The sequence below is a fragment of the Amycolatopsis sp. lyj-108 genome, assembly GCF_046549005.1.
Classification (GTDB): Bacteria; Actinomycetota; Actinomycetes; order Mycobacteriales; family Pseudonocardiaceae; genus Amycolatopsis.
Genome location: NZ_JAJPWQ010000011.1, coordinates 285,741 through 341,334, shown reverse-complemented (window position 1 = coordinate 341,334; position 55,594 = coordinate 285,741). Strand labels below are relative to the sequence as shown.

53 protein-coding genes, 2 tRNA genes and 1 other RNA gene (2 of these 56 only partly in view) are annotated in these 55,594 nt (G+C 68.1%); 33 read left to right on the top strand and 23 right to left on the bottom strand.

All coding sequences use genetic code 11. From position 1 onward, the window contains the following. Positions 1-981, bottom strand: the 5' portion of a protein-coding gene (locus tag ACLJO0_RS33950; protein WP_410583108.1) for an ABC1 kinase family protein. The gene continues 360 nt to the left of window position 1, outside the view; only the first 981 of its 1,341 coding nucleotides appear in the window; the start codon lies at positions 979-981; the stop codon falls past the left edge of the window. Positions 982-1,058: 77 nt separating this feature from the next. Then, entirely contained in the window at positions 1,059-2,093 is a 1,035-nt protein-coding gene (locus tag ACLJO0_RS33945) for a hypothetical protein (RefSeq protein WP_410583107.1), read from the bottom strand. A 163-nt stretch (positions 2,094-2,256) separates the two neighbouring features. On the opposite strand from ACLJO0_RS33945, the gene ACLJO0_RS33940 reads away from it, so the two are divergent. Then, positions 2,257-2,820: a M48 family metallopeptidase gene (locus tag ACLJO0_RS33940; RefSeq protein ID WP_125789290.1), complete on the top strand. Its 564-nt coding sequence runs from the start codon at positions 2,257-2,259 to the stop codon at positions 2,818-2,820. 6 nt (positions 2,821-2,826) lie between these two features. On the opposite strand, the gene ACLJO0_RS33935 is transcribed toward ACLJO0_RS33940, so the two are convergent. Next, positions 2,827-4,176, bottom strand: coding sequence for a zinc-dependent metalloprotease (locus ACLJO0_RS33935; RefSeq protein WP_410583105.1), 1,350 nt, complete (start codon positions 4,174-4,176; stop codon positions 2,827-2,829). A gap of 203 nt (positions 4,177-4,379) precedes the next feature. Here ACLJO0_RS33935 and ACLJO0_RS33930 point away from each other — a divergent pair, with 203 nt between their 5' ends. After that, complete coding sequence (locus ACLJO0_RS33930; protein ID WP_199749237.1) at positions 4,380-5,384, top strand: PDZ domain-containing protein; 1,005 nt, start codon at positions 4,380-4,382, stop codon at positions 5,382-5,384. Positions 5,385-5,471: 87 nt separating this feature from the next. Here ACLJO0_RS33930 and ACLJO0_RS33925 read toward each other — a convergent pair whose 3' ends face one another. Next, complete coding sequence (locus tag ACLJO0_RS33925) at positions 5,472-6,020, bottom strand: PPA1309 family protein (protein ID WP_125797477.1); 549 nt, start codon at positions 6,018-6,020, stop codon at positions 5,472-5,474. 156 nt (positions 6,021-6,176) lie between these two features. On the opposite strand from ACLJO0_RS33925, the gene ACLJO0_RS33920 reads away from it, so the two are divergent. After that, entirely contained in the window at positions 6,177-9,170 is a 2,994-nt protein-coding gene (locus tag ACLJO0_RS33920; protein WP_410583103.1) for a UPF0182 family protein, read from the top strand. Between the two features lie 67 nt (positions 9,171-9,237). After that, positions 9,238-9,311 (top strand) — tRNA-Met (locus ACLJO0_RS33915). Between the two features lie 186 nt (positions 9,312-9,497). On the opposite strand, the gene ACLJO0_RS33910 is transcribed toward ACLJO0_RS33915, so the two are convergent. Continuing rightward, the gene (locus ACLJO0_RS33910) at positions 9,498-10,946 is read right to left on the bottom strand and encodes an FAD-dependent monooxygenase (RefSeq protein ID WP_410583102.1); all 1,449 of its coding nucleotides are present in this window, start codon (positions 10,944-10,946) and stop codon (positions 9,498-9,500) included. 92 nt (positions 10,947-11,038) lie between these two features. Between ACLJO0_RS33910 and ACLJO0_RS33905 the strand changes: the two genes are divergently transcribed. From ACLJO0_RS33905 to ACLJO0_RS33870, 8 genes are all read left to right on the top strand, one after another. Next, positions 11,039-11,632 (top strand): TetR family transcriptional regulator, encoded by a 594-nt coding sequence (locus ACLJO0_RS33905; protein ID WP_410583101.1) that lies wholly within the window; start codon positions 11,039-11,041, stop codon positions 11,630-11,632. Between the two features lie 84 nt (positions 11,633-11,716). Continuing rightward, positions 11,717-11,790, top strand: a tRNA-Met gene (locus ACLJO0_RS33900). Between the two features lie 277 nt (positions 11,791-12,067). Beyond that, complete coding sequence (locus tag ACLJO0_RS33895; protein ID WP_125789207.1) at positions 12,068-12,568, top strand: PadR family transcriptional regulator; 501 nt, start codon at positions 12,068-12,070, stop codon at positions 12,566-12,568. 66 nt (positions 12,569-12,634) lie between these two features. After that, positions 12,635-13,738: a peptide chain release factor 2 gene (prfB, locus tag ACLJO0_RS33890; protein WP_125797472.1), complete on the top strand. Its 1,104-nt coding sequence runs from the start codon at positions 12,635-12,637 to the stop codon at positions 13,736-13,738. Between the two features lie 135 nt (positions 13,739-13,873). Then, a complete protein-coding gene (ftsE, locus tag ACLJO0_RS33885; protein WP_005168409.1) occupies positions 13,874-14,563 on the top strand; it encodes a cell division ATP-binding protein FtsE in 690 nt (229 codons plus the stop codon). Positions 14,564-14,614: 51 nt separating this feature from the next. Beyond that, positions 14,615-15,508 (top strand): permease-like cell division protein FtsX, encoded by an 894-nt coding sequence (gene ftsX / locus ACLJO0_RS33880; RefSeq protein WP_125797471.1) that lies wholly within the window; start codon positions 14,615-14,617, stop codon positions 15,506-15,508. 52 nt (positions 15,509-15,560) lie between these two features. Further along, positions 15,561-16,043: an SsrA-binding protein SmpB gene (smpB, locus tag ACLJO0_RS33875; protein WP_061981176.1), complete on the top strand. Its 483-nt coding sequence runs from the start codon at positions 15,561-15,563 to the stop codon at positions 16,041-16,043. Beyond that, on the top strand, positions 16,040-16,936 hold the full coding sequence (locus ACLJO0_RS33870; RefSeq protein WP_410583099.1) for an amidohydrolase family protein: 897 nt from the start codon (positions 16,040-16,042) through the stop codon (positions 16,934-16,936). Before smpB ends, ACLJO0_RS33870 begins: the two co-directional genes overlap by 4 nt. Here ACLJO0_RS33870 and ACLJO0_RS33865 read toward each other — a convergent pair. The 5 genes from ACLJO0_RS33865 to ACLJO0_RS33845 form a co-directional block, all read right to left on the bottom strand. Next, complete coding sequence (locus ACLJO0_RS33865; RefSeq protein WP_410583097.1) at positions 16,926-18,251, bottom strand: acyltransferase family protein; 1,326 nt, start codon at positions 18,249-18,251, stop codon at positions 16,926-16,928. The genes ACLJO0_RS33870 and ACLJO0_RS33865 overlap by 11 nt on opposite strands. 93 nt (positions 18,252-18,344) lie before the next feature. Continuing rightward, on the bottom strand, positions 18,345-18,596 hold the full coding sequence (locus ACLJO0_RS33860) for a hypothetical protein (protein WP_410583095.1): 252 nt from the start codon (positions 18,594-18,596) through the stop codon (positions 18,345-18,347). Between the two features lie 144 nt (positions 18,597-18,740). Further along, the gene (locus tag ACLJO0_RS33855; protein ID WP_125797467.1) at positions 18,741-19,382 is read right to left on the bottom strand and encodes a response regulator transcription factor; all 642 of its coding nucleotides are present in this window, start codon (positions 19,380-19,382) and stop codon (positions 18,741-18,743) included. A gap of 52 nt (positions 19,383-19,434) precedes the next feature. Next, entirely contained in the window at positions 19,435-20,574 is a 1,140-nt protein-coding gene (locus ACLJO0_RS33850) for a sensor histidine kinase (protein WP_410583093.1), read from the bottom strand. After that, positions 20,571-21,248 carry a sensor domain-containing protein gene (locus ACLJO0_RS33845; protein ID WP_125797465.1) on the bottom strand — a complete coding sequence of 226 codons (678 nt, stop codon included), beginning with the start codon at positions 21,246-21,248 and terminating at the stop codon, positions 20,571-20,573. Before ACLJO0_RS33845 ends, ACLJO0_RS33850 begins: the two co-directional genes overlap by 4 nt. A gap of 155 nt (positions 21,249-21,403) precedes the next feature. On the opposite strand from ACLJO0_RS33845, the gene ssrA reads away from it, so the two are divergent. From ssrA to ACLJO0_RS33825, 4 genes are all read left to right on the top strand, one after another. Further along, positions 21,404-21,776: a transfer-messenger RNA gene (gene ssrA / locus ACLJO0_RS33840) on the top strand. Between the two features lie 141 nt (positions 21,777-21,917). Next, positions 21,918-22,559 (top strand): TetR/AcrR family transcriptional regulator, encoded by a 642-nt coding sequence (locus ACLJO0_RS33835; RefSeq protein WP_410583091.1) that lies wholly within the window; start codon positions 21,918-21,920, stop codon positions 22,557-22,559. Next, positions 22,556-23,119, top strand: coding sequence for an SRPBCC family protein (locus ACLJO0_RS33830; RefSeq protein WP_410583089.1), 564 nt, complete (start codon positions 22,556-22,558; stop codon positions 23,117-23,119). Before ACLJO0_RS33835 ends, ACLJO0_RS33830 begins: the two co-directional genes overlap by 4 nt. Before the next feature lie 983 nt (positions 23,120-24,102). Next, complete coding sequence (locus tag ACLJO0_RS33825; protein WP_065913043.1) at positions 24,103-24,318, top strand: hypothetical protein; 216 nt, start codon at positions 24,103-24,105, stop codon at positions 24,316-24,318. Here the strand turns inward: ACLJO0_RS33825 and ACLJO0_RS33820 are convergent. After that, positions 24,306-25,091, bottom strand: a complete 786-nt coding sequence (locus ACLJO0_RS33820; RefSeq protein ID WP_410583087.1) for an IclR family transcriptional regulator — start codon at positions 25,089-25,091, stop codon at positions 24,306-24,308. The two genes, ACLJO0_RS33825 and ACLJO0_RS33820, sit on opposite strands and share 13 nt — an antisense overlap. A 336-nt stretch (positions 25,092-25,427) precedes the next feature. On the opposite strand from ACLJO0_RS33820, the gene hutH reads away from it, so the two are divergent. Genes hutH through hutI form a run of 5 tightly spaced genes read left to right on the top strand, consistent with a single transcriptional unit; the run spans position 25,428 to position 32,247 of the window. Continuing rightward, the gene (hutH, locus tag ACLJO0_RS33815; RefSeq protein ID WP_410583086.1) at positions 25,428-26,954 is read left to right on the top strand and encodes a histidine ammonia-lyase; all 1,527 of its coding nucleotides are present in this window, start codon (positions 25,428-25,430) and stop codon (positions 26,952-26,954) included. 4 nt (positions 26,955-26,958) lie between these two features. Continuing rightward, complete coding sequence (hutU, locus tag ACLJO0_RS33810; protein ID WP_410583085.1) at positions 26,959-28,611, top strand: urocanate hydratase; 1,653 nt, start codon at positions 26,959-26,961, stop codon at positions 28,609-28,611. After that, on the top strand, positions 28,608-29,804 hold the full coding sequence (locus ACLJO0_RS33805; protein WP_410583084.1) for an allantoate amidohydrolase: 1,197 nt from the start codon (positions 28,608-28,610) through the stop codon (positions 29,802-29,804). Before hutU ends, ACLJO0_RS33805 begins: the two co-directional genes overlap by 4 nt. Continuing rightward, positions 29,801-31,096, top strand: coding sequence for a formimidoylglutamate deiminase (locus tag ACLJO0_RS33800; protein ID WP_410583083.1), 1,296 nt, complete (start codon positions 29,801-29,803; stop codon positions 31,094-31,096). Before ACLJO0_RS33805 ends, ACLJO0_RS33800 begins: the two co-directional genes overlap by 4 nt. After that, complete coding sequence (hutI, locus tag ACLJO0_RS33795) at positions 31,084-32,247, top strand: imidazolonepropionase (RefSeq protein WP_410583081.1); 1,164 nt, start codon at positions 31,084-31,086, stop codon at positions 32,245-32,247. The genes ACLJO0_RS33800 and hutI overlap by 13 nt, the downstream gene beginning before the upstream one ends. 30 nt (positions 32,248-32,277) lie before the next feature. Here the strand turns inward: hutI and ACLJO0_RS33790 are convergent, their stop codons facing one another. Together ACLJO0_RS33790 and ACLJO0_RS33785 are read right to left on the bottom strand one after the other, a co-directional pair. Next, entirely contained in the window at positions 32,278-33,036 is a 759-nt protein-coding gene (locus ACLJO0_RS33790; protein WP_410583079.1) for a hypothetical protein, read from the bottom strand. Then, entirely contained in the window at positions 33,033-33,242 is a 210-nt protein-coding gene (locus ACLJO0_RS33785; protein ID WP_410583078.1) for a hypothetical protein, read from the bottom strand. Before ACLJO0_RS33785 ends, ACLJO0_RS33790 begins: the two co-directional genes overlap by 4 nt. A gap of 97 nt (positions 33,243-33,339) precedes the next feature. Between ACLJO0_RS33785 and ACLJO0_RS33780 the strand changes: the two genes are divergently transcribed. Further along, positions 33,340-34,962: a histidine kinase gene (locus ACLJO0_RS33780; RefSeq protein WP_410583132.1), complete on the top strand. Its 1,623-nt coding sequence runs from the start codon at positions 33,340-33,342 to the stop codon at positions 34,960-34,962. Then, positions 34,937-35,611, top strand: a complete 675-nt coding sequence (locus ACLJO0_RS33775) for a response regulator transcription factor (RefSeq protein WP_125789224.1) — start codon at positions 34,937-34,939, stop codon at positions 35,609-35,611. Before ACLJO0_RS33780 ends, ACLJO0_RS33775 begins: the two co-directional genes overlap by 26 nt. Here the strand turns inward: ACLJO0_RS33775 and ACLJO0_RS33770 are convergent. Next, the gene (locus ACLJO0_RS33770; RefSeq protein WP_410583076.1) at positions 35,556-36,677 is read right to left on the bottom strand and encodes an FAD-dependent monooxygenase; all 1,122 of its coding nucleotides are present in this window, start codon (positions 36,675-36,677) and stop codon (positions 35,556-35,558) included. The genes ACLJO0_RS33775 and ACLJO0_RS33770 overlap by 56 nt on opposite strands. Positions 36,678-36,720: 43 nt before the next feature. Between ACLJO0_RS33770 and ACLJO0_RS33765 the strand changes: the two genes are divergently transcribed. Beyond that, positions 36,721-37,266, top strand: coding sequence for a TetR/AcrR family transcriptional regulator (locus ACLJO0_RS33765; RefSeq protein ID WP_410583074.1), 546 nt, complete (start codon positions 36,721-36,723; stop codon positions 37,264-37,266). Positions 37,267-37,677: 411 nt separating this feature from the next. On the opposite strand, the gene ACLJO0_RS33760 is transcribed toward ACLJO0_RS33765, so the two are convergent. The 3 genes from ACLJO0_RS33760 to ACLJO0_RS33750 are packed head-to-tail and all read right to left on the bottom strand — an operon-like array spanning position 37,678 to position 40,369. After that, positions 37,678-38,424 carry an ABC transporter permease gene (locus ACLJO0_RS33760; protein WP_410583073.1) on the bottom strand — a complete coding sequence of 249 codons (747 nt, stop codon included), beginning with the start codon at positions 38,422-38,424 and terminating at the stop codon, positions 37,678-37,680. Further along, positions 38,421-39,455 (bottom strand): alpha/beta hydrolase family protein, encoded by a 1,035-nt coding sequence (locus ACLJO0_RS33755; protein ID WP_410583071.1) that lies wholly within the window; start codon positions 39,453-39,455, stop codon positions 38,421-38,423. Before ACLJO0_RS33755 ends, ACLJO0_RS33760 begins: the two co-directional genes overlap by 4 nt. Then, positions 39,452-40,369, bottom strand: a complete 918-nt coding sequence (locus tag ACLJO0_RS33750) for an ATP-binding cassette domain-containing protein (protein WP_410583069.1) — start codon at positions 40,367-40,369, stop codon at positions 39,452-39,454. The genes ACLJO0_RS33755 and ACLJO0_RS33750 overlap by 4 nt, the downstream gene beginning before the upstream one ends. Positions 40,370-40,504: 135 nt before the next feature. Between ACLJO0_RS33750 and ACLJO0_RS33745 the strand changes: the two genes are divergently transcribed. After that, the gene (locus ACLJO0_RS33745; protein ID WP_410583067.1) at positions 40,505-41,293 is read left to right on the top strand and encodes an ion transporter; all 789 of its coding nucleotides are present in this window, start codon (positions 40,505-40,507) and stop codon (positions 41,291-41,293) included. A 4-nt stretch (positions 41,294-41,297) separates the two neighbouring features. Here the strand turns inward: ACLJO0_RS33745 and hrpB are convergent, their stop codons facing one another. Both hrpB and ACLJO0_RS33735 read right to left on the bottom strand, forming a co-directional pair. After that, positions 41,298-43,688: an ATP-dependent helicase HrpB gene (gene hrpB, locus ACLJO0_RS33740; RefSeq protein WP_410583066.1), complete on the bottom strand. Its 2,391-nt coding sequence runs from the start codon at positions 43,686-43,688 to the stop codon at positions 41,298-41,300. Then, positions 43,685-44,512, bottom strand: a complete 828-nt coding sequence (locus ACLJO0_RS33735) for a glutamate ABC transporter substrate-binding protein (RefSeq protein WP_410583064.1) — start codon at positions 44,510-44,512, stop codon at positions 43,685-43,687. The genes hrpB and ACLJO0_RS33735 overlap by 4 nt, the downstream gene beginning before the upstream one ends. Before the next feature lie 91 nt (positions 44,513-44,603). Here ACLJO0_RS33735 and ACLJO0_RS33730 point away from each other — a divergent pair, with 91 nt between their 5' ends. Next, positions 44,604-45,092 carry a MauE/DoxX family redox-associated membrane protein gene (locus ACLJO0_RS33730; RefSeq protein ID WP_396559263.1) on the top strand — a complete coding sequence of 163 codons (489 nt, stop codon included), beginning with the start codon at positions 44,604-44,606 and terminating at the stop codon, positions 45,090-45,092. 2 nt (positions 45,093-45,094) lie between these two features. Then, positions 45,095-45,889: a DsbA family protein gene (locus ACLJO0_RS33725; protein WP_410583063.1), complete on the top strand. Its 795-nt coding sequence runs from the start codon at positions 45,095-45,097 to the stop codon at positions 45,887-45,889. Positions 45,890-46,055: 166 nt separating this feature from the next. Here ACLJO0_RS33725 and ACLJO0_RS33720 read toward each other — a convergent pair whose 3' ends face one another. Continuing rightward, positions 46,056-46,940 carry a LysR family transcriptional regulator gene (locus ACLJO0_RS33720; RefSeq protein WP_410583062.1) on the bottom strand — a complete coding sequence of 295 codons (885 nt, stop codon included), beginning with the start codon at positions 46,938-46,940 and terminating at the stop codon, positions 46,056-46,058. Between the two features lie 134 nt (positions 46,941-47,074). Between ACLJO0_RS33720 and ACLJO0_RS33715 the strand changes: the two genes are divergently transcribed. Further along, positions 47,075-47,890, top strand: coding sequence for a ThuA domain-containing protein (locus tag ACLJO0_RS33715; protein ID WP_410583061.1), 816 nt, complete (start codon positions 47,075-47,077; stop codon positions 47,888-47,890). 68 nt (positions 47,891-47,958) lie between these two features. Here ACLJO0_RS33715 and ACLJO0_RS33710 read toward each other — a convergent pair whose 3' ends face one another. Together ACLJO0_RS33710 and ACLJO0_RS33705 are read right to left on the bottom strand one after the other, a co-directional pair. Next, the gene (locus tag ACLJO0_RS33710) at positions 47,959-48,666 is read right to left on the bottom strand and encodes an RraA family protein (protein WP_410583059.1); all 708 of its coding nucleotides are present in this window, start codon (positions 48,664-48,666) and stop codon (positions 47,959-47,961) included. A 9-nt stretch (positions 48,667-48,675) separates the two neighbouring features. Next, positions 48,676-49,623, bottom strand: a complete 948-nt coding sequence (locus ACLJO0_RS33705) for a hypothetical protein (protein WP_410583057.1) — start codon at positions 49,621-49,623, stop codon at positions 48,676-48,678. A 172-nt stretch (positions 49,624-49,795) separates the two neighbouring features. Between ACLJO0_RS33705 and ACLJO0_RS33700 the strand changes: the two genes are divergently transcribed. From ACLJO0_RS33700 to ACLJO0_RS33680, 5 genes are read left to right on the top strand one after another with little or no spacing between them, the layout of a single operon-like run. Then, the gene (locus tag ACLJO0_RS33700; protein ID WP_410583055.1) at positions 49,796-50,989 is read left to right on the top strand and encodes a lipid-transfer protein; all 1,194 of its coding nucleotides are present in this window, start codon (positions 49,796-49,798) and stop codon (positions 50,987-50,989) included. A 20-nt stretch (positions 50,990-51,009) separates the two neighbouring features. Then, positions 51,010-51,441: an SRPBCC family protein gene (locus tag ACLJO0_RS33695; protein WP_410583053.1), complete on the top strand. Its 432-nt coding sequence runs from the start codon at positions 51,010-51,012 to the stop codon at positions 51,439-51,441. Continuing rightward, positions 51,438-52,283 carry a MaoC/PaaZ C-terminal domain-containing protein gene (locus tag ACLJO0_RS33690; protein WP_410583051.1) on the top strand — a complete coding sequence of 282 codons (846 nt, stop codon included), beginning with the start codon at positions 51,438-51,440 and terminating at the stop codon, positions 52,281-52,283. Before ACLJO0_RS33695 ends, ACLJO0_RS33690 begins: the two co-directional genes overlap by 4 nt. Before the next feature lie 11 nt (positions 52,284-52,294). Beyond that, positions 52,295-53,164, top strand: a complete 870-nt coding sequence (locus tag ACLJO0_RS33685) for an SDR family oxidoreductase (protein ID WP_125789241.1) — start codon at positions 52,295-52,297, stop codon at positions 53,162-53,164. Further along, the gene (locus ACLJO0_RS33680) at positions 53,161-54,372 is read left to right on the top strand and encodes an acyl-CoA dehydrogenase family protein (RefSeq protein ID WP_410583049.1); all 1,212 of its coding nucleotides are present in this window, start codon (positions 53,161-53,163) and stop codon (positions 54,370-54,372) included. Before ACLJO0_RS33685 ends, ACLJO0_RS33680 begins: the two co-directional genes overlap by 4 nt. Positions 54,373-54,544: 172 nt before the next feature. Here the strand turns inward: ACLJO0_RS33680 and ACLJO0_RS33675 are convergent, their stop codons facing one another. After that, a protein-coding gene (locus ACLJO0_RS33675; RefSeq protein WP_410583047.1) for a DNA topoisomerase (ATP-hydrolyzing) subunit A crosses the window boundary here: on the bottom strand, positions 54,545-55,594 show its 3' portion. Its footprint extends 1,437 nt past the window's final position; only the last 1,050 of its 2,487 coding nucleotides appear in the window; its start codon lies beyond the right edge, outside the window; its stop codon occupies positions 54,545-54,547.

The window sequence follows — 55,594 nt, the reverse complement described above, 5'->3', positions numbered from 1 at the left end:
CATCTCGCCGAGGTGCTGCGGAATCCCCTCGGGCAGCCGGGACACGCCACCGAAGTCGATGACGCACAACCTGCCGTCGGCGGTCAGCATGAAGTTGCCGGGATGCGGGTCCGAATGCAGGAGCCGGGCGCGTTCCGGCGACGAATAGTGGAACTCGGTGAGCAGGCGGCCGGCGCGGTCTCGCGTCTCCTTGTCGCCGCCGGCGATGATCTTCGACAGCGGGGTGCCGGTGACCCACTCCGTGACGATGACCTTCGGAGCGCTGGCGACCACGCGAGGGATCAGGAACCCGGAGACGCCTTCGAACGCCCTCACAAAAGCACGCTGGTTCTGGGCTTCCGCCTGGTAGTCGAGTTCTTCGTTCATCCGCTCGGCGAGTTCCGCCAGGAGCGGTTTCACTTCGGTTCCCGGCACGAAGGCCTGGAACAGCCTGCTGAAACGCTGGAGCTGTCGAAGGTCGCTCCGCAGGGCGTCGTCGGCTCCGGGGTACTGCACCTTGACGGCGACTTCGCGGCCGTCGTGCCAGGTCGCGCGGTGGACTTGGCCGATACTCGCGGACGCGGCCGGTTCGTCGTCGAAGGCGGCGAACCGCTGCTTCCACGTGCGTCCCAGCTGCTCAGCCAGCACCCGATGGGTCTGCCGGGTGGGCATGGGCGGCGCGGCTGCTTGCAGCTTCGTCAGAGCCTCGCGGTAGGGCTTGGCCATCTCGTCCGGCACCGCGGCCTCGAAGACGCTCAGCGCCTGGCCGAACTTCATCGCGCCGCCCTTGAGCGTGCCCAGGACCTCGAAGAGCTGCTCCGCAGCCTTGGCGGACAGCGTCGCGTTGACCTCTTCGGCGCTTTGCCCGGTCAGCCGCCTGCCCCAGCCGCCGACCGCCCGCCCCGCTATGCCGAGCGGGATACTGGCCAGCTTCGCCGTTCGCGCGGCCCCGTTGCGGGGGATGGCGGCTTCACGGTCCTCGGCGTTGCGGGAGTCGGTCACCTTCGCGATTCTGCCTTGATTCACTCCGCCCGCGCAGCCTGTTGGGGGAGTGTGTGTGGGCTACGTCGCTCGGCGTATCACCGAGCGCCACAACCACATCCGGTGTGCGGCGGCCAGTCGCGATGGCGGATCGCCCCGTCGAAGAAGTCGATCTCGAGGGTGGCGTTCCACGCGGGCGGCGCCTGATCGGCGGGGGAGAGAAGCCGGAGGGCTTGTGCCGAGGCCAGTGCGGCGCACGCATGCACGGCGCCCAGGTCCGGCTGTTGCACGCGTCCCGCGAGCTGGGTCGCCACCCTCGGCCAGGAATCGTCGCGGGCAGCGCGATGCAGATCGGCGCAGCGCAGACAGCTGCTGCGACCGGGCACCACCAGCGGTCCGACGATGCCGATCCCGTCCCGGACGCGCACCGGCAGGTGACTGACCCCGTCACGGACGAGTTCGTCGACCACTTCGGGGGCCGGTACGACCGCGTCGGTGAGCAGGACGAGCTCAGGTTGACGGTCCGAGTAGAGCCGGGTGGTCGACGTGTCCGCACCGGCGCGGCGCACCACCTGCGCCATCGCATCCCGGCGCGGCATGCCGACCTCGGCTTCGGTGTAGCCCGAGCCCAGATCGCGTTCGCGAACCGTGCCCGACGCCCGGATGTCGATATGCCCGACCCCGCCGTTGGCGAGCAGGACGGCGATGGCCACGGCCAGCCTGCCGTCACCGTGGATCGCCACCGCGGCGCGTTTGCGGCGTGCCGTCATGGCCGCTTGGTGATGGCGGGCACGGAGCGACCAGAGCCCTGTCTCCGCCCTCGGCCTCGGATGTCGCCGAGGCTGCCCCGCGTCGGTCAAGAGCCCGCGGGCCATCAGATCGGTCATCAGGTCCCGCAGCTGTTCGTCGTGTTCGCTTTGCGCGAGCACGATGTCGTCCACGGCTCGCGTGCCGTCCAGTTCGCGGAGTGCTTCGGCCACCTCGGAGGCGACCCCGGCGAGCACCACCGCGTGTGCGGGGTCGAGGCCGATCTGAAGCTCGCCGCTTCCCCGTTCCAGCACCTCCAGGCCGGGAAGCAGGGCCGGGAAGGCGGGCAGGATGATCGATCGCAGATCCGGTTCGCGCAGGTTCATGATCGCAGGATCGCACCGGCCCGCTAACCGCCCGCTAAGAAAAACGCGAGTTATCCACAGGTTGACCCCGTTGTGGACAACTCGAGGCTGTGACCTTTCGGCCCTCGGAGTTGTCGGTGACTGGCCTTACCGTGGTCGAGTGGTCGAAGCACGGACGCCCTCACTGAGGGGCCGGGACACGACGAATCCGTCGGACACTCCCGAACACAAGGTCGAGGTACGGCGTAGCCAACGCCGTCACCGGACCGTCACCGCGTACTGGGACGAGGACACCCTCGTCGTGCTGATCCCTGCCCGGATGACCCGGGCAGAGGAGAAGCACTGGGTAGCCGAGATGCAGCGCAAACTGCTGCGCAAGGGCCCGCGGCAGGCCTCGCCGCCGAAGGCCTCCGACGAGGCGCTGCTGGCGCGCTGCGCCGTGCTCTCGGCGAAGTATCTGGACGGAAAGGCGATACCCGCGAGCGTTCGCTGGGTGCCGCCGATGCGGACGAGGTGGGCGTCCTGCACGCCGGTCGACGCGACGATCAGGGTCAGTGATCGCCTGCGCCGAGTGCCGGGATGGGTGCTGGACTACGTCCTCGTGCACGAACTCGCGCATCTGAAGGAACCAGGGCACAACGCGGCGTTCTGGGAGCTCGTTCGCCGTTATCCCAAGACCGAACGCGCCATCGGCTACCTGGAGGGTCTGTCCTCCGCCGCCGGTTGGGGCATCGCGGCGGAGGACTGACGTGCCTCAGCTGTTGTCTTCGTCGTCCTTGGGCTTGTTCTTCTCGCGCTCGGTGCGTTCGATCTCGGCGATCGGGTCGATGCCTTCCAGCGTCGACTCGCCGTCGCCGAGACGTTCGGAGAAGTCGAGCGGCTCGTCGAGGTCCTCGGCGGTCGGCATGAGGTCCGGGTGGGACCAGAGGCCGTCCCGCTTCTCGATGCCGTGCTGCTCGCCGACGAGCTTCCACAGCGAGGAAGCCGCCCGCATCCGCCTGGGCCGGAGCTCGAGGCCCACCAAGGTGGCGAAGGTCTGCTCCGCCGGGCCGCCTGTGGCCCGGCGGCGGCGCAGCGTCTCCCGGAGCGCGTCCGCGCCCGGAAGGCGGTCGCCGATCGCCTCGGCGACCACGACGTCGACCCAGCCTTCGACCAGCGCGAGCAGGGTCTCCAGGCGGTTCAGCGCCGCCTTCTGCTCGGGCGAGGTCTGGGGTTCGAGCAGGCCGGAGGACATGGCTTCTTCGATGCTGGCCGGGTTCGACGGGTCGATCTGGCCCGCGAGCTGTTCCAGCGCCGAGGTGTCGACGGAGATACCGCTCGCGAACTCCTCGACGGTGGCCAGCAGTCGCTGCCGCAGCCAGGGAACGTGGGCGAACAGCCGCTGGTGGGCGGCCTCGCGCGCGGCGATGAAGACCAGCACCTCGCTGGTCGGCAGCTCCAGGCCCTCGGTGAACTTCTCGATGTTCGCCGGCAGCAGCGCGGAGGTGGCCGCGGGGCCGAGCGGGAGACCGACTTCGGTGGAGGTGAGCACTTCGGAAGCCAACTGAGCCAGGGCGTTACCGAGCTGGGAGCCGAAGGCCATCCCGCCCATCTGCCCCATCATCGAGAGGAGCGGGCCGGCGGCCTGCTTGGCCTCCTCGGGCAGGGCCTGGACCCACGCGCCCGAGACCTGCTGGGCGACGGGGTCGCAGAGGCGCTGCCAAGTGGGCAGGGTCTTCTCGACCCAGGTGCGCGCGGACCATGCGACGGTCGACGTTGCTCCGGCGGGCAGGATCGTCGCGGCGTCGAGCCACAGCTCTGCCAGGTGGGCGGCATCACGGACGGCCGTGCTCGAATCGCCGCCGCTGGATGACGAAAAGCCGAGCTTGACGTCGCTGTCGTCACTACTGCTGAGGTTCTGCAACGCGATCTGTTTCGCCAGGTCATAGTTGACCGGTCCGGTCGAGCTGCCGGCCTGGCTGAGCATCTGGCCCAGCTGGCTGAGCATCTGACCGAGCTGATTGAAGGCCTCGGCGCCGGAGGGCTGGCCGCCGGAGTCCGACGGCTCGTTCTCGCCTCGTTTGTCGGGATCGGGCGGTCCGAAGCCGAACGGGGGTTTGCTCATGGCACCACCGTACGCGGGTCATGGGATCCAGAGCTCGTCAAGTGGAGTGATGAGCGTGGCCTTCACCGAGAAGCGAACACAGTCACCGTACGCTGTCACGCGTGACAGAGCCCTCGGAGCAGACCACAGCAGCGCGGAGCCGTGCGGGCTCCGCGAGTGACCAGGACCGCTCCGAGCGGCGACTGACCCGGCGCGGTTGGACGCTGCTGGTCAGCGGGGCGTTGTTCGTCGCCTTCGCGCTGGTCGGGTTCTTCATCCCGGTGCCGTACGTGGCGATCAGCCCCGGACCGACCTACGACACGCTCGGCAAGGACGCCGCCGGACAGTCCGTGATCCAGGTCAACGGGCACGAGATCTTCCAGACCTCCGGCGAACTGCGGATGACGACCGTCTCCCTGCGCGATGGCGGCATCACGCTGTTCAACGCGCTCGGGCTCTGGGCGAGTGGCCGGTACGCGCTGGCGCCACGCGAGGAGTATTTCAAGCCGGGCGAAACCAACGAGCAGGTCCGCCAGGAGAACATCCAGCAGCTGCAGGACTCGCAGACCGCTGCTCAGGTCGCCGCGTTGCGCCGCAAGTCACCGGTGAAGGTGCTCGCGAAGACGATCGTCTCCGGCAGCCCGGCCGACAAGGTGCTCGCTCCGGGGGACCGGCTCTTGGTGGTCAACGGGCAGACGGTCAAGGAAGCGACTGACGTGCGTGCCGCGCTGAACGGGACGAAGCCCGGACAGACCGTCCAGATCACTTTCAAGTCCGATGGGCAAGCCGAACGCACCGTGCCGCTCACGCTCGCGCAGCGGCCCGACGGCCCGGAAGGCTTCATGGGCCTGACGGCAGTGGACCGCGCCGATGTCCCCTTCGATGTGAAGATCTCGCTGCAGGACGTCGGCGGCCCGTCGGCGGGCCTGATGTTCGCGCTCGCGATCGTCGACAAGATGGAGCCCGGCGACCTCGCCGGTGGCAGGCATATCGCCGGGACGGGCGAGATCTCGGAGAAGGGCGTCGTCGGTGCGATCGGCGGCATCTCGTTCAAGGTGGTCGGCGCCCGCGAGGCCGGCGCCACCGACTTCCTCGTGCCCGCGCACAACTGCGCCGAGGCGAAGACCGCCGCGCCCGATGGCCTGAACCTGATCAAGGTGGCCACGCTGGACGAGGCGATCGCGCAGCTCGAGAACCTCAAGGCGGGACGGCCCACCGCCTCCTGCTGACCGCCGGGGGAGCAAGGGACCTTTGCTATCGCCCGGCTTGCCTCCTGAGGCCGGCGATAGCAAAGGTCCCTTGCTCTCTTTCGCAGGTCAGGGCAGAAAAGTCGCCCTGAGGGCTTCGAGCAGGTTGGGAGCCAACTCCGGGTTCTCGATGATCTCGTCGACAGGGACATCACCGGGCTCTTCGGACTGCCCGGCACCGCGAAGCCGCATGACGCACGCTCCGGCGCCATCCCGCAGGACAGCGGCGACGAGCCGGGCTTCGGTACGGCGCGGGTGGTCGGCGGCCGCTTGACGCAGGCGTTCGGCATCGGTCTCGGGAACGACCGGAAGCTCGGCTTCGGCGTCCGGCGGCAGCACGATGATCTCCTGCGCGAGCGCGCATCCCAGCACCAGATCGGGCCACGCGATCTGCGCCAGCGCTTCACCGAGGTCACCCTCCGGCAACGCCTCCTGGGCGACCGGCGTCAGCGGGGCCGACGTGTCGAGCTGACCGGCCAGTTCGGGTTGTTCGTCCAGCAGTGCCGCGGTAGGGACCAGCGCGAACAACTGCGGCGGCTGATCCCATCCTCCGGAGGCGACGAACTCCTCGACTTCGCGGGCCAGGCCGGCCACGCCCTGCTGCTCACTCGATGCCATTGGCACATCGTTCCAGGCGGCCGGAGCGGCGGCCTTTCGAGTCCGGTTTGGGCGGGTTCCGGGAACTTCCGACGGCATCCGTAGAGTTAGAGCATCAGGGGCCGCACGCGGTACGCGCGCCCCAGCGAAAAGTTCACCAAACCAGGAGCGTGTGCAGTGGCCACTCGGCCCCCCGTGAGCCTGCCGAAGCTGTCCCGGCGCAGCCGGATACTGCTCATCATCGCCGCCGTAGTCATTTTGGCCCTCCTGCTGGGCGCGAGACTGCTGGACACCTATGTCGACTGGTTGTGGTTCGGCGAGGTCGGCGCCCGGACGGTTTTCAGCACGGTGTTGATCACCCGTGTCATCTTGTTCTTCGCCGTCGGGATCCTGGTGGGAGGCTCGCTCGCGGTCAGTTTGATGATCGCGTACCGGGCCAGGCCTGTCTTCGTGCCGATTTCCGGCAACGACGACCCGCTCGCGCGCTACCGGTCGGCGATCGTCGGCCGGATCCGGCTGTTCGGCATCGGTATCCCGGTGCTCACCGGGCTCATCGCCGGCGCGTCCGCGCAGAGCGACTGGCAGGTCGTGCAGCTGTTCCTGAACGGCACACCGTTCGGCCAGACCGATCCCGAATTCGGCAACGACGTCGGCTTCTACGCCTTCGACCTGCCGTTCTACAACTGGATCCTGGGCTGGCTGTTCATCTCGGTCGTCATCGCGTTCTTCGGCGCGCTGATCTCCCACTACATCTTCGGCGGCATCCGGCTCGCGGGTAAGGGTGGCCAGCTCGCCGGCCCGACCCGCGCCCAGCTCGCCATCACCATCGGCATCTTCGTGCTGCTGAAGGCTGTCGAGTACTTCTTCGACCGCTACAACCTGCTGCTCTCGGATCGGGGAGCGCCGCTGTTCGTCGGTGCGACCTACACCGACCTGAACGCGGTCCTGCCCGCGAAGCTGATCCTTCTGTGTATCTCGGTGATCTGCGCCGTCGCGTTCTTCGCCGGTGCGTTCCTTCGCAACCTGCAGCTGCCCGCGATCGCGTTGGTGCTGCTGATCCTGTCGAACGTCCTCGTCGGCGTCGCGTGGCCCGCCGTGCTCGACCAGTTCTCCGTGAAGCCCAACGCGAACGAGAAGGAATCCGCGTCGATCCAGCGCAACATGGACGCGACCCGTCAGGCGTTCGGCCTGACCAACGTCGAGTACAAGGACTACACCGGCAAGTCCGAGGCGACCTCCGCAGAGATCAAGGCGGACAAGGGGACCGTCCCGAACATCCGGTTGCTCGACCCGAACGTCCTCAGCGACACCTTCACCCAGCGCGTCGGCCGTGAAAACTTCTACGGCTTCCCGTCCAAGCTGGACATCGACCGCTACACCCTCAACGGTGTCACGCAGGACTACATCGTCGCCGCCAAGGAGATCAAGACCGAAGGTCTCACCGGCAACCAGACGAACTGGATCAACAAGCACCTCGTCTACACGCACGGAAACGGCTTCGTCGCCGCGCCGGCCAACACGATCGACCGCGCGCTGAAGGACGCCAACTCCGACGGCGGCTACCCGATCGCCACCACCAGCGACACCCAGAACCCGGCAGGCGCCGGCTCGACCGACCCGAACAAGCCGGGAATCAAGGTGGACGAGCCTCGCATCTACTACGGCGAGCTCGCGACCGACGCCGCGTACGCGATTGTCGGAGGCAAGGCAGGGCAGGCGCCCGGCGAATACGACACCGCCGTCGACCGCGCCTACATCTACAAGGGCTCCGGTGGTGTGCCGATCGACAACTGGTTCAACCGGTTGGTCTTCGCCGCCGAGTACGGAGAGCGGAACATTCTCTTCTCCGACGCCATCGGCGACGGATCCAAGATCATGTTCAACCGCGAACCCCGGGATCGGGTCGCCAAGATCGCCCCGTGGCTGACCCTCGACGGTGACCCGTACCCGGCGGTCGTCGACGGCAAGATCAAGTGGATCGTCGACGGCTACACGACGATGAACAACTTCCCGTACGCCCAGCAGACCCAGCTCGGCCAGGCGACCAACGACTCGCTCAGTGGCACTACCCGCCAGGCCAATGCCTCGATCAACTACATCCGCAACTCGGTCAAGGCCACCGTCGACGCGTTCGACGGCACCGTCACCCTGTACGGCGTCGAGGACAACGAACCGGTGCTCAACGCCTGGAAGAAGGTCTTCCCGGGTCTGGTCAAGCCGAGCAGCGAGATCTCTCCGGATCTGCGGTCGCACTTCCGCTACCCCGAAGACCTCTTCAAGGTGCAGCGGGAACTCCTCTCGAAGTACCACGTGAACAACCCCGCGGAGTTCTACGCTCAGCAGGCCTTCTGGAGCGTTCCGCAGGACCCGACGCAGGAAGGCGGCGTGAACGCGTCGGCCTCCGGGATCGCCAACCAGCCCGGCTACTACGTCCTGGCGACCGCGCCGGGCGACACCAAGTCGCGGTTCCAGCTCACCAGTTCGCTGACCGGTCTCCAACGGCAGTACCTGGCGGCGTGGATGTCGGTGTCTTCGGATCCCGAAGACTACGGGCGAATGCGGGTCCTGAGACTGCCCACAGGGGCGAGTGGCTCAACCCAGGTCGACGGGCCGGTCCAGGTCCAGAACAGATTCCAAAGTGACCCGCGGGTCGCGCAGGACCGGACACTGTTCAACAACCCGAACGTCACCGTCACCTACGGAAACCTGATCACGCTGCCCGTCGCCAACGGTTTCCTCTACGTGGAACCGGTCTACATCCGGCAACGGAACCAGCTGAGCTATCCGCAGCTGGCCCGCGTCCTGGTCTCCTACGGCACCAAGATCGGTTTCGCGCCGACACTGAACGAAGCGCTCGACCAGGTCTTCGGTGCGGGCACCGGCTCCGGGGTCAAACCGCCGCAGAGCGGTGAAACGCCGGGGCCCACGGCTCCGCCGCCGGGCACGACGACACCGCAGCCGCCCGCCAGCGGCAACCCGGCGCTCGACAAGGCCGCGGGCGACATGCACGACGCCTGGGTCAAGTTCCGCGCCGCCCAGCAATCCGGCAACTACGCCGACCAGGGTGCCGCCCTGGCCGCCCTCGAAGCAGCTTCCAAGGCTTACGAGTCGGCCAAGGCCAGCCCGCCGGCGACCGGTGCGCCGCCGACCTCCGGCCAGCCCGGAGGGTGACGTCGGTTACCTAAAGGGCACCTGCTTTGCGCCTGCTGGAAACACAGGCGTAAGGTAGGTGCTACGACGCGGGGTGGAGCAGCTCGGTAGCTCGCTGGGCTCATAACCCAGAGGTCGCAGGTTCAAATCCTGTCCCCGCTACAGAGGAAAGAGGCCCGTGTTCGCGGAAAGCGCGAACACGGGCCTCTTTCGTATTTCACCCGGGGGGTCGAACCCCCGGGCCCCCGCCAGGAGGGCTCCGCCCCCTGGACCCCCGGGCGTCCGGTTGCGCAGGTGCCCGAGGTAGCGGGGGACCTTTGGTATCCCCGGGGGAGCGGGGGACCTTTGCTATCGCGTGGGGGCGGCGACCCAGCAGGCGTAGCCGTCCGGGCGGTACAGGACGGCCTCAGTGGAGGGCCACGGCAGGTCGGTGACGAGCTGCACGGTCAGGCGCGGCGAGTGGGCCCGGGCGGCGTCGACGTGGGCCTGAGTGGTCGTCAGGAGCACGAAGTCGCCGGTGTGGAAGAGCGTGCTCGGGCGCAGCGGGCCGGCCTCTGTGGCGACGTCCTGGTCGTTGAGCCGCGCGCCGAGTGCCGGGTGTGCCGTCCCGTAGGTCGGGTAGCGGATCCCGAGACCCGAGACCATGCCCGCCAGGTACCGGTTCACCTCGGGCAGCTTGGTCAGTTCAGCGAAAAAGTCCCGAAGCGCGCGAGACTCGTGAGACCGCGGAGTCAGCCCCAGCTGGGCGGCGACGTTGTGCAGTACCTGGGCGCCGACAGGGTGCCGTTCGGCCTCGTACGTGTCCAGCAGGTCGTCACCGGCCCAGCCGCGCACTGTCGCGGCGAGCTTCCAGCCCAGGTTCATGGCGTCCTGTACGCCGAGGTTCAACCCCTGGCCGCCGGCCGGGAAGTGGATGTGCGCGGCATCGCCCGCCAGCAGCACCCGCCCGACGCGGTAGTGCTCCGCCTGCCGCGCGGCGTCGGAGAACTGTGACGCCCATCGGATTTCCGACACGGTCGCGGAGTCGCCGTACGAGTCGAGCAGTGCCTGCCTGACTTCGTCGTGGGAGATGGCCGACCGGATGTCCGCTGGCCGCGAGGCCCGGTCGCCGTACACGAAGCGGTAGAGACCGGGTTCTCCCAACGGAATCAGGCCCTTGAACGTGGTCGCGCCGGTCGGCTGCCCGATGTTCCGCATCGTTCGCCACTGTTTTTGCGCGCCGTCAGGGGTTTTGTCGAACAGGACGTCCGCGACCACGCCGAAGCCTTCACCGTCCACGCCGGGGAAGTCGACGCCGAGTCCTTTGCGTACAACGCTTCGAGAGCCGTCGCAGCCGACGAGGAACTTCGCGTCCAGTCGGTTTTCGCCACTGTCTGTTCGGTACCGGACAGAAACAGAGTCCTTGTCCTGTACGAAATCGATTACTTCGGCGCCCCGGATCACCTTCGTTCCTTGTGTGGCCAGCCGTTCCTCCAGGTACTCCTCGACCTGGGCCTGCGGAATGCCCAGCTGGAAAGGGAATCGAGTGTCCCATCCGTCGTAGTCGACGGGGATCATCGCGAAATGTCCGTCCTGCACCGTCGCGTACGAACGCTCCTCGACGCCGTCCAGAAGTCCGCGCAGCGCCAGCATTTCCGCGGTGCGAGGCTGCACGTTCAGCGCCTTCGACAGTCCTGTGCGTTCGTGAAGCCGTTCCAGTACCACGACATCGACACCGGCGAGCGCGAGTTCGTGGGCCAGCATCAGCCCGGTGGGGCCCGCCCCGGCCACGACCACGTCCGTCCCCAGGTTGTCCATACCACTCCTTAACGTCGTTAAATTGACCTGCGCCCAGCGTGCACTTAACATCGTTAAATTGTCAAGACGTTCTCATTGGAAGAAGGTTGAATGTGGGTCTGACCAGGCAGGACATCGTCCGCACCGGGCTCCGGCTGCTCAACGACGTCGGGCTCAACGGGCTGACGCTCCGCCTGATCGCGCAGGAACTCGGCGTCAAGGCGCCCGCGCTGTACTGGCACGTGAAGAACAAGCAGGAGCTGCTCGACGAGATGGCGACGCTGATGTACGCCGACGCGATGCCGGGCCGGGTGCCGGAAGGCTTGGGGGAGCGGGGCTCGCTGGAGCTGGCATCACGGGGTTTACGCCGGATGATGCTTGCTTACCGTGACGGGGCGAAGGTCTTCTCCGGGACTTTCCTCACCGACGACAGCCTTCTCGGTGACAATCCGTTTCAAGGACGCGTCGACGCGGGGCTCGCTCCACACCTGGCCGGCCGGGCGTTGTTCACCGTCTACAGCTACGTCGTCGGTTTCACCATCGAAGAGCAGGCCGTCTATCCGATTCCGGGCGAACGCGACCCTCGTTACGACACCACGCCCACGGCATGGGTCTTCGATGAGGACGTCGAGGGCAGGTTCAGCGACGGGCTGACCATGGTCCTCGACGGCGTCTTCGGCTGGCTGGATGACAAAGTCGTGCCATAAAGGCAGGTCAAGTACCCTTTGCCGAGTTAAGGGGTACCCCCCTGAAACCGGGTTTCGCCCCCATGTAATCTATTAACACAACGACGCGGGGTGGAGCAGCTCGGTAGCTCGCTGGGCTCATAACCCAGAGGTCGCAGGTTCAAATCCTGTCCCCGCTACAGAGAAAACGAAGCGCGGATCTTGGGCCAGCGCAGATCCGCGCTTCTTCTTTTCCGGTTCCGTGCCCTGTGGTCCCTCCGGGGCGATCACCCGCTGTTGTCGGCCGGGGCAGGGACGTGTGCCGCCGTCCGTGGCCGTCGCCGGTCGCGCAGCGTGTCCGGTCCTTTGTGGACAGGCGTAGTCCGTTGGGCCGAATGAGCGCATATCACTAGCCACAATGGACAGATGTGCTGACCACAGTGGACACAGGTTCCGAAAAGTGGGACCGTAGAGTACGTGTCCGAATTGAATGCAACAGCCGCCGCACTGCTCGGTCTTCTCCACGACGGTCCCGCCACGGGCGGGCAACTGGTCGCGGGGGCGGGTGAGCGTTTCGGCGCCTTCTTCAGCGTGACCCGCAGCCAGGTGTACCGGGAGCTCCCCGCCTTGTCGAAGGAGGGCCTCGTCCGCCTCGGCAAGCAGGGCCCGCGGTCGAGCCAGCAGTACCTCATCACCGCGGCGGGCAAGAAGGCGTTCAAGACGTGGCTGACCTCCGAAGCCGGTCCTGACCACCTCCGCAGTCCACTGATCCTGCGTCTCGTGCACGCCGGTTCGCTGACGGTGAAGCAGCGCTCGGCGCTGCTCGAGTCGGCGCGCGCCAGCTACACCCAGCAGCTCGACGAAGCCAAGGTCGCCACCAAGGCCGCCGACGGCCCCTACGCCAAGGCTGTCGCCGAGTTCGCTCAGGCGCAGGCGAAAGCGGCACTGAAACTGCTGGATTCCATCCCCCAGTCCTGACCCGGACAGGTGCCCACGGCCGGTTCCCCGCAACCGGTCGTGGGTTTTGCCGTAACCTTGGCCGACGTGAGTGATGAGTTCGATGCGGCACTGAAGGACCTGGCCGGCAAGCTGAAGCAGATCGAGTCGGTGATGGACCTGGATGCGCTGCGTGCCCAGGTGGCCGAGCTGGAGGAACAGGCATCCAGCCCGAACCTCTGGGACGACCCGGAAGCGGCGCAGAAGGTCACCAGCCAGTTGTCCCACCGGCAGAGTGAGCTGCGACGCATTTCCGAGCTGCGACAGCGGCTCGACGACCTGGGCGTCCTCTATGAGCTGGCCGAGGCCGAGGGCGACTCCGCCAGTGTGGCCGAGTCCGAGTCCGAGCTCACGGCCCTCACCAAGGACATCGACGGGCTCGAGGTCCGCACCCTGCTGTCGGGTGAATACGACCCGCGGAACGCCGTGGTCACCATCCGGTCCGAAGCGGGCGGCGTCGACGCGGCCGACTGGGCCGAGATGCTGCTCCGGATGTACTTGCGCTGGGCGGAGCGGCACGGCTACCCGACGGACGTCTACGACATCTCCTACGCCGAAGAGGCGGGCATCAAGTCCGCCACGTTCAAGGTGACGGCGCCCTACGTCTACGGCACGCTCTCGGTCGAGCAGGGCACGCACCGGCTGGTGCGCATCTCGCCGTTCGACAACCAGAGCCGCCGCCAGACCTCCTTCGCGCACGTCGAGGTGATGCCCGAGGTCGAGGAGGTCGACCACGTCGACATCCCCGAGAAGGACATCCGTGTCGACGTGTACCGCTCGTCCGGCCCCGGCGGCCAGAGCGTCAACACGACGGACTCGGCGGTGCGGATCACGCACCTCCCGACCGGCGTGGTCGTGTCGTGTCAGAACGAGAAGTCGCAGCTGCAGAACAAGGCGGCCGCGATGAAGGTCCTCCAGGCGCGGCTGCTGCTGCGAAAGAAGGAGGAGGAGCGCGCCGAGATGGACGCGCTCAAGGACGGCGGCTCCAGCTGGGGCAACCAGATGCGCTCCTACGTGCTGCACCCATACCAAATGGTCAAGGACCTGCGGACCGAGTTCGAGGTCGGCAACCCGTCGTCCGTGCTCGACGGCGACATCGACGGTTTCCTCGAGGCGGGCATCCGCTGGCGCAAGCAGTCCGGAGCCGCGTAGCAACCCTGCGTGAGAGAGCAAGGGACCTTTGCTATCACTTTCCGGAAGAGAGTGACAGCAAAGGTCCCTTGCTCGCTTGGCCGCCGGGACCGGGCTACCCGGGCTTAACGGCGGGCATGGGTAGTATGCCGAACCGTGATCCGGCTCGAAGAGGTTTCCAAGGTCTACAAGACCTCGACCCGTCCCGCCCTCGAAAGGGTGTCGGTCGAGATCGACAAAGGTGAGTTCGTCTTCCTGATCGGTCCCTCGGGGTCCGGGAAGTCGACGTTCCTGCGTCTCCTGCTGCGCGAAGAGGTGCCGAGCAAGGGTCGCGTGATGGTCTCCAACTTCGACGTCGCCAAGCTCGCCCGCCGCCGGGTGCCGCGTCTGCGGCAGACCATCGGCTGCGTCTTCCAGGACTTCCGTCTGCTGTCGAACAAGACCGTCGCCGAGAACGTCGCGTTCGCGCTCGAAGTCATCGGCAAGCCGCGCCCCACGATCCGCAAGGTCGTGCCCGAGGTGCTCGAACTCGTCGGCCTCGACGGCAAGGCCGACCGTCTCCCCAACGAACTTTCCGGTGGTGAGCAGCAGCGCGTCGCGATCGCCCGCGCGTTCGTGAACCGCCCGCTCGTGCTGCTCGCCGACGAGCCGACCGGGAACCTGGACCCCGACACCAGCCAGGACATCATGTTGCTGCTGGAGCGGATCAACCGCACCGGCACGACGGTGCTGATGGCCACCCACGACCATTCGATCGTGGACTCGATGCGGCGCAGGGTCGTCGAGCTCCAGCTCGGCAAGGTCATCCGTGACGACGCCCGAGGCGTCTACGGCATCGGCCGCTGACCGGCCCCGCCCTCCTCCGTTACCCACGACTTCCAAGGGACATCAACCCCGATGCGCGCCAGTTTCGTCTTCAGCGAGGTAGTCACCGGCTTGCGCCGGAACGTCACGATGACCATCGCGATGATCCTCACCACCGCGGTCTCCCTCGCCATGCTCGGCTTCGGCCTGCTGGCCGTCGGCACGATCGACAAGATGAAGGCCAACTTCCTCGCCGACGTCGAGGTTTCGGTCTATCTGGTCAACGACATCAGCTCCGGTGACCCGAACTGCTCGCAGTCCGCCTGCCAGGCGCTGCGTCAGGACCTGCAGGGCAACGACGGCGTCGAGTCGGTCGTGTTCGAGAACCGCGAGCAGTCCTACGAGCGGTTCAAGAAGATGTTCGAGAGCCAGCCGGAACTGCTCGCGCTGACCGGGCCGGAGGCGCTGCCCGCGTCGCTGCACGTCAAGCTGAAGAACCCCGAGCGCAGCCAGGCGATCATCCAGGAGTACACCGGCAAACCCGGCGTCAGCAAGGTCGACGACCAGCAGAAGGCACTGGACCGCGTGTTCAACGCGCTCAACGGTGTGCGGAACCTGGCCTTCGGCGCCGCGCTGATCATGGCCATCGCCGCGCTGCTGCTGATCGCCAACACGATCCAGGTGTCGGCGTTCACCCGGCGCACCGAGGTCGGCATCATGCGGCTGGTCGGCGCGACCCGCTGGTACACGCAGCTGCCGTTCCTCCTGGAGGCGGTGGTCGCCGGCCTGGTCGGTGCGATCATCGGCATCGTCTTCCTCGTGCTCACCAAGGTGTTGTTGCTCGACTTGGTGCTCACCGGAGACGTGTTCCCCGCGGTCGGCATGCTCGAATTGCTGTTCCCGGTGGCGCCGATCCTGCTCGCCGTCTCGGTCATCATTTCCGCGATCACCGGCTACGTGACGCTGCGCCTGTACGTGCGCCACTAGCCGCCCCGATAACCACCTGCCCGAACACAGAAACTCACGTAGAGTCGCCGCTATGCCCAAGGAACGTGGACACAAGGTGATCGTGTCGAACCGCAAGGCTCGCCACGATTACTCCATCCTCGATACCTACGAAGCCGGTCTCGTGCTCGTCGGTACCGAGGTGAAGAGCCTGCGTGAAGGACGGGCATCGCTGGCCGACGCGTTCGCCACGGTGGACGACGGCGAGGTCTGGCTGCGCAACGTGCACATCCCGGAGTACGTGCAGGGCACGTGGACGAACCACACGCCGCGCCGCACCCGGAAGCTGCTGTTGCACCGCCAGGAGATCGAGCGGCTCATCGGCAAGACCAAGGAGAGCGGGCTTTCCCTGGTCCCGTTGTCGATGTACTTCAAGGACGGCAAGGTCAAGGTCGAGATCGCGCTGGCCAAGGGCAAGAAGTCCTACGACAAGCGGCAGGACATTTCCAAGCGCGACGCGGAGCGCACCATCAGCCGGGCCTTGGGCCGGGCGCTGAAGGGCCGGTACAACGATTGATCCACGGGCCAGCTTCGGACGCCGAGATCCCTGACTGGATCTCGGCGCTGGGCATCGACGGGCTCGTGGACCTTCACCTGCACTTCCTGCCGAAGCCGGTCATGGACAAGGTGTGGGCCTACTTCGACCAGGCCGAGGAGCACTACGGCATGGCCTGGCCGGTGTACTACCGCACGTCGGAAGAAGAACGCATCGAAACCCTGCGGTCCTTCGGCGTGCGCAAGTTCGCGCCGCTGGTCTATCCGCACAAACCCGGGATGGCCGAATGGCTGACGTCGTGGGCGCTGGAGTTCGCCGAACGCGTCCCGGACGCCGTGCCGACGGGCACGTTCTACCCGGAGCCCTCGGCATTGTCCGTTGTGGACGGTGCGCTGCGGGCGGGTGCGCGCTGTTTCAAGGCGCACGTCCAGGTCGGCGCCTACGACCCGCGTGACGAGCTGCTGGACGGCGTCTGGGGCGCGCTGGCGGACGCCGGTGTCCCCGTGGTCGTCCACTGTGGACACGGTCCGTTGAAGGGTGCCTACACCGGGCTACGGTTGTTCGAAGAGATCCTGGTGCGGCATCCGGAGCTGACGCTGGTCCTGGCACACGCGGGTATGCCGGAGATCGACTTCGCGTTCGAGCTGGCCAGGAAGTATCCGCGCGTGTACCTCGACACCACGATGGTCGGCGTGGAGTTCACCTCGCGCGGTAACCCGCTCCCGCCGGACTGGGCCGACCTGCTGGCGGAGTTCCCGGATCGCGTCGTGCTCGGCACCGACTTCCCCAACATCCCGTACTCCTACGCCACACAGCTGCAGGCGATCGCCGGCTGGGCAGCCGACGATCGCCTGGGTGAGCCGTTCCTGCGGGCGGTGCTGCACGACACCCCCGCCAAACTGCTCAGCGTTTGAGCTGTGCCACCTCGGTGACCGAGACGGCGCGGCCGAGCAGCCGCGTCCCCAGTTCCGTGACCGGGATCTGCTTGCCCGCCAAAAGGAATCCGCCCGTCGCCAGCGCCACCCACGGCACCGGGCCCTGCGCGAGACCGTCGCTCAGCGGGGCGAAACCGTGCGCGGCGAGACCGAGCAGGCCTCCGGCGATCGCCAGGCCTGCCACAACCAGCTGAGGCGTGTGCGCTGTCGAGGCCGGGCCGGAGCTCTGTGTTTCGAACCGGGCGAACATCCGCAGCAGGCCGAGGAGCACCAGCCCGCAGGCGCCGAGCCAGGCCGGGACCATCGTCAGCCACAGCACGGAACCCGGTTCGGGAGTCTCGTAACCCAGGCCGTAGACCGCGACACCGGAGACGACGATCAGTGCCGGCATGTGCCACAGGTAGACACTCATGAACCGCGGGCCGATCCACTTCAAGGCGGCGTCGAGATTCGGCCGGGCGGCGAGTGCGTTCAGCTGCGGTTTGAAGGCCAGCAGGAGCCCGATCTGGCCGATCGCGAGGAAGGCCAGCAGCACGGTCGGCGGGCTCATGTTCGACACCGGGGCGCCCGGCATGCCGATCATGCTGGCCGGATACGGACCGAAAGCGACCATCAGCGCGGTGATACCGAAACCGGCGCCCGCCATGCCCAGCGCGGCGCGGCGGCCGAGCGAACCGAGCCGGCCTCGGGTGTAGTGGAAACCGAGCTGGTGCACGGCCATCCAGACGAAGATCGCGTTCGCGAAACCGATCAGGCCGAGGTCGTTGAAGCGGGCGACGTCGACGAGGACGGCGGCGGCGAGCATCACGAGCGGGACCTTGAGACCCCAGCGCCGGTGCGCGGCGGCCATCAGCGGGGTGAGCAGCACGGTGAGCACGTAAACGGCCAGGAACCACAGCAGCTGCGCGGCGATCGCGCCACCCACCTGCAACGGCTGCTCCGGAATGCCCATCCCGCGCAGGATGTCCGGGACGAACAGCCAGACGGCCACCAGCGGCAGCACCGGGATCATCAGCCGCTTGAGCCGGGCCGCGAGCCAGGAGCGGGAACTTTCCGCGCGGCTCAGCGAGATCAGGTTCGCCGCGCCGCCCGCGAAGAAGACCAGCGGCATGACCTGACTGAGCCAGGTGATGACCCACCAGCCGGGCGTCGCGAGTGCGTTCCCGGTCGAGAGATGGCCGTCGGCGTACGAGAGCACCGGCATTCCCCAGTGCTGAACGACGACCGCGAGGATCGCGACCGCTCGGACGATGTCCAGGAACCTGTCCCGGCCCTGTTTCTGGCTCGTGTGCATGGAAAAGAGCCTGGTGCTTCAGGGCCGCGAAAACAGCGGTGCGGGCCGCCGTATCGATCTTCCTGTTTTCGCCCTCGGAAGGTGGAGTTTTCCCTACCCCACGCCATCCGGTTCGGGCTCGGGCCGCGGCGCGGGCTCCGGGACCGGGGCGGAGCACAGCCGGAATTCCCAGCAGTCGTCCTCGGCGCGGCCGAGTTCGTACCGGGTCTCGATCTTCGGCCCGTCGTGCAGATGGACGTGCTTGAGGACGGTGCCCGCGACCGGTTCGGTGTCACCGAGTTCCTGGACGCGGCCGTCGAGGGGTCCGCCGAAGAAGCGGACGCTGTGGGAGGGCCTGCCGGTCATGGGTCCTCCTCGGTTCGGCTCGTCGCTCACCAACAGTCTGCCCATGTTAGGTGAGTGACGGGTTCGCCACCAAGAGCTACTCGGGCTGCTTCGTGGGGCCGCCCGGGAAGTGATAGCAAAGGTCCCTTGCTCTCTTTTCCCAGGTCAGCGACCCAAGTAAGTGAGCACCGCGCGGACCCGGCGATGTTCCACCGAACTCGCTTCGAGGCCGAGCTTCGCGAAGATGTTGCCGATGTGCTTCTCGACCGCGCCGTGCGAGACGACGAGCGAGTTCGCGATCGCGGTGTTCGACAGGCCCTGCGCCATCAGCCCCAGCACCTCGGACTCGCGGGCCGTGAGCGCGTCGAGGGGGTTCTTGCGGCCTCGTGCCATCAGCTGGGCGATGACGTCCGGGTCGATGGCCGTACCGCCGCCGGCGACCCGCTTGACCGCGTCGAGGAAGTCCCCGACGTCCGCGACGCGTTCCTTGAGCAGGTAACCGACTCCGCCCGCGCCTCCGGACAGCAGCTCGACGGCGTAGCTCTCCTCGACGTACTGGGAAAGCACGAGAACCGGCAGACCCGGGATGACCTCGCGGGCGCCCAGCGCCGCGCGCAGGCCCTCGTCCGTGAAGGTGGGCGGCATCCGCACATCGACGATCGCGAGATCCGGCCGGTGCTCCTTGACCGCCCGCAGCAGGTCGTCACCGTTGTCCACGGCCGCGACGGTCTCGATGTTCTCGTCGGCGAGGAGGCGGATCACCCCCGCGCGCAACAGAACCGCGTCTTCGGCGATGACAACCCGCATGCTGCCCCCAGCGTCGTGAGTGAATGGCAGAGCCTATTCACTCACGAGCTGGTCACCATTGGCACGGCAGGTCCGCACGAATCACCGTCGGACCGCCGGGCGGGCTGACGACGGTGATCACACCGTCGATCGTGGCCGCCCGGTCGGCGAGCCCCGCTAGGCCGCCACCTGGCCGGACTTCGGCGCCACCGTGCCCGTTGTCGGTGATCTCGACGATGACCATCGAGTCGGTGCGCCACACCTTCACACCCGCTTCGGTCGCTCCCGAATGCTTCGCGATGTTCGTCAGCGTCTCGCCGACGATGAAGTACGCCGTCGACTCGACCGCCGCCGGCGGCCTCGGCTCGACGTTCACTTCGACATCGACGTGGATCGGCGACTTCGCGGCCTGTGCGGACAAGGCGGCGTCGAGGCCGCGGTCGCCGAGCACGGCCGGGTAGATCCCTCGGGCGAGATCGCGCAATTCCGATACCGCGAGCTTGGCGTCGAGGTGCGCTTCGTCGATCAACTCGCGTACGGCGTCCGGGTCGTTGTCGAACTTCGACTTCGCGCGGCCCAGACTCATCGCGACGGCGACCAGGCGCTGCTGTGCGCCGTCGTGCAGGTCACGTTCGATACGGCGGCGTTCGGCCTCGGCGGCGTCGACCCCTCGTGCCCGCGACGACTGCAACCGTTCGGCCTTCTGCTCCAGCCGCCGCGTGCGGTTCGGGCCGAGCAGCGAGTACGCCAGGTTGCCGTGCAGCCAGCCGAGCCACGGGGTGACCCAGATCGCCATCGGCAGCAGCACGATCGACGCGATCGCGATCGGGAGCTCCAAACAGGCCAGCGGGAACGCCGCCATCAGGTAGGCGAGGTCGCGCCACGTCGTCGCGTCGGTCAGCCGGGTCAGCCACCGCTTGACCAGCGGAAGCCCCTCGACGGGGAGCCGCTCGATCGGTCCCAGTGGAGTCTCGAGCATCGTCCGCGCCCAGCCCCGCTCCCGGTCGGCGGACCAGCGGATGAAGTTGGTCGTGGCCATGAGGATCGGGAAGCCGACCCACACCACCGCCGTCGCGATGCCGACCGCCAGGCCCACGACGATCAAAACGAACTGAAGCAGCCGGAACACGAAGCTGACGATCATGTAGACGATCGACCGCAACGGTCGCGGCCGAGGAATCCCCACCTGCTGTACCTGCTGGTCGATCGTCATCCGTGAACCTCGCCCCATGAATCCTCCAGACGGCGGCGCTGGGCGCGGGTCGGCCCGAGCAGCGCCGTCGCCAGCCGGGCATGCGAGCCCGCCAGCGCCTTCGTCAACGCTACCGACAGGGCGATGCACAGCACTCCGAGAGCGGCCCAAGGCAGCGCCGAGACCGTCGAATCGACGGTGAACCAGGCGTTTTCCCAGGTCGGGAAGCGGTACTCGCCGCCAGGCAGGAAGCGGTAGTAGATCGGCAGGCCCGCGAGGCCGAGACTGGTCGACCAGAACACCGTGACCAGCACGAACTCGATGATCCCGAGCGGGAAGAGCAGGAAGAAATAGCCGAGGTCGCGCCACGTCGAGGCGTCCTTCAGCCGCGCCTTCCACCGCACGGTCTGGCCCGCGTCGGGCAACGGCAGGTACGGCAGGTCGATGTAGCGATCGAGCAGCGCGTACACCCTGGCACGCTCCATTCGGGCCGCCCCGCGGACCGACAGGATCACCAGCGCGAGGATCGGCAACCCGATCCAGACGACCGCCGTGCCGATGCCCACCCAGAAGAACGACATCAGGAGCGCGAACGCCACAATGCCCATCGGCAGGTTCATCAGCAGGTAGACCAGCGAGCCGCCGAACGACGGATCGGACCTGCTCAGCTCCCGCTCGGCCGCTAGCGCACTCATGGTCGTGCTCCTCTCTGGTGCGAGGAGACCAGCATCTTCCCTCAGGCGGGGCAGGCGACATGGTGCCCGCGGGCATCTCCCCGGTGGGGCTAGCCCCACCTGCGGGAATAACCCGGTTGCCGTCCGAGTTATGATGTGGAGGTTGTATCCCACAAGGGGGTGAACGGTTTCGACTTTGGACGTTGAATCAGGAGAAGCGTGCCGGTGCAGGCGAGAGACCACCGTAAGCGTCATCGCAAACCAATAAGCGCCGAGCCTAAGAGCCAGCGCGAGTTCGCCCTTGCTGCCTAAGCAGTAGAGCAACTCTGTCGGTCCGGGGTCGCCTCCGACCCGGTCACCGGCATCAGCTAGGAGGCTTACCGCCACATTCGGCTACGGAGTGTGGTTGGGAATCAAACAGTGGCTGGGCTCGTCACTTCAGCTTGTTCGCGTGACTGAAGGGGCCAAGTAGAGACATAGCGGACTGCGCACGGAGAAGTCCTGGTGATACGCCAGAGGACCCGGGTTCAATTCCCGGCACCTCCACTGGTCGACGGAAGCGGCTCTGCCCCTCGGGGTAGGGCCGCTTCTTCATGTACGGGTGCGAAGAGTTTCGCTACGGCAGTTGCGTAATCATTTCGGGGTCCGCTACGGTTCATTTACGAAACAGCCGTATCGAAAAGGGGCGGGATGTCGACCGAGGAGAAGCGCAGGGGGCGGCCGAGGGATGAGCAGGCCGATGGGCGGATTCTCGACGCCGCACTGGAAGTGTTGCTGGAAAACGGATACGACCGGTTCTCCATCGACACGGTCGCCGCGAAGGCCGGGGTCGCCAAGACCACGCTGTACCGGCGTTGGTCGACCAAAGACCACGTGATCGTGGCTGTGGTGGCCAGGATGCAGGACGAGGTGCCGGTGACCGATACCGGCGATCTGCGCGCGGACCTGGTCGGCTACCTCACCGAGATCGCCGCCGGGCTGAACCGGCTGCGCAAGGCCGCCAGGTCGAAGGAGGCGAGCGACCGATCCGCCGGACTGGTCGCCGAGATCGCCGCGGCCGCCGCCCGGCATCCGGACATCGGTGCCGCGGTGTGGCAACTCTTCGCGCGACGCAACACCCTGCCGATCGGCCTCATTCACCGGGCGCGTGAGCGCGGCGACCTGCCGGAAGACGTCGACCCGGAGACGCTGTTCGACCAGCTCGCCGGGGCGCTCTATTACCGGCTGCTGATTACCGGAAACCCGATCGGACCGGCGTATGTGCGCACCTTGGTCGGCACCGCGCTCAGTGGAATCTCCTCAATCCCTCCAGCGAAAAGGACCACGTCATGACCATCGCGTCTTCGTCAAGAGTCCGGATGTCCCGCCGTCGCCGGATCGCGATCATCGGGGGGATCGTGCTCGCCGCGCTGGCCGGGTATGTCACCTGGAGCAACCTGCGCCCGGTCACCCTGACCTCCTCGATCGAGATCGACGCCCCGGTGGACAAGGTGTGGCAAGTGCTCACCGATCTTCGCGCCTATCCGGCATGGAATCCGTTCGTCACCTCGGCGGAGGTGACCTCGGACGGCGGCACGCTCAAGGAGGGCGCCACCTTGCGCAATGTCATGCACGACGCGACCGGCGACACCACGTTCACCCCGACCGTGCTCGCGGTGACACCGGAACGGGAACTGCGCTGGCTCGGGCGGATCGAGCCCGGACTGATCTTCGATGGGGAGCACCGGTTCGAACTGCAGTCGCTCGGCTCCGGCCGGACCCGGCTGGTGCAGAGCGAGCGGTTCACCGGTGCGCTGGTGCCGTTCATGGCGAGTAGCCTGCGGGCTGACACGTTGCCGCAGTTCGAGGCGATGAACCGGGCACTGGCTCAGCGGGTGACCGCGCTCCCCTGATCGACCGCTTCCGACTGCGAAGTGCTGAAAGTTGCTTCGCGTGTTCTTCGACGGGGTTAGCGCTTGTGGCCGTTGACGATAGGGAGAGTTTCAGGCAGCGAAGAGCTGCGAGAAGCTTTGAGTACCGGTCGCCGGGGCAGTGCACGTTCCGGCGACCGGTTTCCTGTCCGCGGTGATGGAGACTGGAGCGAAGAACCGCTCTGAGCTTCAAGGATGTCGCCGCGATGATCAATCGCGTCGTGGTTGGCGAAAGCTCGGAAGCGGATCGCTCTGAGAGTGGCGGCGGGTGAAACTCCCGCCGCCGACTCATCCGCAAGAGCGAATGGAAGCTCTGGATCGCCCAGGACGGACTACCAGAATTCATCGCACCCGCCTCCCCGACCCGACCGGGGAGGAACCGAGGCGCAACACGATGCCTTCGCGGACATCGGGCGGACGCTGCTCGCAACGGCCTGAGATCTGTCGGACACTCACCGTGGCCGAATCGTCCGCGATCGGAGTGGTCCGGGGCGACGAGGTCGTCGACGCGTGGGGTGCGGAAGCTCCTCGCCGGACCGCCGGAGGGCCTCGCGAAGTCTTGAAGGCGTTCTTTCCGCTCGCCGGCGTGGTGCTCGTGCGCCGGCCGGGATGAGGTCTCCGGATGACGCGGGAATTGCCGCTGGATGTGTTGGCCTCAGCTGATTCCCGGTGCTCGTGATCATCGGCCGGAGTACGAGATCATCGCCGACGCGATCGCTGACAGGACCCGCGCGAGCCGTGCCGTCGTGGCGGGGATGGGCCACTTGATACCCGACGCCGGTGCGCCGTTCAAGGCCCGACTCGAGGCCTTTGTGAATCACGGAGAGTAGTGGAAACTAGATCATTTTTGTCTCAATTCACCCGCGCCGGGAACTGCCGCGGGGTGGGATGTCATGCTGAGTGTCCGACCATGGCCCTCTTTCGAACCGACCCCGTGTCGCCGGAGGGCCGGAAGAAGGTGGCAGATGACCTGGGCTAGGCATTCCAGTCGTCCCGATCCCGCAGAAGACCAGAGCCGCATGGCAGGTGTGCGGGCTGAAGAAGAAATCCGCCTCACCGTGCAGAACGGCAGGGCCGCAAGGACCGTCGCCGGGCACTCTTCGGACGCACTCGACTGCGCCGAACTACTGGCGATGCTCGGGCTCGAGGGAGTCCAGAAGAAGCACGCTCAGCGCACCTGACCCCCGATCCGGGTGGTCAGTTCGGCCGCGGTCAGGCGGACCTCTTCGGCGAGGTCGGGCCAAGTTTCCTCGCATCCCTCGGTCCCCGGGCAGAGGTGGCGGAGGGTCACGCTGATCGCGGCCATCGGCCGGCCGCCGTGGTCGAAGACCGGGCAAGCCACCGAGGCGAATCCTTCGGTGACGTGACCGTCTTCGACCGCCCAGCCGAGCCTGCCCTCCGCGTTCAGCGTTCGGCGTAGTTCGGCGAGGGTGCGCGGGCCGCGACCGGTGCGCAGCACGAACGCCGACGCGGCCGGGAAGAGCGCGCGTACGTGCGGCGACGGCAGGTGCCGCAGTATCGCCCTGCCCGACGCCGTGAGCTGCCCGGGCAGCCGGACGCCGACCTCGGTGACCAGGGTTTCCGGGCGCGTGGGGCGTTCTTTGACCAGGTAGAGCGACTCGTTGCCGTGCAGCACGCCGAGATGCGCGGTGTGGCCGACCCGGTCGGCGAGTTTGCGCAGCAGCGGGACCGCGAGCCGTTCCAGCGGATCGTGCCGCAGGTAGGCCGAGCCGAGCTCGAACGCGGCGATGCCGAGGCCGTACCGGCGCTCGGCGGGCAAGTGTGCCACGAAACCGGCGGCCTCCAGTTCGGCGAGCAGGTGATACGTCGTCGAACGCGGGAGGCCGAGTTCGCGCGCGATCGCGGCCGCCGACACCGGACCCGGCCGGGCGGCCAGGGTCCGAAGGATGCCGAGGCCGCGTCGCAGAGCCGGTACTTCGCTGCTCTCACCCATGCTGACCTCCTGTTTTGCTCGGTGCGGTAGCAAGGGACCTTTGCTATCACTTCTCTCAATGTTGAGAGAAGCGGTAGCAAAGGTCCCTTGCTCTCTTTCCGCAGGTGACCGTGTGGATTTCTGGTCATCCAACGCACCAAAATCCACACGGTCAGTACGCACCGCTACGCGGAGTGCAGGGTGTGTGGATATAGGGACACTCAACGTCCCTATATCCACACACCTCCGTCGCCCGCGATAGCAAGGGACCCTTGCTATCGCCGTGCGTCTTGGATACCAGACACAACCACCGGTTGGGGCCGCCCACCAGCGGGCATGGCGTTGTCCAATGGGGCTATGCCGGAAACCGTACTTCTGGGCTCCGAACCGCTTCGGCCCGAACAGGTCGTCGCGGTCGCCCGTGACCACTCGCCCGTCGCGGTCAGCGAAGCGGCCGAGAAGAACCTCGCCGCGACGCGTCAGCACATCGACGACCTCGCCCACGCCGAGACGCCGACGTACGGCGTTTCGACGGGCTTCGGGGCGCTCGCGACCAGGCATATCCCGCTCGAGCGCCGCACCGCCCTGCAGCGGTCGCTGATCCGGTCGCACGCGGCCGGCGCGGGGCCGGTCGTGGAGACCGAGGTCGTGCGCGCGCTGATGTTGCTGCGTCTCCGCACTCTCGCCAGTGGGTACACCGGTATCCGGCCGCAGACCGCGCAAGCGCTTGCGGCCCTGCTCAACGCCGGGATCACCCCGCTCGTCCACGAGTACGGCTCTCTCGGCTGCTCCGGTGACCTCGCGCCTCTCGCCGCCGTCGCGCTCGCGCTGATGGGAGAGGGCGAAGTCGAGTACAACGGCGAAGTCGTCCAGGCAAGCGTCGCGCTGAAGCACGCTGGCATCGAGCCGGTTGTTCTCGCGGAGAAGGAGGGCCTCGCCCTCACGAACGGGACCGACGGCATGCTCGGCATGCTCCTGCTCGCCGCGGCCGATCTGCGCAAGCTTCTCGACACCGCCGACATCACCGCGGCGATGAGCGTCGAGGCGCTCCTCGGTACCGATCGCGCCTTCGCCGCCGATCTCCAGGCGCTGCGTCCGCACCCCGGACAGGCACGGAGCGCCCAGCGGATGTGGACGGCGCTTCAGGACTCGAAGATCGTCGAGAGTCACCGCGGTCCGGACTGCAACCGCGTCCAGGACGCGTACTCCCTCCGCTGCGCGCCCCAGGTGCACGGCGGCGCACGCGACAGCCTTACGCACGCCGAACTCGTCGCTGAGCGTGAGCTTCACTCCGCGGTCGACAACCCGGTCGTGCTGTCCGACGGCCGCGTCGAGTCGAACGGTAATTTCCACGGCGCCCCGGTCGCGTACGTGCTCGACTTCCTCGCCATCCCGCTCGCGGACGTCGCCAGTATCGCCGAGCGCCGCACCGATCGGATGCTCGACAAGGCCCGCTCGCACGGCCTGCCGCCGTTCCTCGCGTTCGACCCCGGCGTCGATTCGGGCCACATGATCGCCCAGTACACGCAGGCGGCCATCGTCAGCGAACTCAAGCGTCTCGCGGTGCCGGCGTCGGTCGATTCGATCCCGAGCAGCGCCATGCAGGAGGACCACGTCTCCATGGGCTGGTCCGCCGCGCGCAAGCTGCGCAAGGCCGTCGAGGGGCTCAACACCGTTCTCGCCATCGAACTGCTCACCGCCGCGCGGGCACTCGACATGCGCGCGCCCCTGCTCCCGTCGCCGGTCACCGGCCGGGTCCGGGATCTCGTCCGCACCAAGGTCGAGGGCCCCGGCCCCGACCGTCATCTGGCGCCGGAGATCGCCGCCGCCGAAGAACTCGTCGCGTCGGGTGCCGTCCTCGCCGCGGCCCAACTGGAGGTCTGAGCCCATGACCCGCACGGTCCGTGCCGCCCGAGGCACCACGCTCACCGCGAAGAACTGGCAGACCGAAGCCGCGCTGCGGATGTTCCACAACAACCTCGACCCGGAGGTCGCCGAGCGCCCCGAAGACCTGGTCGTCTACGGCGGCACCGGCAAGGCCGCCCGCAACTGGGCCAGCTTCGACGCGATCACCCGCGAGCTGACCGGTTTGGAGCAGGACGAGACGCTGCTCGTCCAGTCCGGTAAGCCGGTCGGCGTGTTCCGCACGCACGAATGGGCACCGCGAGTGCTCATCGCGAACTCCAACCTCGTCGGCGACTGGGCGACCTGGCCGGAGTTCCGCCGCCTGGAGGCGCAGGGCCTGACCATGTACGGCCAGATGACCGCGGGGTCCTGGATCTACATCGGCACGCAGGGAATCCTGCAGGGCACCTACGAGACCTTCGCCGCCGTCGCGAAGAAGCGGTTCGGGGGCACCCTCAAGGGCACGCTCACCGTCACCGCCGGCCTCGGCGGCATGGGTGGCGCGCAGCCGCTCGCGGTCACGATGAACGACGGCGTCGCACTCGTCATCGAATGCGACCCGCAGCGTGCCCACCGCCGCGTCGAGACCCGCTACCTCGACGAGGTCGCCGACGACCTCGACGACGCGATCCGCCGGGTGGAGGCCGCGAAGAAGGAGAAGCGCGCGCTGTCCGTCGGCGTGGTCGGCAACGCCGCCGAGGTGCTGCCCGAACTGCTGCGCCGCGGCGTCGAGGTCGACATCGTCACCGACCAGACTTCCGCGCACGACCCGCTTTCCTACCTGCCCAAGGGTATCGGCGTCGACGAGTGGCAGGACTACGCGGACAAGAAGCCCGACGAGTTCACCGAGCGCGCCCGCGAGTCGATGGCGGAGCACGTGGAGGCGATGCTCGGCTTCCTCGACAAGGGCGCCGAGGTCTTCGACTACGGCAACTCCCTGCGCGGCGAGGCGAAACTCGGCGGCTGCGAGCGGGCGTTCGACTTCCCCGGGTTCGTGCCCGCCTACATCCGCCCGCTGTTCTGCGAGGGCAACGGCCCGTTCCGCTGGGCGGCGTTGTCGGGTGACCCCGAGGACATCGCGGCGACCGACCGCGCGATGCTGGAACTGTTCCCGGAGAACGAATCCCTCGCACGCTGGCTCAAGCTGGCAGGCGAACGCGTCGCCTTCCAGGGGCTGCCGGCGCGGATCTGCTGGCTCGGCTACGGCGAGCGGCACCTCGCGGGGCTGCGGTTCAACGAGATGGTCGCCAGCGGCGAGCTGAAGGCGCCGGTCGTCATCGGCCGTGACCACCTCGACTCGGGCAGTGTCGCCTCGCCGTACCGCGAGACCGAGGGCATGGCCGACGGTTCCGACGCGATCGCCGACTGGCCGTTGCTGAACGCGCTGGTCAACACCTCGTCGGGTGCCAGCTGGGTGTCGATCCACCACGGCGGCGGCGTCGGTATGGGCCGCTCGATCCACGCCGGCCAGGTCAGCGTGGCCGACGGAACCCTGCTGGCCGCGCAGAAACTCGAACGCGTGCTCACCAACGACCCGGGCATGGGCGTCATCCGGCACGTCGACGCGGGATACGACCGCGCCGCCGACGTCGCCGACGAGCGCGGCGTGCGCGTGCCGATGCGGGACGCCGAGTGACCGCGTCCTCGCTGCTGGAGGAGATCTCGGACGTCGGCCGCGACCCGAAGCGCGGCGGCTACTCCCGCCACGCCTTCGACGCGGCCGAAACCGAACTGCGCGCGTGGTTCGTCGAGCGCGCGGGACGGCTGGGGCTGGGTGTCGAGACCGATCGCAACGGCAACATCTGGGCCTGGTGGGGCACCCCCGGGCCGGACGCCGTCGTCACCGGGAGTCACCTCGATTCGGTGCCCGGTGGTGGCGCCTTCGACGGTCCGCTCGGCGTCGCGAGCGCACTCGACGCGGTGGAAATCTTGCAGGCCAAGGGATTCCGACCCGCCAAACCGTTCGCCGTCGTGGTCTTCGCGGAAGAGGAGGGCGGCCGTTTCGGCGTGCCGTGCCTCGGCTCGCGGCTGCTGACCGGGACCATCGACGCGGACAAGGCGCGCGGCCTGCGTGATCCGGACGGCGTCACGTTCGCCGAAGCGGCGGCGAAATCCGGCCTCGATCCCGATCGGGTCGGCCGGGACTCCGAGCGACTCGGCCTGATCGGGCGGTTCCTCGAACTGCACGTCGAACAGGGTCGCGGGCTGATCGACCTCGGTTCGCCCGTCGCCGTCGGCACTACGGTGATCGCCCACGGCCGATGGCGATTCTCCTTCCATGGACAGGGAAACCATGCCGGGGCGACGCTGATCGGTGATCGTCGTGACCCGATGATCCCGGCGGCCGAGACCGTCCTCGCCGTGCGGAAACTGGCGAAGGCGACCGCCGACGCCAGGGCCACCGTCGGCAGGCTCGTGCCGGTGCCGGGCGGCACCAACGTCATCGCGTCCACTGTGGACCTGTGGTTGGACGCGCGGGTACCGGGCCCGGACACGCCCGAACTGGTCGCGGAGATCGCGAAACTGGCCGAAGAGGTGGCCGGGCAGGAAGGCTGCCGCGTCGAGGTCACCAGGGAGTCGTACTCGGACGACGTGGTCTTCGACGACGCGCTGCGTCGTGACCTGAGCACCTGGCTCGGCGGACCGCCGGAGCTGCCGACCGGCGCCGGGCACGACGCCGCGATCCTCGCCGGATTCGTCCCGTCCGGGATGCTCTACGTGCGCAATCCGACCGGGATCAGCCATTCCCCGGAGGAGTTCTCCGAGGCGGCGGACGTCGACCACGGTGCCCGCGCGCTCGCGGAAGTCCTGGAGAAACTGTCGACATGACGACATATTGGTGTGAACGGGCCTGGCTGCCGGACGGGATCGCCGATGCCGTGCGGATCGAGGTCGACGGCGGGACGATCGTTTCCGTGACGGCGAACGCGCCTCGCGAAGGAACTGTCCTGAGTGGACTGACCCTGCCGGGCTTCGCCAACGGGCATTCGCACGCGTTCCACCGTGCGCTGCGCGGCCGGACGCACCATGACCGCGGGACCTTCTGGACGTGGCGCGAGCGGATGTACTCGCTCGCGTCGCGGCTCGATCCGGACTCGTACCACCGGCTGGCGCGCGGTGTCTACGCCGAGATGGTGCTGGCCGGGTACACGAGTGTCGGCGAGTTCCACTACCTTCATCACGCGCCGGGCGGAAAGCCTTACGCCGAGCCGAACGCGATGGGCGAGGCGTTGCGGCAGGCCGCCAGGGATGCCGGGATCCGGCTGACGTTGCTCGACACGTGTTATCTCGCGGGTGGGATCGGCGTCGAACCCGACGAGGTGCAGCAGCGGTTCTCCGACGGTTCCGCGGCGCACTGGGCACGGCGGGTCGGCGAGCTGCGGGAAGATGAGACGTTCCGCGTGGGTGGCGCGATCCATTCGGTGCGTGCCGTTCCCGAAGATCAACTGTCCGAAGTGGATCGTGGGGCCGGGCCGCTGCACATCCACCTCTCCGAGCAGCGGGCCGAGAACGAGCAGTGCCTGGCGGCCTATGGCCGGACGCCGACAGGGCTGCTTCACGACCACGGAGTGCTCGGCGAGCGGCTCACCGCGGTGCACGCGACGCATCTGACGCCGCTCGACATCAAGCAACTCGGCGCGGCGCGGAGTCGTGCCTGCTTCTGCCCGACGACCGAACGGGATCTCGGCGACGGCATCGGTCCCGCGCGGACGTTGCTGGACGCGGGCGTGCGGCTGTCGCTCGGCAGCGACAGCAACGCGGTCGTCGACGCGTTCGAGGAGACCAGGGCGCTGGAACTGAACGAGCGGCTCGCCAGCGAGAAGCGCGGCCGGTTCACCGCGGAGGAACTGCTCGCGGCGGCGGCGGATCACGGCGCGATCGGCTGGGACGAGGTCGGTGCGCTGGCTCCGGGCGCGGGCGCGGACCTGGTCACGGTCGGCCTCGGGTCGGTGCGGACCGCGGGGATCGAGCCGTCCGGGGTGGTCTTCGCCGCCTCCGGCGCGGACGTCCGGGATGTCGTCGTCGCCGGGCGTGAGATCGTCCGCGATGGCGCGCATCAGCTGATCGACCGGCCGGAAACGGTCTTGGCCAAGGAGATCGAGGCATTGTGGCAGTCCTGATCACGGGTATCGGCGAGCTCACCACGAACGACGCCGAGCTGGGCGAACTCCGCGACGCGGCCGTCATCGTCGAGGGCGAGACGATCGCCTGGGCCGGTTCGGCGGCGGACGCGCCCGACGCGGACGAGCGGGTCGACGTCGACGGCCGCGCTGTGCTGCCCGGGTGGGTGGACAGCCACACGCACCTCGTGTTCGCCGGGGACCGGACGGCCGAGTTCGAGGCGCGGATGGCAGGGAAGGCGTACAGCGCCGGAGGGATCGCGGTCACCGTCGACGCGACGCGATCGGCCTCCGACGAGCAGCTTGCGGCGAACCTGCGGCGCCACGTCGACGAAGCGGCGAAGCAGGGCACGACGTGTCTGGAGACGAAGACCGGATACGGGCTCAACGTCGAAGACGAGGTGCGCTCGGCGCGGATCGCCGCCGACGTGGCCGACGAGGTCACCTTCCTCGGCGCGCATCTGGTGCCGCCGGGCGCGGACGCGGAGTCCTATGTGGACCTGGTGTGCGGCGACATGCTCGACGCGGTGGCACCGCTCGTGCGATGGGCGGACGTGTTCTGCGAGACCGGCGCTTTCGACGAGGCGCAGTCCGCGCGGGTGCTGAAGGCGGCGCGGGAACGCGGGCTCGGGCTGCGGGTGCACGGGAACCAGCTGGGGGAGGGGCCGGGGGTGCGGCTCGCCGTCGAGCTGGGGGCCGCGAGTGTCGACCACTGCACGTACCTGAGCGAAGCGGACGTCGAGGCTCTCGCTGCTTCGGACACTGTCGCGACGCTTCTGCCGGCGTGTGACCTGTCGACCCGGCAGCCGCTGGCGCCGGCGCGGCGGCTCCTGGACGCGGGGGCGACGGTCGCGCTGGCGAGCAACGCGAACCCGGGCAGCTCGTACACGACCTCGATGGCGTTCTGCGTCACGACCGCGGTGCTGCAGATGCGGATGACGATCGAGGAGGCCGTCTGGTCGGCGACGGCGGGCGGCGCCCGGGCGCTGCGGAGGGACGACGTCGGGGTGATCCGGCCCGGCGCGCGGGCGGACCTTCAGGTGCTCGAAGCGCCTTCGGTCACGCACCTCGCGTATCGGCCAGGGGTGCCGCTGACGGCTGCTGTTTGGCGGCGCGGGAGGCTTCTGACCAGCGGTTTCGCTTCAAAGTGATAGCAAAGGTCCCTTGCTCCCCCGCTGAGGTCAGGACGCTCGGCCGAGGGTTTCCTCGACGCGCAGGCGTAGCGCGGGCGGGAGTTCGCCGAGCAGGTGGGACCACTGCTCGACCCGCTTCTCGCTCAGGTGGGTGAGCAGGTCGAGCACCGGCGGCCACAGGTCCTCGTCGGCGGCCGCGACCCCCAGCAGGCCGCGGAACCGGGCTTCGGAGAGCAGCCCGAGGACGTGATCGATCCGGTTCTTGTCGTCGAGGACGAACGCGATCCGGATCAGTGCCTCGTCGCCGATGACGTCGAGTGCCCTGCGCACCGTCGGATCGGGCAGGTGGCCGACGAACCGGCCGACGGTGATCCAGTCCTCGCGGCGCACGAGTTCACCGGCGACCGCGACCACGGTGTCGAGCGGGATCCGCCCGATGATCGCGCTCGCGCGGCGCGGGTCCAGTTCGGCCGCGACGTCGGCCAGGAAGGGCGGCTTCAGCCGCTTCGCGACATCGACGCCCCGGGAGACGTCCACCAGTCCGGCGATCCGCGCGCACAGAAGCGGGCCGAAGACCTTCTCGGCGATCTTCGCGAGGATCGGGCTCGGGACGAGCTTGCTCGCCATCGCCATCCGCTCGAGGGCGGCGCGGTTGGCGTCGAACAGCGTGTCCGTGACCTGCTCGCGGAACGCCTGGAGTTCGGCGGCGTCCACCTTCTCCAGGTAAGCGAGTCGCTCGGGAGTGGTGCCCAGGACGCGGGCGAGTTTGAGGATCTCCGCCCGCGAGGCGAAGTTTTCGGTGGTCACAGGCCCACCACCTTGCGAACGGTGCCCCGCAGAAGCGCGGGTACGTACTTCAGGCCCTCTTCGCCCGCTTCGGCCAAGGCCTTGGCCTGACGGTGGCGCGCGTCGCGCAGCGCGTCGGAGAGGTCCTGCTTCTCGTTGTCGGCCAGCGCTTCGATGCCTGCCGGGACAGGACAGCCTAGCTGACCGGTGAGTGTGCGCTCGGCCATGGTGGATCATCATGCCTCATCGGACCGGGAAAGCAGGGGACCTTTACTTTCGTCCATGGCGGACAGCTCGCCACGGCTTGTAGCGTCCAGGTCTGTGATGGACGGAGAGGAGCCCGTGCGGCGCGGGCGGCGGCTGATCATGGACGTCGCGCTGTGGCTCGGGCTCTGTGGCTGGGTGACCATCGACGCCGGATCCAGCACGAAGCACTGGGAGCTGCTCTTCGGGCTCACCGCGACCACGGCCGCGATCGCGGTGTCGCGCCGGTACCCGCTGGTCTCGCTCGCCATCGCCATGATCGCGAGCTTCATCGTGCTGGGCAGCTTCGGTGGCCGGGTGCCGATCTGGGAAGGCTTCCTTCTCGTCGCGGTGAGTTATCTCGCCGGCTACCGGCAGCCGGTCGCGAAGCCGATGTTGCGCCTTTTCACGATCGTTTCCGTGATCGCGGTCCCGGTGGCGCTGCTGTGGAGCGAGGACGGCTTCTCGGCCTGGGGCGCGTTGCTCGGCATCCTGGTCTTCGCGTCGGTGACGCCGTGGCTGCTGGGCCGCTACATCCGGCAACGCGAGGACATGGCGCGTGACGGCTGGCGCCGCGCCGAGGAGATGGAGAGCCGTCAGCGGCTCATCGCCGACCGCGCACGGCTGCGTGAACGGACGAGGATCGCCAGCGACATGCACGACTCGCTGGGCCACGAGCTGAGCCTCATCGCGGTGCGCGCGGCGGCGCTGGAGGTCGCGGGTGGGCTCGACGAGCAGCAGCGGCAGGCCGCAGGTGACCTGCGACAGAGCGCCGCGACGGCGACCGAGCGGCTGCGCGAGATCATCGGGGTCCTGCGTGAGGACGACGCGCCGACCGAGCCGGTGCACGAGAGCATCGACGAACTGCTCGACCGGACCAGGGCCTCCGGCGTGCTGATCGAGTCCTCTGTGGACGCACCGTTCGACGATGAACCGCAGATGGTCGACCGCGCCGCGTATCGCGTGGTCCAGGAATCGGTCACGAACGTGGTGAAACACGCGCCGGGTGCCGCCGTCACCGTCCGGGTCGTGCGGTCGGCGGGGCGGACGGACGTCGTGGTCACCAATGCCGCGCCGCCCGCGGGGCCGTTGCCGGGCCGGGCTTCGGGCAGGCGCGGGCTGATCGGCCTGCGCGAGCGGGTCCGGCTGGTCGGCGGGACCCTCCGGGCAGGACCGCACGAAGGCGGATTCGAGGTCAGCGCGACCTTGCCGCACGACGCGGCGCCGTCGGAGGAATCCCCGGAGAGCCAGGCGGCGATGGACGCCGAGGTCGGGCAGTCCTTGTCGGCCAGGGAACTGGAACGTGCCCGCCGTGACGTCCGGCGCAGCCTGATCCAGGCGGTCGTCGTGCCGATCGGGCTGTTCGGCCTGGTGGTCGGGATCAGCGGGGTGGTGTTCCTCGTCCAGTGGTACGGCTCCGTACTCGCCGGTGGCGACTACGACCGGATCCGGATCGGCCAGTCGCGGGCGGAGATCGCGGCCGTGCTGCCCGGCGGCCAGCGGATCGCCCGGCCGCGCGTGGTGGAGCCCCCGGTGCCCGCGGGGGCGACATGCGAGTACTACGGCACCGAGCGCACCGTGTTCAACTTGAACTACGAGGCCTACCGGCTGTGCTTCGCCGAGGGGAAACTCGTGGCGAAGGACATGATCACCGAAGACGAGCAAAGGGGGAACCCGGATGATCCGGGTGGTGCTGGCCGATGACGAGGCGATGATCCGCGCCGGTGTGTCGGCGATTCTGGCCGCGGACGCCGGGATCGAAGTGGTCGCGGAAGCCGAGGACGGCCGTGCCGCGGTCGAGCAGGCGCGCGCGACCAGGCCTGACGTCGTCCTCCTCGACATCCGGATGCCGGTCATGGACGGGCTCAAGGCGGCCGAGGAGATCCGGCGGCTGCTGCCCGAGATCGGCGTGATCATGCTGACCACGTTCGGCGAGGACGCCTACATCGAGCGTGCGCTGGGCCTCGGCGCGAGCGGTTTCCTGTTGAAATCCGGTGATCCGCGCGAACTGCTGTCCGGGATCCACGCGGTCGCGGGCGGTGCGGCGTTCCTTTCGCCGAAGGTCGCGCAGCGGGTCATCGCGCGCTTCTCCGGCAACCAGGTGTCCCGCGCCGAAGAGGCGCGGGCGCTGATCGGCAAGCTGACCCCGCGTGAACAGGAAGTGCTGGCGCTGCTGGGTTCCGGTCTGTCCAATGCGGACATCGCGGCCAAGCTGTTCGTGGTCGAGGGCACGGTCAAGGCCTACGTGAGCACCATCCTCAACCGGCTCGGCGCGCGGAACCGCGTGCAGGCCGCGATCACCGCGTACGAGGCGGGGCTGGTCGGCGGGGAACCGGAGGCGTCCAGCCGCTGACCCCGGCACCGATGCGGGCGGTGAGCGCGCCGGGCAGCAGGCGGAACACACCGTTGCGGACGGCCACGGCGAGCGGGTTCCTCAACTGTGGGCCCATTTTTCCCGCCTGCACCGAGGATCTGACGACCGCTTGGGTGCGTGGGCGGCGCTGTTCGTCGTACCTCTTCAGTGCCGCGTCGATGTCTTCGGTGGTGCTCAGCGCGGCGGCGAGGACGACGGCGTCTTCGATCGCCTGGCAGCCGCCTTGGCCGAGGAACGGCGGCATCGCGTGCGCCGCGTCGCCGAGGAGCGCGACGCGGCCTTTGACGTACGTCGGCAGGGGAGTGCCGAGCAGGTGGAGATCGTGGTGGAGCAGCGTCTCCGGCGTCGTCGCGTCGATGAGCTCGGGAATGGGCTCGTGCCAGCCGCCGAAGCGGTTCCGTAGATACGCCTTCGGGTCCTCGTAGCGGATGCCCGCTTCGGCGACGTAGCTCGCCCACCAGTAGACGCGGCCGTCGTGCAGCGGGATGACGCCGATCTCGGCGCCGTCGTCCCAGCTCGTGCTGAGTTCTGTGGGGTGAGGGAGGGCGGTCACCGCGCGGAAGGCCGTGCTGCCGCTGTAGACCGGTTCGGGATGCTGTGGCCAGAGTTGTTCGCGGGCGGTGCTGTGGATCCCGTCGGCGGCGATGATGACGTCGGCGTCGAGATCGTCGAGGCTCGTGACCTCGACGCCGGTGCGGACGCACTCGTCGGGGAGCGCGTCGCGGAGAGCGCCGATGAGGTCCGCGCGGTGGATGGCGGCGAGCGGACGGCCGTGATGACGGCGGAACGCTTCGCCGTCCCAACGGGTGATGCGGCGGCCTTCGCGGTCGTGGAGACCGCCGGACGCTTGTTCCCTCAGGGTGCGGGGGTGGACGCCCAGTGTTTCGAGTGAGCGCAGGGCGTTCGGCCACAGGGAGATGCCGGCGCCGACGGCGGTGAGCTCCGGCGCCTGTTCGAGGACGGTGACCTCCCAGCCGATGCCGTGCAACCCGATGGCGGCACTCAGTCCGCCGATTCCTCCGCCGATCACGATCGCTTTGCGCATGTCGACCTCCTCTACATTTGTAGAGTACTACTACACTTGTAGAGTGCGAAAGGCGACGATCGGGGACGCGGCCATCGAGGTGATCGCGGCCGAAGGGATGCGGGGGCTGACTCATCGCGCCGTCGACCGGTTCGCCGGGCTGCCGCCGGGCTCGACCTCGTATTACGCGCGGACGCGGGCGGCGCTGCTGGAGCTGGCGATCTCGCGGATGGTCGAACTCGACGAGGTCACCCTCGATCCGCCGCCCGGACGGCTGGCCGAGTACGTGGCGGGGTTCGCCCACGCGGCGATCACGAACGGGCGGACGCGGATGCTCGCGCGGTACGAATTCGCGCTGGAGGCGACGCGGCGGCCGGAGCTGCGCGAGGCCTACGACCGCGGGGGACTGGTCATCCGGCGGCGATGCGCCGAGGTGCTCGCCGGATGCGGATCGGCGGAGCCGGAGCGGCACGCGCGGGTGCTCGTCGCGTGGCTGGAGGGGACGGTCTTCGACGCGCTGGCCGGGACCGGCTCGCTGCGGCCGCCCGGTCTGGAGGAGCTGACGCGAGGGGCGCGGGAGGTTTTGGCGGGGCTCGGGGTGGCGGGGTAGCGGGGGACCTTTGCTATCGCCGGGGCTCTGACCTGTGGGTTTGTGGCTTTGGGAGCAAGGGACCTTTGGTATCGCGCCCCTCGGCGGGCGGGGGTGTGTGGATATAGGGACGTTGAGTGTCCCTATATCCACACACCCTGTACTCCGCGTAGCGGTGCGTACTGACCGTGTGGATTTTGGTGCGTTGGATGACCAGAAATCCACACGGTCGCCGCGCTGACCTGTGGAAAGAGAGCAAGGGACCTTTGCTACCACTTGGCCGGGCAGGGGTGCGGCGACCTTGAGGCACCGGCTCGTCGATCCTGGAGCGGGAGCGTCGCGAAAGCCACTTTCAGGACGTCAGGCGTCCTGAAAGTGGCTTTCGCGACGTGCCTGGGCGCTCAAGCGAGAGCAAAGGTCCCTTGCTCTCCCTCAGGCGTCGCGCCGCCGCAGCACAGTGGAACCCGTGACGAGACCGGCCGCCGCCCACGCCATACAGAGCGCGATGCCGACCCAAGGCGCGTAGGGCGCGACGCCGCCGAAGATCGGGTTCGGCTGGCCGGAGGTCACCATCGCGTTGACGCCCGCGAAGCCGGGGAAGTAGTTCACGATGTCTTCCCCGCCCAGCGAACCGGCGAACATCGGGATCATCACCAGCAGCACGAAGACCGTCACGATCGTCCCCGCGGTGCTCCGCAGCGCCGTCCCGAGGCCGAGGCAGAGCAGGCCCAGCAGCGCGAAGTAGCCGCCCATGCCCGCCGAGGTCGCGAGTATGTCGCCCACCGAGGAGTCCCGGTCGGGGATCAGCGGCGCCGAGATCGCCACGCCGGCGAGGGTGTTCAGGACGCCGTAGCCGAACAGCACCGGCAGCAGGACGGCCGATTTCGCGGCGAGGACCCGGTTCCGCACCGGGACCCACTGCAGGGTCGAGCGGATACTGCCGCTGGCGTACTCGCTCGTGATGAACAGCGTCGCCAGCGCGACCACGGCGAACTGCGTGAGATAGAACGCCGCTCCGGCCACGACGGCGTGCGGAGCCATCGAGCGTTCGACGCCGGCGTTCGCGGCCAGGCCCAGCGCGCCGGAGTAGGCGAGCATCAGGAAAAGTCCGCTGATCAGGCACCACCAGGTGGACCGGACCGACCAGAACTTGGTCCATTCCGAAGAGATCGTGTTCATCGTGCGCTCCACTGCTTGAAGAAGCCGGTCAGCCGGTCACGGAAGAAGTCCAGCGCCTTCCACGAATCGATCGAGCCGTACTGGTTCTCGACCTCGGCCGGCGGGACGTGCGGCCGCAACCCCAGCTGGTCGACCAGGATCGCCGCGTCGGTCACCGACGAATGGCCGCTGTCCTCCACGAGGTCCTGTTCCTTCGGCCCGGTGAGCCGCGGCCAGGTCTCGTTCCAGGACGTGCGGTAGTACTTTTCGCCGGTCGGGCTGGTCAGCAGCAGGAACGGCCGGTCGAGGGAAGTGATGCCGAAGAACGGGCCGTCGACGTTCACGCCCGCCTTGATCCGCCGGTCGGCGGCCATCGCGGTGGCGGTCGCCGAACCCCCGGCCGAGTGACCGGCCATCCCGATCTTCGTGGCGTCGATCGACCAGCGCCGGTCCTTCAGCAGGGTGTCGACGACGAACGTCGTGTCGATCGCGCGGTTCGCGATCGCGGCGGGCCAAGGGTCATCTGACCGTCCACAAGCGACACACTGGCGCAGCCCGTCGGGGAACTCCGTTGCCCAGGCCTCATAGGCGTGATCGATCCCGGCGACCACGAAACCTTGTGCGGCAAGGTGTTCGGCCACCGAGGTCAGGGTGATCCGGTTGTTGCCCGCGCCCGGCGAAAGCAGCACCAGCGGACGTCGTCCGGGCAGGGCGGGCGCGTTCTCGCGGGAGTGGACCCGCACCTTGCTCAGCGTGTCCGGCGGCAGGTCGAGTTTCCGCCCGGCGACGGCCGCCGCGGATTCGGCCTTGGTCATGTACAGCGGCGAGCGTCCGAGCGGAACCGCCGGGTACCAGACGTTGACCATCAGTTCGCGCCGCTTTTCGGGCACCCAGGGGTCGGCTCTCCCCTGATCAGTGAGGTGCAGTGTGCGCAGTCCGATCGGGAGCGGGCCACCCGGCGCGGGCAACGACAGTTGCGGTGCCGCCGACGCGGCCGCCGGCACCCCCAGCAGGCCGGCGATCACCGCCACCAGGACCATGAGTGACTTCATGCCGCGACTCCCGTTCCGTATTCGACCGAAGAAGCGGTCAGTTCCATGTACGCCTGTTCCAGTGACGCGGTCCGTTCGGCCAGCCCGTGCACGCGGATCCCGAGTTCGTGCACCGCGTCGCCGACGAGGTGCACGGGCAGATCGTGCACGATCAGTTCGTCCCGATCGGATTCCGTGGTCGCGCCGAGCGCGCGCAGTCGCTGTTCGAGTGTGCGCAGGTCGGCGGGAGCGGGCACCCGCACCGCGACCGACGTCCGCGAATTGCCCGCGATGAACTCGTCGACCGGTGCGTCGGCGAGCAGTTTTCCCTTGCCGATGACGACCAGCATGTCGGCGGTCAGCTGCATCTCGCTCATCAGATGGCTCGACACGAAAACCGTGCGGCCCTCTTCCGCGAGCGAGCGCATCAGCTGCCGCACCCAGCGGACGCCGTCGGGGTCGAGGCCGTTGACCGGTTCGTCGAACATCAGCACACCCGGGTCGCCCAGCAGCGCGCCGGCGATCCCGAGCCGCTGCCCCATGCCGAGTGAGAACGTCCCGGCTCGTTTGCCCGCGACGTCGGTGAGGCCGACCGTCGCGAGCACCTCGTCCACCCGGCTCGCCGGGATCCCGTTGCTGCGCGCCATGGCGAGGAGGTGCTTGCCCGCGCTCCGCCCCGGGTGCAGCGCTTTGGCTTCGAGCAGCGCGCCGACCTCGCGCAGCGGATACCGCAGGTCCGCGTACGTCTTGCCGCCGATCCGGACCTCACCCGCGCTCGGCGAGTCGAGGCCGAGCGTCATCCGCATGGTCGTCGACTTGCCCGCGCCGTTGGGACCGAGGAAACCGGTCACCTTGCCCGGCTCGACGGCGAACGTCAGCCCGTCGACCACCGTCTTCTCGCCATAGCGCTTCGTGAGTCCTCGAAGCGTGATCATCCGCGTCCTCCTTCGTGTCCCTGAATCCTCCGACGCGGGGACACCCGAGGGCATTGCCCTGAAGTCATCGGCCATCCCTTACTTTCGACAGGTGCCGCTCGGCACGAGTCACCGCGGAAAGGCACAATCGGCGCCATGACCACCCGCGAACAACGGCGCGTGAATCCGCTCGACCTGGTGATGCTCGTACTCGCTGTGTTCTCCGTCGGGCTCCTCGCCTACGTGATGTTCTTCCCTCATTCGGAGGAGACGGCGCATCGTGTCTTCATCATCGACACGACGGTGTGCGGGATCTTCGCGCTGGAATTCCTGTGGCGGTGGCGGCGCGCAGGCTGGGAGAAGCGGTTTCCGCTGCGCAACTGGTACGAGATCCTCGGCATGATCCCCGTCGCGCATCCGGCGCTGCGCGGGTTCCGGCTGCTGCGGATCGTCGTGGTGCTGGTGCGGCTCGCCCGTACGGCGGACCGCGCGTTCGGGGAGCGGTTCACGCAGCGGCTGGTCGAACGGCTTTCGCGGCCGATCGTGCTGGCGATCAAGAAGCCGATCACGATCGCGGTGCTCGACGAGGTCGTGAAGGTGCTGGAAACCGGGAACTATCCGCAGAACCTCGCGCGCTCACTCGGGGAGAACCAGTCGCTGCTGCGGGGGATCATCGCCGAGAAGCTCAAGAACGATCCGCAGGCGGGACGGCTTTCGAAGCTGCCGTTCCACGACGAGGTGGTGCGTTCGGTGATCGACACCGCGATGCGCGTGATCCTCGAAGTGCTGACCGACCCGCGGACCGACGAGTTCTTCGCGCACGTGGTGCGGGAGAACCGGGAGCAGATCCGGAGCGCGGTGCAGCTGGGGTTGAACGAACGTGAGGACGACGAGGAGCTGGCGGCGCAACTGCCGACGCGGCCTCAGCACCAGCTGATGGACTGAGCGGTCAGCTCCCGCCGCGCCGGGTGGTTCGCCGGGTGGGCGCGGCGTTCAGCGGGTCTTCCGGCCAGGGATGCTTCGGATAGCGCCCGCGGAGATCGGCACGCACTGCCGCGTAACCGTTGCGCCAGAACGATTCCAGATCGGCGGTGACCGCGGCGGGCCGTCCGGCGGGTGACAGCAGGTGCAGTACGACGGGAACGCCCGCCAGTTCCGGCGTCGCGAGCCAGCCGAAGGTCTCCTGCAGTTTCACGGCCAGCACCGGCTGCTCGCCCGAGTAGTCGACCCGGATCCGCGAACCCGACGGCACCTCCAGCCGATCCGGTGCCAGTTCGTCCAAACGCGACGCTTCGGGCCAGGGCAGCAGTCCGCGCAGGGCGGCGCCCGCGTCCAGCGAAGCCAGATCCGACCGTCGGCGCGCCGTCCCGAGGTCGAGCCAGCTGTCCAAAGTGGACAACAGTGTCGTCGAATCGACCGCGGGCCAAGGCGAGCCCAGCACTCGATGCAGGAACGCCAGCCGTTCGCGCAGTCGCCGCCCGTCCTCCGACCATCGCAGGAGGCCGAGACCTTCGGTGCGCAAGCCGTCCAGCAGTGCGGCGCGGATCGCGTCCGGCGCGGGCGAGCGCAACGGTTTCTCCGCAAGCACGATCGCCCCGAGCCGCCGCACCGAACGCGCCACGACGTCACCCGAAGACCAGTGCACTTCGTCCACAGAGGACACCAGGTTCGGTGCCGCGCGGACGGCGAGGTCCTCGTCCGCGGGCGCGGCCAGCCGGATGATGCCCTGCGCGCGGCCGGGATCCCTGGTCGCTTCGGCCACCGCCAGCCATTCGACGTCGGCCAGTCCGCTGCCGCGCGGAAGTTCGGCCGCCGTCCCACCGGCCATCAGGTACACCGGTGCCCCCGCGGAACGCCGTCGTGCCAGCCGCTCGGGATGCGCCAGCGCCACGACCAGCGCCGGATCGGAGGCCTTGCCGCCGTCGGGCACCAGCTTGGAAAGCCGCCGCACGTCACGCTTCCAGCGCTCGTCGCCGCGCACCCGCCGCAGTTCGGCTTCGAGGTCGGTCAGCGTGCCACCGCTGTCCAGCAGTGCGACGACTTCGGCCGCCGAACGCGCGTTGGTCCGCGCCGCGCCGTCCAGCAACGCCCTCGCCAGCCGCGGATGCAGGCCCAGCCCGGCCATTTTCCGGCCGCGTTCGGTGACCGTCCCGTCTTCCGCGGTCGCCCCGAGCGTGGTCAGCAACGCGCGACCGGCGGCCAGCGCGCCTTCGCCTGGCGGATCCCACCACGAGAGGGCGGAACCGTCCGGAGTGGACCAGCACGCGAGCTCCAAGGCGAACCGCGCCAGTTCGGCCGTCCGGATCTCGGGTTCGGGGTAGGCGGGCAGGGAACCCTGTTCGTGCGCCGCCCAGCACCGGTACGCACGTCCCGGCGCCTCGCGGCCGGCACGGCCGGCGCGCTGCTCGGCGACCGCGGCCGAAACGCGGACCGTCGCCAGCCCAGGCAGGCCGCGCCGATGATCGACTCGGGGCACGCGGGACAGTCCGCAGTCCACCACCGCGCGCACGCCCGGAACGGTCAGGCTGGACTCGGCGACCGACGTCGACAGCACCACCCGGCGGCGGGCGCGTGGGCGCAACGCGTCGTCCTGGCTCGCCGCGGAAAGCCGTCCGTGCAGGGGCAGTACATCGGCGTCCAGGCCGCTGAGCAGACCGCTCACCCTGGCGATCTCGCCCGCGCCAGGCAGAAAAGCGAGCACGTCACCGTCCCCTTCGGACAGTGCTTTGTGGATCACTCGGGCCACGGTCGCCTCGACCCGTTCGCCGCGTGCGGGCGGGGAGTACGACACGTCCACCGGATAAGTCCTCGCGTGCGCGGTGATCACCGGCGCGTCCCCGAGCAGGGTGGCCAGCCGTCCGGAGGCCACGGTGGCGGACGTCGCGAGCAGGCGCAGGTCGTCCCGCAGTCCGGCGCGCACGTCCAGCAACAGCGCGAGCAACAGGTCCGCGTCGAGATGCCGCTCGTGGCATTCGTCGAGCAGGACGGTCGAAACCCCGGTCAATTCGGGATCGCCCTGCACCCGCCGGACCAGCAAACCCGACGTCACCACTTCGATCCGGGTCGAAGACGACACCTTCCGGTCCCCGCGGACCGAATAGCCGACCGTCTCACCGACCCGTTCGCCCAGCAGGGACGCCATCCGTGCGGCCGCGGCGCGGGCAGCCAGGCGCCTCGGTTCGGCGACGATCACCCGGCCTTCGCCGTTGTCCAGCGCGAGCGGCACCAAGGTGGTCTTGCCGGTGCCAGGGGGCGCGACGAGTACCGCGGTGCCGTGCGCGCCGAGAGCGGCTTCGAGTTCGGGCAGGACGGCGCGAACCGGCAGATCGGGAAGGGTCACTGCTCGGTGACCTGCGGCGGAGGCGGGATCCGGTAACCGGACGGGCCGATGTTGCGGTTCAGCGATGCGAGCCACTCCCCGGACGAGATCATCTTCTGGATCGCCCTGGCCACCGCGGCCCGGCCCTCGATGTCGTCCTTGCGCAGGCCGACACCGTATTTCTCCTTCGAGAACGGCTTGCCGACGACCCTCAGCAACTCCGGGTTCTGCGCCACGTAACCGGCCAGGATGACGTCGTCGGTGGTCACCGCGTCCACCTGTCCCGCGAGCAAGGCCGTGACGCAATCCTGATAGCGCGGGTACTCGACGAGCTGGACGGCCTGGGCGAACTTGTCGCGCACCTGCTCGGCGGAGGTGGTGCCGCCCACGGCGCACAGCTTGCGGCCGTTGAGGTTCTCGGGACCGGTGATGTCGGTCGACCGGAGGCGGACGAGCAGATCCTGGCCGGTGTCGAAATAGGGCCCGGCGAAGGCGACCATCTGTTTGCGTTTCTCGGTGATCGAGTAGGTCGCCACCATCAGATCCGTGGTCCCGGACGTAATGTCCGTCTCGCGGGACGAGGGCTTGCTGTCGTGCCAGGTGATGTGATCCTCGTCCACACCCAATTCACTCGCGATGTACTTCGCCACATCGACGTCGAAACCGACGTACCGGCCGTCGATCGTCCGTTTGGAGAGTCCTGGCTGGTCGAAGCGGATGCCGATGGTGAGTTTGTTGGACCCGACGGCGCGTACGACGAGGGAATCCGACGGACCGGCCTCTTGGGAGCATGCCGCCATTGTGACCAGCATCAAGCAGGCCACCAGCAGGCCGCGTCCCCTCATCGGGTGCCTCCGTCCGCCGCCTCACGTTGTTCTCAGGGTCGACGGTTAGCCTAGGCCCGTGCGTAGACCGCCCCAAGTCGTACTCGACGCCGTGGGCACACTCGCCCGGCTCGGACTGGCCGCCGTCTGGTTGGTTTCCGGAGCGCTGAAGATCAGCGATCCGGGACAGACCTACATCGCGGTCCAGGCTTTCGATGTCCTGCCGGACGGGCTCGTCCGCCCGGTCGCGATCGGGATGCCGCTCGTCGAACTGGCGCTCGGCCTGTTCCTGCTCGCCGGGTTCGTGACCCGGTGGGTGTCGGTGCTGTCGGTGCTGATGCTCGCGGTGCTCATCGCCGCGATCGCCCAATCCTGGGCGCGCGGGCTGAGCATCGACTGCGGCTGCTTCGGCGGTGGCGGTCAGATCGCCGCGGATCAGACGAGGTATCCGCAGGAGATCGCCAGGGACCTCGGGTTCGCGCTACTGGGTGTCTGGCTGATCGTGCGGCCGCGGACCTGGCTGTCCGTGGACGGCTGGCTCGGGAACTCTCAAGCCCCCGCCGACGACGACTATGTGGGTATCGCTGAAGGGAACGAATAATCGTGGGTGGAGCTGAGCGCAACGCTCGGAAACGCAAGCAGCAGCAGACGGCGTCGCGCTCGGTGGCACAGGCCAGGGGCGTCGCGGGCGGCGACAAGAAGAAGATCGTCGCGATCACCGTCGCGGTGGTCGTGCTCGCCGCGCTGGTGATCGGTGGCGTGATCTGGACGACGTCCAGCAAGGACAGCACCGAGGGCAAGGTGATCGGGGCACAGCCGACCGCCTCGGCGCCCGGTGTCGTGGAGAAGCGTGACGGGGCCGCCGTGGTCGTCGGCAAGCCCGACGCGAAGAAGACCATCGACATCTACGCCGACTTCCTGTGCCCGGTCTGCAAGCAGTTCGAAGAGTCGTTCAAGGGCCAGATCGAGGAGCAGGTGAACAACGGGACCCTGCAGGTCCGGTACCACATGCTGCCGATGCTCAACCAGCGTTCCGACCCGCCGGGCTACTCGCTGGACTCCGCCAACGCCTCGCTCGCCGCGGCCGACGCGGGCAAGTTCCTCGCCTTCCACGACGCGCTGTTCAAGGACCAGCCGGAGGAAGGCGGACGCGGGTTCGACAAGGCGCAGCTGATCAAGCTCGGCCAGGACGTCGGCATCACCGACCCGGCCTTCGCGATGGCGGTCAACGGTGGCGCCTACGAGCAGCAGATCCAGGACGCGTACAAGAAGATCTCGACGGATCCGGCGCTGCAGCAGGACTTCGGCAACGGACCCGGCTTCGGCACGCCGACCGTCACCGCGAACGGGCAGGTCGTGAAGCTCGAGGCGGACTGGGTGAAGAAGGTCGTCGGGTAGTTAACGAAGTACATGAAGGCCCCCTTCCTTGCGCCTAGGTACAGGAAGGGGGCCTTCATGTACTTCGGGGGGCGTGCGGCGTGGGGTGCGCGGGCGGGGCGATAGCAAAGGTCCCTTGCTCTCTTTCCGCCGTCTCACCGCAAGTAGATGACGAATTGCGGGGGAGTCAGGGGTGCGAAGCGGAGGCGACGGCCGCGAAGGCCTGTACGCGGGCTGTCTCGGCGGAGCGCGGCCAGACGAGGCCCCACTCGACGTCGGGTGAACCGGCGAAGGGCACGAAGCGGATTCGCGGGTGGCTGAAGTACTCCTGTGCGTGTGCGGCGAGCGGGCAGATGCCGGCGCCGGTGGCGATCGCGGCGAGCAGTTCCTGGAACGTCGCGAAGGGCTTGCCTCGCGTCACGGGGTGACCGGCCGGTGTCAGCCACTGGCGTGGCTCCTCGATCCAGTACGGCTCCGGCGGATGCGCCGCGCGAAGGACGGTGTCGCGGGCGAGGTCGTCGAGGGTGACTGATTTCCGTCGCGCGAAAGGGTGTTTCGACGACACCGCGAGCACCATCGGTTCGGTGTGCAAGGCCGGTCCGGTCGTCAGTTCGGGTTCGTCGACCGGGAGCAGTGTCACCAGCACGTCGATCTCACCCGAGCGCAGCATGGCGACCGGGTCGGCGAAATCGGCCTCGCGGATGAGCAGTTCCGTGTCCGGGTAGCGCTGCCGGAAGCGGTCCAGCAGGTCTTCGGTCAGATCGGCGACGCCGGGTGCTTCGAAGCCCAGCCGCAGCACGCCGCCGATCCCGCGCCCGGCCGCGACGGCGCGGTCGATGCCTTCGTGGAGTGCGCGGTAGGCGGGGCCGAGGTCGTCCCGCAGCCGTTCGCCGATCGGCGTGAGCCGGACCCGCCTGCTGGTGCGGGCGAACAGTGGCGCGCCGATCCGGCGTTCCACCTGTTTGATCGTCTGGCTCACCCGTGCCTGCGAGACGTGCAGGCGTTCCGCGGTGCGGCCGAAATGCAGTTCGTCGGCCAGCGCCAGGAAGATCTCGATATCCCGCAGTTCCATAATCTCCAGGTTATCGATCGTGGCCCGGTGCCGGTCAGCGGGAACCGTCTTCGTCGCAGGTCTAGACCACTGACACTGTGTCATGTGTTAATTCAAGCAATGAATTTACAGACATTCGGCATGGGTGGTGAGGTATGACGAAATTCGTGGTCCGGCTCGCTCTGCTGTTCGTTTCGTGTCTCGCACTGGCGTTGGCGCCGGTTTCGGCACAGGCGGCGCCCGCGTTCAAGGTGCTGGCCTTCTACAACGGGACCTACGACGCGGCGCACATCAGCTTCGTCAAGGAAGCCAACCAGTGGTTCCCGAAAACCGCTTCACAGCACAACTTCGACTACGCCGCGACCAACGACTGGAACCGGCTGAGCTCGCTGCAACCCTCGCAGTACCAGGTCGTGCTGTTCCTGGACGACCTGCCGCAGACCTCGTCGCAACGCGCGGGCTTCGAGCGCTACATGAAGGCGGGCGGCGCGTTCTTCGGTTTCCACGTGGCGGCGTTCACCACGAATCCGTCCGGCTGGGACTGGTACCACAACAGGTTCCTGGGCACGGGGGCGTTCAAGTCCAACACCTGGGGGCCGACGACGGCGACGCTGAAGGTGGAGAACCGGCCGCATCCCTCGACCACGCGGCTGCCCGCGACGTTCACCTCGTCGGTGAGCGAGTGGTACGCCTGGAGCAGCGACCTGCGCAAGAACCAGGACATCCGGATCCTCGCGTCGGTGGACCCGGTGAGTTTCCCGCTCGGGACCGATCCGAACCAGTCCTGGTACAGCGGGTACTACCCGATCCTGTGGACCAACACCAAGTACAAGATGCTCTACGCCAACTTCGGGCACAACAAGATGAACTACGAGACGAACCAGCCGCTTTCGTCGACCTTCGCCAGCGAGGTGCAGAACCGTTTCCTCGTCGACGGCCTGTTATGGCTTGGCGGCGTGAAGGCCTCCTGACGGGGCGCCGAGGGCCTGACGGGAGCGTTTTCGCTGGTCAGGCCCTCGGCGATAGCAAAGGTCCCTTGCTACTCCTCGATGGCGCCGCCCACCGCGCGCAGGTGCTCCCGGAACGTCAGCGAAGGCGACTTCGCGCGCTCCGCGAGGAAGTCGGCGAAGTGCACCTGCTCGCGAAGGGACTCTCCGGCGCGGATCCGGTCGGCCTGGAGCCGTTCGGTGTCGCGGATGGCCTCGGCGCGGTCCAGGATCTCGTCCGCCCGGTCGGCCGGGATGAACAGGACGCCGTCCTCGTCGCCGAACACGAGGTCTTCCCGCGTCACCGTCCAGTCCCCGACGACGGCTGAGTCGAGCGCGCCGTCCGGACGGGCGGAGACCGAGAGCGGACCGGTCGGGATCGAGCCGAGGCTGAACACCGGCAGCCCGATCTTCTTGATGTCGGCGGTGTCGCGGTGCAGCCCCCAGATGACGACGCCGCTCAGCCCGGCCGCTTCCGCTTCGAGGACCGCGAGGTCCCCGACGCAGCTCTCGTCGAGCCTGCCGCCGTTGTCGACGACGAGGACGTCGCCGGGGTTCGCGATTTCGTACGCCTCCAGGAAGACGTCGACGCTGCCGACGTGCCGGGCGGGAGTGACCCGCCCGGCCACGCGGCCGCCGGGCACGACCGCGTGCGTGCCGGCGGGCGCGCATCGGACCGGGACACCGGTGCGGACGCAGCCGTCGGTCAGGTGCGCGGTGGTCAGCTGGGAGAACCGCTGCCGAAGCTCCTCGGGATCCATATCCCGACTTTAGCCACGGCGCCACACCACGGGTTTGTGGTTCGGGCTGCTGTCATCCCGCACGGAGCCCATGACCTCGCCGTTCTCGCCGACGAGGGCGCCGCAGCCGGGGGAAGGCGCGGGCAGCGTCTCGACCGCGCCACCCGGCGACCACAGCGCGGGAACCGTGGAGAAGTCCGGAGTCCTCAAGCAACCTGTGACGAGTCCCGACCTGTTGAGCGAGACCGCCGTCATGGAGTCCGGCACCGGAACAGAGGTGTCGTAGGCCGTCCAAAGCCGGTCGCCTCCTTGGAGGCCGGCCAGCACCTTGCCGTCCCGGATCGCGAGGGCGCGTGATTCGCGGACGCCCTCCGGGAGGACGAGTTGCCGCGCCACGCCGTCCTTCCAGAGCCAGGTACTGCCGCCCTGTTCCTGCATCAGGATCGTGCCGTCGTGGTCGATGTCCACCGGGTCGAGCAGCGGCGGGCTGTCCAGCAGTACCGGGTTCGCGCGGTCGTCGACGGGCCAGATAGCCGCCCGGGAGCCGAACCGCGGGTCGTTGTGCACGGAGCCGACGACGTCGCCGCGGTCGTTCATGCCGACGACCCGCGTCTGGGCGTAGTTCGGCACCTTCCCCAGAAGCTGGAAGCCGCCGTTCTCGAAGACGAACGAACGATAAGTCCGGGTCGGATTCGCGTAGCCGTCCATGAGAATCGACCGCGACGCGTTCTCGTCCACGGTCACGACCCTGTCGTAGCCTGCCGGGATGCCGTGGTTCTGAACGGTCCCTCCCGACCAGGTGAGCAAGCCGTATTCGGAGTGTCCCGCGTAGCTTCCGGTCCCATCGGTGGCCACTACCTGGACAGTGCCGTAGGGCACCGGCAGGTAGCTCATCGTCCAGTCGGTCGCCGACGCGGTGCCCGTCGACAGCAGTCCGGCGGCGACGGTGGCCGTCAGGACCAAGCTCGTACGTTTCATCGAATCCCCCTGTGAGTTGTGTTCGCCCTGTTTAACGGGGGTGCGAGCAGTCTGTCTGCGTCACCTGACATGCAACGTGCCGTAAGTAACATCCGTTCAGACCTGTATGTAAGGGTTGATAAATACAGTCCTGTCTGTATCTTCAGTCTCAACAGCAACGACAAGGAGCGTCGTGGTGGCCAACAAGGTGTACGTCGTCGGCGTGGGCATGACGAAGTTCGAGAAGCCCGGACGTCGTGAGGACTGGGATTACCCGCAGATGGCCAAGGAGTCCGGGACCAAGGCGCTCGCAGACGCCGGGATCTCCTTCGACGAGGTGCGGCAGGCCTACGTCGGCTACGTCTACGGCGAGTCGACCTCGGGACAGCGGGCGGTCTACGAACTGGGCATGACCGGGATCCCGGTCGTCAACGTCAACAACAACTGCTCGACCGGGTCGACCGCGCTGTACCTCGCCGCGGAAGCGATCCGGGGCGGCCGCGCGGACTGCGCGCTCGCGCTCGGTTTCGAGAAGATGCAGCCGGGATCGCTCGGTTCCACCTACGACGACCGCGAGCAGCCGATGGGCAGGCATCTCCAGGCGCTCGCGGAGATCTCCGAGGTGCTCTTCCCGCCGGCGCCGTGGATGTTCGGCGCGGCGGGCCGCGAGCACATGAAGACCTACGGCACCACCGCCGAGCATTTCGCCAAGATCGGCGAGAAGAACCACCGGCACTCGGTGAACAATCCGTACGCGCAGTTCCAGGAAAGCTATTCGCTACAGGACATCCTCGACTCGCGGATGATCTACGACCCGCTCACCAAACTCCAGTGCTCGCCGACCTCGGACGGGTCCGGCGCGGCGATCCTCGCCAGCGAGTCCTTTGTGGACTCGCATGGGCTGGCGGAGCAGGCCGTCGAGATCGTCGGGCAGGCGATGACCACCGACTTCGCCAGCACCTTCGACGGTACCGCGAAGAACATCATCGGCTACGACATGAACGTCCAGGCCGCACGCCAGGTGTACGACCAGGCCGGGCTCGGCGCCGAAGACTTCCAGGTCATCGAACTGCACGACTGCTTCTCCGCCAACGAACTCCTGCTCTACGAAGCGCTGGGACTCTGCGCCGAAGGGGAAGCCGGGAAGCTCGTCGACTCCGGGGACACCACCTATGGCGGCAAATGGGTCGTCAACCCGTCCGGCGGGTTGATCTCCAAGGGACACCCGCTCGGCGCCACCGGCCTCGCGCAATGCGCCGAACTCACCTGGCAGCTGCGCGGAACCGCGGACAAACGCCAGGTCGACGGCGTCCAGGCCGCGCTGCAGCACAACATCGGACTCGGCGGCGCCGCCGTCGTCACCGCCTACCAGCGCGCCGAGCGCTGATCCCACCGAAAGGAAGAACCATGGGCAAGATCAGTGCCTCCGTCGAACTCCCCGCCGCTCCCGACAAGGTGTGGGCGGAGTTCTCCAACCCCAACAACTTCGAGAAGTGGCTGACCATCCACACCAAGTGGAAGGGCGAGGTCCCGGCCGAATTCTCCAAGGGAGCGCAGGCTTCCGAGGTCGTCACGATGCTCGGGATGCCGAACACGATCACCTGGACGGTCGACGAGTTCGAGGCGCCGTCGAAGCTGGCGATCTCCGGAACCGGGATGGCCGGGGTGAAGGTCAAGTTCGAGCTGACCGTGGAGGCGTCCGGCGAGGGATCGCTCGCCAGCATCAACGCGGAGTTCGCCGGCCAGATGATCGTCGGCGCGCTCGGCAAGGCCGTCGAGAAGGACGGCAAGAAGAACCTCGACGCCTCCCTCGAGAACTTCAAGGCGCTGGTCGCGTGACCGAGGAGCGGTTCGATCCCGACGGCCTCGGCAAGTGGACCGAGGAGTCCCGGTTCGAGGTGACCCGCGAGCGGCTGATCGAGTACGCCAAGGCCACCAACGACCCGATCCCGGCGCATCTCGCCGGGGACGTCGCGAGTCCCGTGTTCGCGATCGTGCCGGTGTTCGAGTCGCTGATGGAACCCGCGCTGGAGGTCGTCCCGGTCGGGCTGTTCGGCCGGATCGTGCACGGGGAACAGGAATTCCGGTTCCACCGGCCGATCCACCCCGGCGACAAGCTCGTTTCGCGGGCGCGGATGACGGGCTACGAAGGCTTGTCGAACGGCACGCGCGGCACCATCCACCTCGAATGCCGCACTGAAGACGGCGACCTGGTCAACGAGCAGTACGTGACCTTGTTCGTGCGCGGTTTCGACACCGGCGAGACGCGCGGCGAACTCGGGCCGGAGCACAAGTTCGACGAGGACCTGCGTTCGCAGGCACCGGTGGCGAAGGTGAACCAGCACGTCGACGACGACCAGACGTACCGGTACGCGCCCGCCGCGGGCGACCCCATGCCCATCCATCTCGACGAAGAGGTCGCGAAGGATTCGGGACTGCCGGGGATCATCGCGCACGGCCTGTGCACCATGGCGTTCACCTCGTGGGCGCTGCTGACCGAGGTCGCCGGGTCCGATGTGGACAGACTGAAACGGTTCGCCGTGCGGTTCGCCAAACCGGTGCTGCCCGGGCAAGACCTGACCACGTCCATCTGGAGCGCGGGTGGCGGGAGCTACGCGTTCGAGACCACCGTCGGCGAAACCGTCGTGATCAAAGACGGTCTCGCGGAATTCGCGGAGTAGGAGCAAAAGCCATGGGAGCACTCGACGGGCGGGTCGCCGTCATCACCGGCGCCGGCCGGGGGATCGGCCGCGAGCACGCGCTGCTGTTCGCACGGGAGGGCGCGAGCGTCGTGGTCAACGACCTCGGCGGGGCGAACGACGGCAGCGGGGCCGACACCGGCCCGGCACAGGAGGTCGTCGACGAGATCCGCGCGGCGGGCGGCAAGGCCGTGGCGAACACGGCCAACGTCGCCGACTGGGCGGGCGCCGAGGAACTGGTCGCGCAAGCGGTGGGCGAGTTCGGCAGGCTGGACGTCGTCGTGAACAACGCGGGCATCCTGCGCGACGCGTTCATCGCCGGGCTGGAGGAGTCCCAGTGGGATTCCGTGATCGCCGTGCATCTGAAGGGGCACGCGGCGGTGCTGCGGCACGCGGCCGCGTACTGGAAGTCGGCGAGCAAGGCCGGTGAGCGGGTGGCGGGCTCGGTGATCAACACCGCGTCGGCGTCCGGGGTCACGTTGCCGAACGCCGGACAAGCGAACTACGGCGCGGCGAAGGCGGGCATCGCCGCGCTGACGTTGGTCGCAGCCGAAGAACTGGAACGCTACGGCGTGCGGGTCAACGCGATCGCGCCGATCGCGCGCACGCGGCTCACCCTGGCGACGCCGGGCATGGGCGCGATCTTCGCGCAGGAAGTGGAAGAAGGGGAGTTCGACGCGTTCTCCCCGGCCAACATCTCGCCGCTGGTCGCCTACCTCGCGACCGAGAAGTGCCCGCTCACCGGCAAGGTGTTCGCGGTGCAGGGCGGCGCGATCTCCGAACTCGCGGGCTGGCACGACGTCAAGGTGATCGAAACCGAGACCGCCTGGGAGATCGACGACATCGCCGCGAGGCTGCCATGATCGAGTGGTCCGAGACCGAGCTGCTGATCCGGGACACCATCCGGGAGTTCATCGACAAGGAGATCCGGCCGCAGCTCGACGCGCTGGAAAGCGGGACACTGCCGCCGTACGACATCATCCGGAAGATGTTCGCGTCCTTCGGCATCGACGTGCTGGCGCGGGAATCGGTGTCGAAGCTGCTGTCCAAGGACCGTGGCTCCGGTGGCGGTGGTGGTCTCGCGTTCGGCGGGCAGGAGGCGATGGCGCTCATCGCGGTGAGCGAACTGGCCGGGGTCAGCCTCGGCATCGTCGCTTCGCTCGGCGTGAGCATCGGGCTGACCGCGCAGACGATCCTGACCAAGGGCACGCAGGCGCAGAAGGAACGCTGGCTGCCTTCTCTTGTCACTTTCGAGAAGGTCGGTGCGTGGGCGATCACCGAACCCGACTCCGGTTCGGACGCTTTCGGCGGGATGAAGACGTCGGTGCGGCGCGACGGTGACGAATATGTCCTCAATGGACAGAAGACGTTCATCACCAACGGTCCATACGCCGACACGATCATCGTGTACGCGAAGCTCGACGACGGCTCGGACGTCCGCGATCGCAAGGTGCTGACGTTCGTGCTGGACAAGGGCATGCCCGGGCTCACGCAGGGTAAGCCGTTCAAGAAGATGGGCATGATGTCGTCGCCGACGGGCGAGCTGTTCTTCAGCGACGTCCGGCTCGGGCGGGACAGGCTGCTCGGCGAATCCGAGACCGGCCGCGACGGCGACAGCAAGGCCGAGGTGAAGTCCGGGTTCGCCGTCGAGCGGATCGGGGTCGCGGCGCTGGCGCTCGGGATCATCAACGAATGCCACCGGCTTTGCGTGGACTACGCGAAGAACCGGAAGCTGTGGGGTCAGGAGATCGGGCGGTTCCAGCTGATCCAGCTCAAGCTCGCGAAGATGGAAGTCGCGCGGATCAACGTGCAGAACATGGTCTTCCAGCTGATCGAGACCCTGCGCGCGGGCAAGATGCCGACGCTGGCCGAGGCTTCGGCGATGAAGCTGTACTCGTCGGAGGCGGCCACCGAGGTCGCGATGGAGGCCGTGCAGCTGTTCGGCGGCAACGGGTACATGGCGGAGTACCGGGTGGAGCAGCTGGCGCGGGACGCGAAGTCGCTGATGATCTACGCGGGAAGCAACGAGATCCAGGTGACGCACATCGCGAAGGGTCTGCTGGGCCGCTGAGGGAGCAAGGGACCTTTGCTATCGCGTGCGTGAGACGGCCGGCGCGCGCGCACTGAAGGGGCCTTTCATAGCAAAATTTGCTACGAAAGGCCCCTTCATTGCGCTTGCGCTGGGTGGGGAGCGCCGGAGGTGGCCGCAAGTAGGTGACTAATTGCGGACACGGGCGGGCGGGTCAGTCGCGTTCGATCAGGTGGCCGACGACCTCGGGGCCCGGGTGCGCGTGGCCGGAGCCATCGCGCCGGACGTCGACCTCCGGGAGCTCCACCGGGTCACCGGTGCGCGACGCACCGGCCGGGCGCGGGCCGATCCAGCCCACGACCAGCCGCGTTTCGCCCTTGAGGAACCGTTGTGCCCGGACACCGGCGGTCGCCCGGCCCTTGGCCGGGTACTCGCTGAACGGGGTCACCTTCACGCTCGCGCCGGTCGCGGTGACGACCATCGGCTCGCCGTGTTCGGCGTCGTCGGTGCGGATCGCGCCGAAGAAGACCACTTCCGCTTCACCGCGCACGGTGATCCCGGCCATGCCGCCGCCCTTGAGGCCCTGCGGCCGCACGAGCGAAGCCGGGTAGCGCAGCAGGGACGCTTCGGACGACAGGAACGCCAGCGTCTCGTCGCCGTCGGTGAGCCAGGTGGCGCCGACGATCTCGTCGCCGTCCTTCAGGCTGATCACGTCGAACTCGTCCGAGCGGACCGGCCATTCCGGCGCGCACACCTTCACGACACCGTGTTTCGTGCCGAGCGCGAGACCGGGGGAGCCGGCCGCCTGATCGCCGAGCGGAGCCAGGCCGATGACACGCTCGCCCTTCTCCAGCGGTACCAGTTCCTTCGCGGCCATCCCACCGCGCAGCGAGACGGTGCCCGCCTGCTCGGGCAGCACCGGCAGCGGCAGCACGTCGGTCTTGAACGCGCGACCGCGGTTGGTCACCAGCAGCACCTGACCGCGTGCGGTCGAATGGACCACCGCGGCCACCGAGTCGTGTTTGACGCGACCGTTGCGGCGCCGCACTTCCGACGCCTCCTCCGATTCCGCCGCCGTCCGCGCGACCAGCCCGGTGGCCGAAAGGATCACCTGGCACGGATCGTCGGCGACCTCCAGCGGACCCGACGGCTTCGACGCGGCGAGGACCTCCTTGAGGTCACCGTCGATCAGCGCGGTGCGGCGTTCGGTGGGGGAGTCCTTGGCGACCTTGGCCAGCTCGGCCGAGACGACCTTCTTCAGCAC

What these genes read in the sequence shown, in the direction of transcription:
- ACLJO0_RS33945 (WP_410583107.1), bottom strand. Translation starts at nt 2,093, where the DNA reads ATGAACCTGCGCGAACCGGATCTGCGATCGATCATCCTGCCCGCCTTC.
- ACLJO0_RS33935 (WP_410583105.1), bottom strand. Translation starts at nt 4,176, where the DNA reads ATGAGCAAACCCCCGTTCGGCTTCGGACCGCCCGATCCCGACAAACGA.
- ACLJO0_RS33925 (WP_125797477.1), bottom strand. Translation starts at nt 6,020, where the DNA reads ATGGCATCGAGTGAGCAGCAGGGCGTGGCCGGCCTGGCCCGCGAAGTC.
- ACLJO0_RS33910 (WP_410583102.1), bottom strand. Translation starts at nt 10,946, where the DNA reads ATGGACAACCTGGGGACGGACGTGGTCGTGGCCGGGGCGGGCCCCACC.
- ftsX (WP_125797471.1), top strand. Translation starts at nt 14,615, where the DNA reads ATGCGCGCCAGTTTCGTCTTCAGCGAGGTAGTCACCGGCTTGCGCCGG.
- smpB (WP_061981176.1), top strand. Translation starts at nt 15,561, where the DNA reads ATGCCCAAGGAACGTGGACACAAGGTGATCGTGTCGAACCGCAAGGCT.
- ACLJO0_RS33865 (WP_410583097.1), bottom strand. Translation starts at nt 18,251, where the DNA reads ATGCACACGAGCCAGAAACAGGGCCGGGACAGGTTCCTGGACATCGTC.
- ACLJO0_RS33860 (WP_410583095.1), bottom strand. Translation starts at nt 18,596, where the DNA reads ATGACCGGCAGGCCCTCCCACAGCGTCCGCTTCTTCGGCGGACCCCTC.
- ACLJO0_RS33855 (WP_125797467.1), bottom strand. Translation starts at nt 19,382, where the DNA reads ATGCGGGTTGTCATCGCCGAAGACGCGGTTCTGTTGCGCGCGGGGGTG.
- ACLJO0_RS33850 (WP_410583093.1), bottom strand. Translation starts at nt 20,574, where the DNA reads ATGACGATCGACCAGCAGGTACAGCAGGTGGGGATTCCTCGGCCGCGA.
- ACLJO0_RS33845 (WP_125797465.1), bottom strand. Translation starts at nt 21,248, where the DNA reads ATGAGTGCGCTAGCGGCCGAGCGGGAGCTGAGCAGGTCCGATCCGTCG.
- ACLJO0_RS33835 (WP_410583091.1), top strand. Translation starts at nt 21,918, where the DNA reads ATGTCGACCGAGGAGAAGCGCAGGGGGCGGCCGAGGGATGAGCAGGCC.
- ACLJO0_RS33830 (WP_410583089.1), top strand. Translation starts at nt 22,556, where the DNA reads ATGACCATCGCGTCTTCGTCAAGAGTCCGGATGTCCCGCCGTCGCCGG.
- ACLJO0_RS33825 (WP_065913043.1), top strand. Translation starts at nt 24,103, where the DNA reads ATGACCTGGGCTAGGCATTCCAGTCGTCCCGATCCCGCAGAAGACCAG.
- ACLJO0_RS33820 (WP_410583087.1), bottom strand. Translation starts at nt 25,091, where the DNA reads ATGGGTGAGAGCAGCGAAGTACCGGCTCTGCGACGCGGCCTCGGCATC.
- hutH (WP_410583086.1), top strand. Translation starts at nt 25,428, where the DNA reads ATGCCGGAAACCGTACTTCTGGGCTCCGAACCGCTTCGGCCCGAACAG.
- hutU (WP_410583085.1), top strand. Translation starts at nt 26,959, where the DNA reads ATGACCCGCACGGTCCGTGCCGCCCGAGGCACCACGCTCACCGCGAAG.
- ACLJO0_RS33800 (WP_410583083.1), top strand. Translation starts at nt 29,801, where the DNA reads ATGACGACATATTGGTGTGAACGGGCCTGGCTGCCGGACGGGATCGCC.
- ACLJO0_RS33785 (WP_410583078.1), bottom strand. Translation starts at nt 33,242, where the DNA reads ATGGCCGAGCGCACACTCACCGGTCAGCTAGGCTGTCCTGTCCCGGCA.
- ACLJO0_RS33780 (WP_410583132.1), top strand. Translation starts at nt 33,340, where the DNA reads ATGGACGGAGAGGAGCCCGTGCGGCGCGGGCGGCGGCTGATCATGGAC.
- ACLJO0_RS33775 (WP_125789224.1), top strand. Translation starts at nt 34,937, where the DNA reads ATGATCCGGGTGGTGCTGGCCGATGACGAGGCGATGATCCGCGCCGGT.
- ACLJO0_RS33770 (WP_410583076.1), bottom strand. Translation starts at nt 36,677, where the DNA reads ATGCGCAAAGCGATCGTGATCGGCGGAGGAATCGGCGGACTGAGTGCC.
- ACLJO0_RS33760 (WP_410583073.1), bottom strand. Translation starts at nt 38,424, where the DNA reads ATGAACACGATCTCTTCGGAATGGACCAAGTTCTGGTCGGTCCGGTCC.
- ACLJO0_RS33755 (WP_410583071.1), bottom strand. Translation starts at nt 39,455, where the DNA reads ATGAAGTCACTCATGGTCCTGGTGGCGGTGATCGCCGGCCTGCTGGGG.
- ACLJO0_RS33750 (WP_410583069.1), bottom strand. Translation starts at nt 40,369, where the DNA reads ATGATCACGCTTCGAGGACTCACGAAGCGCTATGGCGAGAAGACGGTG.
- ACLJO0_RS33745 (WP_410583067.1), top strand. Translation starts at nt 40,505, where the DNA reads ATGACCACCCGCGAACAACGGCGCGTGAATCCGCTCGACCTGGTGATG.
- ACLJO0_RS33735 (WP_410583064.1), bottom strand. Translation starts at nt 44,512, where the DNA reads ATGAGGGGACGCGGCCTGCTGGTGGCCTGCTTGATGCTGGTCACAATG.
- ACLJO0_RS33720 (WP_410583062.1), bottom strand. Translation starts at nt 46,940, where the DNA reads ATGGAACTGCGGGATATCGAGATCTTCCTGGCGCTGGCCGACGAACTG.
- ACLJO0_RS33715 (WP_410583061.1), top strand. Translation starts at nt 47,075, where the DNA reads ATGACGAAATTCGTGGTCCGGCTCGCTCTGCTGTTCGTTTCGTGTCTC.
- ACLJO0_RS33710 (WP_410583059.1), bottom strand. Translation starts at nt 48,666, where the DNA reads ATGGATCCCGAGGAGCTTCGGCAGCGGTTCTCCCAGCTGACCACCGCG.
- ACLJO0_RS33705 (WP_410583057.1), bottom strand. Translation starts at nt 49,623, where the DNA reads ATGAAACGTACGAGCTTGGTCCTGACGGCCACCGTCGCCGCCGGACTG.
- ACLJO0_RS33695 (WP_410583053.1), top strand. Translation starts at nt 51,010, where the DNA reads ATGGGCAAGATCAGTGCCTCCGTCGAACTCCCCGCCGCTCCCGACAAG.
- ACLJO0_RS33685 (WP_125789241.1), top strand. Translation starts at nt 52,295, where the DNA reads ATGGGAGCACTCGACGGGCGGGTCGCCGTCATCACCGGCGCCGGCCGG.
- ACLJO0_RS33680 (WP_410583049.1), top strand. Translation starts at nt 53,161, where the DNA reads ATGATCGAGTGGTCCGAGACCGAGCTGCTGATCCGGGACACCATCCGG.